The sequence below is a fragment of the Microbacterium sp. A20 genome (genome assembly GCF_004794515.1).
Classification (GTDB): domain Bacteria; phylum Actinomycetota; class Actinomycetes; order Actinomycetales; family Microbacteriaceae; genus Microbacterium.
In genome coordinates, this window is sequence record NZ_SSDF01000080.1 from 1 (window position 1) to 55,817 (window position 55,817).

At 68.9% G+C, this 55,817-nt stretch carries 58 protein-coding genes and 1 pseudogene; 20 read left to right on the forward strand and 39 right to left on the reverse strand.

Annotation, left to right across the window (positions count from 1 at the left end):
• A pseudogene (locus DW298_RS10685) lies at positions 1 to 500 on the forward strand (hypothetical protein); the annotation flags it as partial.
• Between the two features lie 299 nt (positions 501 to 799).
• Here DW298_RS10685 and DW298_RS10690 read toward each other — a convergent pair.
• From DW298_RS10690 to DW298_RS10710, 5 genes are read right to left on the reverse strand one after another with little or no spacing between them, the layout of a single operon-like run.
• Positions 800 to 1,147 carry a hypothetical protein gene (locus DW298_RS10690; RefSeq protein WP_136042467.1) on the reverse strand — a complete coding sequence of 116 codons (348 nt, stop codon included), beginning with the start codon at positions 1,145 to 1,147 and terminating at the stop codon, positions 800 to 802.
• On the reverse strand, positions 1,144 to 1,986 hold the full coding sequence (locus DW298_RS10695) for a hypothetical protein (RefSeq protein WP_136042468.1): 843 nt from the start codon (positions 1,984 to 1,986) through the stop codon (positions 1,144 to 1,146). Before DW298_RS10695 ends, DW298_RS10690 begins: the two co-directional genes overlap by 4 nt.
• A gap of 21 nt (positions 1,987 to 2,007) precedes the next feature.
• Complete coding sequence (locus DW298_RS10700; RefSeq protein ID WP_105712145.1) at positions 2,008 to 2,871, reverse strand: amidohydrolase family protein; 864 nt, start codon at positions 2,869 to 2,871, stop codon at positions 2,008 to 2,010.
• On the reverse strand, positions 2,871 to 4,061 hold the full coding sequence (locus DW298_RS10705; RefSeq protein ID WP_136042469.1) for a CoA transferase: 1,191 nt from the start codon (positions 4,059 to 4,061) through the stop codon (positions 2,871 to 2,873). Before DW298_RS10705 ends, DW298_RS10700 begins: the two co-directional genes overlap by 1 nt.
• Positions 4,062 to 4,091: 30 nt before the next feature.
• On the reverse strand, positions 4,092 to 5,096 hold the full coding sequence (locus DW298_RS10710; RefSeq protein ID WP_136042470.1) for an alcohol dehydrogenase catalytic domain-containing protein: 1,005 nt from the start codon (positions 5,094 to 5,096) through the stop codon (positions 4,092 to 4,094).
• Between the two features lie 193 nt (positions 5,097 to 5,289).
• Between DW298_RS10710 and DW298_RS10715 the strand changes: the two genes are divergently transcribed.
• Positions 5,290 to 6,366 carry an ABC transporter substrate-binding protein gene (locus tag DW298_RS10715; protein WP_136042471.1) on the forward strand — a complete coding sequence of 359 codons (1,077 nt, stop codon included), beginning with the start codon at positions 5,290 to 5,292 and terminating at the stop codon, positions 6,364 to 6,366.
• A 53-nt stretch (positions 6,367 to 6,419) separates the two neighbouring features.
• Here DW298_RS10715 and DW298_RS10720 read toward each other — a convergent pair whose 3' ends face one another.
• Positions 6,420 to 8,462 carry a P-loop NTPase fold protein gene (locus DW298_RS10720; RefSeq protein ID WP_168429454.1) on the reverse strand — a complete coding sequence of 681 codons (2,043 nt, stop codon included), beginning with the start codon at positions 8,460 to 8,462 and terminating at the stop codon, positions 6,420 to 6,422.
• Positions 8,463 to 8,633: 171 nt separating this feature from the next.
• On the opposite strand from DW298_RS10720, the gene DW298_RS10725 reads away from it, so the two are divergent.
• Together DW298_RS10725 and DW298_RS10730 are read left to right on the forward strand one after the other, a co-directional pair.
• On the forward strand, positions 8,634 to 8,903 hold the full coding sequence (locus DW298_RS10725) for a type II toxin-antitoxin system Phd/YefM family antitoxin (protein ID WP_136042473.1): 270 nt from the start codon (positions 8,634 to 8,636) through the stop codon (positions 8,901 to 8,903).
• A complete protein-coding gene (locus DW298_RS10730) occupies positions 8,900 to 9,157 on the forward strand; it encodes a type II toxin-antitoxin system RelE/ParE family toxin (RefSeq protein WP_136042474.1) in 258 nt (85 codons plus the stop codon). The genes DW298_RS10725 and DW298_RS10730 overlap by 4 nt, the downstream gene beginning before the upstream one ends.
• A gap of 245 nt (positions 9,158 to 9,402) precedes the next feature.
• On the opposite strand, the gene DW298_RS10735 is transcribed toward DW298_RS10730, so the two are convergent.
• The 6 genes from DW298_RS10735 to DW298_RS10760 are packed head-to-tail and all read right to left on the reverse strand — an operon-like array spanning position 9,403 to position 15,275.
• On the reverse strand, positions 9,403 to 10,236 hold the full coding sequence (locus DW298_RS10735; protein WP_105712150.1) for an ABC transporter permease subunit: 834 nt from the start codon (positions 10,234 to 10,236) through the stop codon (positions 9,403 to 9,405).
• Positions 10,233 to 11,066: an ABC transporter permease gene (locus DW298_RS10740; RefSeq protein WP_136042475.1), complete on the reverse strand. Its 834-nt coding sequence runs from the start codon at positions 11,064 to 11,066 to the stop codon at positions 10,233 to 10,235. Before DW298_RS10740 ends, DW298_RS10735 begins: the two co-directional genes overlap by 4 nt.
• On the reverse strand, positions 11,063 to 11,890 hold the full coding sequence (locus tag DW298_RS10745; RefSeq protein WP_136042476.1) for an ABC transporter ATP-binding protein: 828 nt from the start codon (positions 11,888 to 11,890) through the stop codon (positions 11,063 to 11,065). Before DW298_RS10745 ends, DW298_RS10740 begins: the two co-directional genes overlap by 4 nt.
• 40 nt (positions 11,891 to 11,930) lie before the next feature.
• Positions 11,931 to 12,905: an LLM class flavin-dependent oxidoreductase gene (locus tag DW298_RS10750; protein WP_105668873.1), complete on the reverse strand. Its 975-nt coding sequence runs from the start codon at positions 12,903 to 12,905 to the stop codon at positions 11,931 to 11,933.
• Between the two features lies 1 nt (position 12,906).
• Positions 12,907 to 14,313: a dihydroorotase family protein gene (locus DW298_RS10755; protein ID WP_136042477.1), complete on the reverse strand. Its 1,407-nt coding sequence runs from the start codon at positions 14,311 to 14,313 to the stop codon at positions 12,907 to 12,909.
• Complete coding sequence (locus tag DW298_RS10760) at positions 14,310 to 15,275, reverse strand: CocE/NonD family hydrolase (protein ID WP_136042478.1); 966 nt, start codon at positions 15,273 to 15,275, stop codon at positions 14,310 to 14,312. Before DW298_RS10760 ends, DW298_RS10755 begins: the two co-directional genes overlap by 4 nt.
• A 231-nt stretch (positions 15,276 to 15,506) precedes the next feature.
• Here DW298_RS10760 and DW298_RS10765 point away from each other — a divergent pair, with 231 nt between their 5' ends.
• The 3 genes from DW298_RS10765 to DW298_RS10775 all read left to right on the forward strand — a co-directional run bounded on the left by DW298_RS10765 (position 15,507) and on the right by DW298_RS10775 (position 18,369).
• The gene (locus tag DW298_RS10765; RefSeq protein WP_136042621.1) at positions 15,507 to 16,487 is read left to right on the forward strand and encodes a putative F420-0 ABC transporter substrate-binding protein; all 981 of its coding nucleotides are present in this window, start codon (positions 15,507 to 15,509) and stop codon (positions 16,485 to 16,487) included.
• Positions 16,488 to 16,576: 89 nt separating this feature from the next.
• Positions 16,577 to 17,557, forward strand: a complete 981-nt coding sequence (locus DW298_RS10770; protein WP_136042622.1) for a putative F420-0 ABC transporter permease subunit — start codon at positions 16,577 to 16,579, stop codon at positions 17,555 to 17,557.
• Positions 17,554 to 18,369: an ABC transporter ATP-binding protein gene (locus DW298_RS10775; protein WP_136042479.1), complete on the forward strand. Its 816-nt coding sequence runs from the start codon at positions 17,554 to 17,556 to the stop codon at positions 18,367 to 18,369. The genes DW298_RS10770 and DW298_RS10775 overlap by 4 nt, the downstream gene beginning before the upstream one ends.
• 26 nt (positions 18,370 to 18,395) lie before the next feature.
• Here DW298_RS10775 and DW298_RS10780 read toward each other — a convergent pair whose 3' ends face one another.
• From DW298_RS10780 to DW298_RS10840, 13 genes are all read right to left on the reverse strand, one after another.
• Positions 18,396 to 18,767 carry a hypothetical protein gene (locus DW298_RS10780; RefSeq protein WP_136042480.1) on the reverse strand — a complete coding sequence of 124 codons (372 nt, stop codon included), beginning with the start codon at positions 18,765 to 18,767 and terminating at the stop codon, positions 18,396 to 18,398.
• A gap of 113 nt (positions 18,768 to 18,880) precedes the next feature.
• Positions 18,881 to 19,363 (reverse strand): hypothetical protein, encoded by a 483-nt coding sequence (locus tag DW298_RS10785; protein WP_136042481.1) that lies wholly within the window; start codon positions 19,361 to 19,363, stop codon positions 18,881 to 18,883.
• A gap of 124 nt (positions 19,364 to 19,487) precedes the next feature.
• Entirely contained in the window at positions 19,488 to 20,699 is a 1,212-nt protein-coding gene (cofD, locus tag DW298_RS10790; RefSeq protein ID WP_136042482.1) for a 2-phospho-L-lactate transferase, read from the reverse strand.
• Positions 20,696 to 21,367 (reverse strand): 2-phospho-L-lactate guanylyltransferase, encoded by a 672-nt coding sequence (gene cofC / locus DW298_RS10795; RefSeq protein WP_136042483.1) that lies wholly within the window; start codon positions 21,365 to 21,367, stop codon positions 20,696 to 20,698. The genes cofD and cofC overlap by 4 nt, the downstream gene beginning before the upstream one ends.
• Before the next feature lie 9 nt (positions 21,368 to 21,376).
• A complete protein-coding gene (gene fgd / locus DW298_RS10800; protein WP_136042484.1) occupies positions 21,377 to 22,402 on the reverse strand; it encodes a glucose-6-phosphate dehydrogenase (coenzyme-F420) in 1,026 nt (341 codons plus the stop codon).
• On the reverse strand, positions 22,399 to 23,199 hold the full coding sequence (cofE, locus tag DW298_RS10805; protein ID WP_136042485.1) for a coenzyme F420-0:L-glutamate ligase: 801 nt from the start codon (positions 23,197 to 23,199) through the stop codon (positions 22,399 to 22,401). The genes fgd and cofE overlap by 4 nt, the downstream gene beginning before the upstream one ends.
• Positions 23,196 to 24,188 (reverse strand): TIGR03557 family F420-dependent LLM class oxidoreductase, encoded by a 993-nt coding sequence (locus tag DW298_RS10810; RefSeq protein ID WP_136042486.1) that lies wholly within the window; start codon positions 24,186 to 24,188, stop codon positions 23,196 to 23,198. The genes cofE and DW298_RS10810 overlap by 4 nt, the downstream gene beginning before the upstream one ends.
• A 254-nt stretch (positions 24,189 to 24,442) precedes the next feature.
• Entirely contained in the window at positions 24,443 to 26,305 is a 1,863-nt protein-coding gene (locus DW298_RS10815; RefSeq protein ID WP_136042487.1) for an iron ABC transporter permease, read from the reverse strand.
• 2 nt (positions 26,306 to 26,307) lie between these two features.
• Complete coding sequence (locus tag DW298_RS10820) at positions 26,308 to 27,468, reverse strand: ABC transporter substrate-binding protein (protein ID WP_136042488.1); 1,161 nt, start codon at positions 27,466 to 27,468, stop codon at positions 26,308 to 26,310.
• Positions 27,469 to 27,525: 57 nt separating this feature from the next.
• Positions 27,526 to 28,650 (reverse strand): ABC transporter ATP-binding protein, encoded by a 1,125-nt coding sequence (locus DW298_RS10825; RefSeq protein WP_168429608.1) that lies wholly within the window; start codon positions 28,648 to 28,650, stop codon positions 27,526 to 27,528.
• 56 nt (positions 28,651 to 28,706) lie between these two features.
• Positions 28,707 to 30,197, reverse strand: a complete 1,491-nt coding sequence (locus DW298_RS10830; protein ID WP_136042490.1) for a DHA2 family efflux MFS transporter permease subunit — start codon at positions 30,195 to 30,197, stop codon at positions 28,707 to 28,709.
• A 97-nt stretch (positions 30,198 to 30,294) separates the two neighbouring features.
• Positions 30,295 to 31,908, reverse strand: coding sequence for a hypothetical protein (locus DW298_RS10835; protein WP_168429609.1), 1,614 nt, complete (start codon positions 31,906 to 31,908; stop codon positions 30,295 to 30,297).
• A gap of 123 nt (positions 31,909 to 32,031) precedes the next feature.
• Positions 32,032 to 33,000 (reverse strand): LysR substrate-binding domain-containing protein, encoded by a 969-nt coding sequence (locus tag DW298_RS10840; protein WP_136042492.1) that lies wholly within the window; start codon positions 32,998 to 33,000, stop codon positions 32,032 to 32,034.
• Between the two features lie 83 nt (positions 33,001 to 33,083).
• Between DW298_RS10840 and DW298_RS10845 the strand changes: the two genes are divergently transcribed.
• From DW298_RS10845 to kynU, 9 genes are read left to right on the forward strand one after another with little or no spacing between them, the layout of a single operon-like run.
• Positions 33,084 to 34,592 carry a 2-hydroxymuconic semialdehyde dehydrogenase gene (locus DW298_RS10845; protein ID WP_240745105.1) on the forward strand — a complete coding sequence of 503 codons (1,509 nt, stop codon included), beginning with the start codon at positions 33,084 to 33,086 and terminating at the stop codon, positions 34,590 to 34,592.
• On the forward strand, positions 34,589 to 35,431 hold the full coding sequence (locus tag DW298_RS10850; RefSeq protein ID WP_205820343.1) for a fumarylacetoacetate hydrolase family protein: 843 nt from the start codon (positions 34,589 to 34,591) through the stop codon (positions 35,429 to 35,431). Before DW298_RS10845 ends, DW298_RS10850 begins: the two co-directional genes overlap by 4 nt.
• Complete coding sequence (locus tag DW298_RS10855; protein ID WP_136042494.1) at positions 35,428 to 36,366, forward strand: acetaldehyde dehydrogenase (acetylating); 939 nt, start codon at positions 35,428 to 35,430, stop codon at positions 36,364 to 36,366. The genes DW298_RS10850 and DW298_RS10855 overlap by 4 nt, the downstream gene beginning before the upstream one ends.
• The gene (gene dmpG / locus DW298_RS10860) at positions 36,363 to 37,397 is read left to right on the forward strand and encodes a 4-hydroxy-2-oxovalerate aldolase (protein ID WP_136042495.1); all 1,035 of its coding nucleotides are present in this window, start codon (positions 36,363 to 36,365) and stop codon (positions 37,395 to 37,397) included. Before DW298_RS10855 ends, dmpG begins: the two co-directional genes overlap by 4 nt.
• A complete protein-coding gene (locus tag DW298_RS10865) occupies positions 37,394 to 38,200 on the forward strand; it encodes a fumarylacetoacetate hydrolase family protein (protein WP_136042496.1) in 807 nt (268 codons plus the stop codon). The genes dmpG and DW298_RS10865 overlap by 4 nt, the downstream gene beginning before the upstream one ends.
• The gene (locus tag DW298_RS10870; protein ID WP_136042497.1) at positions 38,197 to 38,667 is read left to right on the forward strand and encodes a RidA family protein; all 471 of its coding nucleotides are present in this window, start codon (positions 38,197 to 38,199) and stop codon (positions 38,665 to 38,667) included. Before DW298_RS10865 ends, DW298_RS10870 begins: the two co-directional genes overlap by 4 nt.
• Entirely contained in the window at positions 38,664 to 39,200 is a 537-nt protein-coding gene (locus DW298_RS10875; protein ID WP_136042498.1) for a 3-hydroxyanthranilate 3,4-dioxygenase, read from the forward strand. The genes DW298_RS10870 and DW298_RS10875 overlap by 4 nt, the downstream gene beginning before the upstream one ends.
• Before the next feature lie 6 nt (positions 39,201 to 39,206).
• Complete coding sequence (locus tag DW298_RS10880; RefSeq protein ID WP_136042499.1) at positions 39,207 to 40,199, forward strand: amidohydrolase family protein; 993 nt, start codon at positions 39,207 to 39,209, stop codon at positions 40,197 to 40,199.
• 26 nt (positions 40,200 to 40,225) lie between these two features.
• A complete protein-coding gene (kynU, locus tag DW298_RS10885; protein ID WP_136042500.1) occupies positions 40,226 to 41,500 on the forward strand; it encodes a kynureninase in 1,275 nt (424 codons plus the stop codon).
• A gap of 46 nt (positions 41,501 to 41,546) precedes the next feature.
• Here kynU and DW298_RS10890 read toward each other — a convergent pair whose 3' ends face one another.
• The 6 genes from DW298_RS10890 to rpsF form a co-directional block, all read right to left on the reverse strand.
• Positions 41,547 to 42,413: a hypothetical protein gene (locus DW298_RS10890; protein ID WP_136042501.1), complete on the reverse strand. Its 867-nt coding sequence runs from the start codon at positions 42,411 to 42,413 to the stop codon at positions 41,547 to 41,549.
• Positions 42,414 to 42,502: 89 nt separating this feature from the next.
• Complete coding sequence (locus DW298_RS10895; RefSeq protein WP_136042502.1) at positions 42,503 to 43,234, reverse strand: GntR family transcriptional regulator; 732 nt, start codon at positions 43,232 to 43,234, stop codon at positions 42,503 to 42,505.
• 364 nt (positions 43,235 to 43,598) lie between these two features.
• Positions 43,599 to 44,051 carry a 50S ribosomal protein L9 gene (gene rplI, locus DW298_RS10900; RefSeq protein WP_136042503.1) on the reverse strand — a complete coding sequence of 151 codons (453 nt, stop codon included), beginning with the start codon at positions 44,049 to 44,051 and terminating at the stop codon, positions 43,599 to 43,601.
• Between the two features lie 11 nt (positions 44,052 to 44,062).
• Positions 44,063 to 44,317, reverse strand: coding sequence for a 30S ribosomal protein S18 (gene rpsR / locus DW298_RS10905; RefSeq protein WP_017829850.1), 255 nt, complete (start codon positions 44,315 to 44,317; stop codon positions 44,063 to 44,065).
• A gap of 77 nt (positions 44,318 to 44,394) precedes the next feature.
• A complete protein-coding gene (locus DW298_RS10910) occupies positions 44,395 to 44,901 on the reverse strand; it encodes a single-stranded DNA-binding protein (RefSeq protein ID WP_136042504.1) in 507 nt (168 codons plus the stop codon).
• Positions 44,902 to 44,906: 5 nt separating this feature from the next.
• Entirely contained in the window at positions 44,907 to 45,275 is a 369-nt protein-coding gene (gene rpsF / locus DW298_RS10915; protein WP_029264265.1) for a 30S ribosomal protein S6, read from the reverse strand.
• Between the two features lie 225 nt (positions 45,276 to 45,500).
• Here rpsF and DW298_RS10920 point away from each other — a divergent pair, with 225 nt between their 5' ends.
• Positions 45,501 to 46,205, forward strand: coding sequence for a hypothetical protein (locus DW298_RS10920; RefSeq protein WP_136042505.1), 705 nt, complete (start codon positions 45,501 to 45,503; stop codon positions 46,203 to 46,205).
• A 75-nt stretch (positions 46,206 to 46,280) separates the two neighbouring features.
• Here the strand turns inward: DW298_RS10920 and DW298_RS10925 are convergent, their stop codons facing one another.
• From DW298_RS10925 to DW298_RS10950, 6 genes are read right to left on the reverse strand one after another with little or no spacing between them, the layout of a single operon-like run.
• A complete protein-coding gene (locus DW298_RS10925) occupies positions 46,281 to 46,544 on the reverse strand; it encodes a hypothetical protein (protein WP_136042506.1) in 264 nt (87 codons plus the stop codon).
• 17 nt (positions 46,545 to 46,561) lie between these two features.
• Positions 46,562 to 47,401, reverse strand: a complete 840-nt coding sequence (locus DW298_RS10930) for an ABC transporter ATP-binding protein (RefSeq protein ID WP_136042507.1) — start codon at positions 47,399 to 47,401, stop codon at positions 46,562 to 46,564.
• Positions 47,394 to 48,215, reverse strand: coding sequence for an ABC transporter ATP-binding protein (locus DW298_RS10935; RefSeq protein WP_136042508.1), 822 nt, complete (start codon positions 48,213 to 48,215; stop codon positions 47,394 to 47,396). The genes DW298_RS10930 and DW298_RS10935 overlap by 8 nt, the downstream gene beginning before the upstream one ends.
• A complete protein-coding gene (locus DW298_RS10940) occupies positions 48,212 to 49,123 on the reverse strand; it encodes an ABC transporter permease (protein WP_136042509.1) in 912 nt (303 codons plus the stop codon). The genes DW298_RS10935 and DW298_RS10940 overlap by 4 nt, the downstream gene beginning before the upstream one ends.
• Positions 49,120 to 50,181 carry an ABC transporter permease gene (locus DW298_RS10945; RefSeq protein WP_136042510.1) on the reverse strand — a complete coding sequence of 354 codons (1,062 nt, stop codon included), beginning with the start codon at positions 50,179 to 50,181 and terminating at the stop codon, positions 49,120 to 49,122. Before DW298_RS10945 ends, DW298_RS10940 begins: the two co-directional genes overlap by 4 nt.
• A gap of 11 nt (positions 50,182 to 50,192) precedes the next feature.
• Positions 50,193 to 51,779, reverse strand: coding sequence for an ABC transporter substrate-binding protein (locus tag DW298_RS10950; protein WP_136042511.1), 1,587 nt, complete (start codon positions 51,777 to 51,779; stop codon positions 50,193 to 50,195).
• 150 nt (positions 51,780 to 51,929) lie between these two features.
• Between DW298_RS10950 and DW298_RS10955 the strand changes: the two genes are divergently transcribed.
• The gene (locus DW298_RS10955; protein ID WP_237682566.1) at positions 51,930 to 52,517 is read left to right on the forward strand and encodes an Lrp/AsnC family transcriptional regulator; all 588 of its coding nucleotides are present in this window, start codon (positions 51,930 to 51,932) and stop codon (positions 52,515 to 52,517) included.
• Between the two features lie 139 nt (positions 52,518 to 52,656).
• Here the strand turns inward: DW298_RS10955 and DW298_RS10960 are convergent, their stop codons facing one another.
• Complete coding sequence (locus DW298_RS10960; RefSeq protein ID WP_240745106.1) at positions 52,657 to 53,016, reverse strand: hypothetical protein; 360 nt, start codon at positions 53,014 to 53,016, stop codon at positions 52,657 to 52,659.
• Between the two features lie 23 nt (positions 53,017 to 53,039).
• Positions 53,040 to 53,642, reverse strand: coding sequence for a GNAT family N-acetyltransferase (locus DW298_RS10965; RefSeq protein WP_240745107.1), 603 nt, complete (start codon positions 53,640 to 53,642; stop codon positions 53,040 to 53,042).
• A 70-nt stretch (positions 53,643 to 53,712) separates the two neighbouring features.
• Between DW298_RS10965 and DW298_RS10970 the strand changes: the two genes are divergently transcribed.
• Positions 53,713 to 54,672 carry a hypothetical protein gene (locus DW298_RS10970; RefSeq protein WP_240745108.1) on the forward strand — a complete coding sequence of 320 codons (960 nt, stop codon included), beginning with the start codon at positions 53,713 to 53,715 and terminating at the stop codon, positions 54,670 to 54,672.
• Entirely contained in the window at positions 54,669 to 55,772 is a 1,104-nt protein-coding gene (locus DW298_RS10975) for a hypothetical protein (RefSeq protein ID WP_136042514.1), read from the forward strand. Before DW298_RS10970 ends, DW298_RS10975 begins: the two co-directional genes overlap by 4 nt.
• Positions 55,773 to 55,817 lie beyond the last annotated feature (45 nt).

The following is a 55,817-nucleotide window of genomic DNA, read 5'->3' on the forward strand; positions in this document are numbered from 1 at the left end:
GCAACGCGATCTCCGCCCTCGACGACGCCACCGTCACCGGCACCGGCACCGGCGGAACCGCGGCACCCACCACCCCCACCGGAGGCAACACCACCACCGGAGACGACGGCATCCTCGGCGGCACCCAGCTGGGACTGCCCGTGACGCTGCCGATCACGATCGGTGGGAACGCCATCTCGGTGGTCGGCGAGGCGACGGTGACCGGTCCGGGCACCGGTCCGGGGACCGACCCCGGTACTGATCCCGGAACGGACCCGGGAACCGACCCCGGGACCGACCCGGGAACCGACCCCGGCACGGACCCGGGAACTGACCCCGGCACGAACCCGGGCACGTCGTCCGGTGCCGCCACCGCCGCTTCTGGCGCGGTGACCGCCGGGCAGGCGGAAGGACTCGCCATGACCGGTGGAGCTCCCTCGGAAGGACTGATCGCTCTCGCCGCAGCCCTGCTCCTCCTCGGAGGCGCGGGACTCCTGCGACGCCGTCGGCTGATGGCGTAGCGAAGACGCCGGTGGTGCGGTCGTCCTCGGGGGAGGAGACCCCGCACCGCCGGTGCGCCGCCGCGTCCATCCCCACTCCGACGGGTCCCCAGCTCGTCGCTCGACGCCGGCGCCACAAGGGCGGATGCCCCGTGGACCCCACCACGGGGCATCCGTCGCGCCCTCCCCGCGGCCGCAGTCCGCTCGGAGAACAGCAGTTCCCTCGGCCTCTCTGCGGGAAAGTGGCCGAGGGAGCTGCGAATCTCCGACGGAACCGCCGGGCCCGACGGAGTGCCGGGCCCGGGAGCGCCCGGAACGGATCAGGGGATGTCGTCGACCTCGCCGTGCGGGATGATCGCGGCGCGGTACCGCTCGACGAGGTCACGCCAGCCGAAGCCCTCGGTGTACTCGTGCTCGTAGACCGCTTCGGTGAAGTGCCACAGCAGATAGGGGTGCGCTCCGAGCCCGTACAGCGCACCGTAGTCGCGGTTCACGAACGCCTCGCGCTCTTCGGGCGTCAGCATCCGGTCGTCGGTGACCGCGTCGGGCCCCGCTCCCCCGGCGAGCCAGGCGTGGACGAATCCCTCGGTGTCGGCGACGTAGGCGTCGACGTTCGCGGTGCTCATCTCGACAGCGCGGATGAACTTGTTCATCATGTACCGGCTCACGATGCGGCCCTCCACAGGAAGAACGGACTGGAGGCGAAGCGCGAAGTCGTCGCCTCCGCGAGCTCGGCCGGACGCCCCTGCATCGCGGCGAGCGCGGCCACGATGTTCACGTACTGATAGGTGACGTTGCCGGCCGCCATGATGCGGTCGTAGCGGCATCCGGCGATGGCTCCGTCGAGGTCGCCGTCGCGCATCCACCCCACCGCTTCGGCGTCGAACTCCGGGTCGGGCGAGCCGTTGAACGTGCGCGGCCCGCCGACATCCGTGGCCATGTGCCCCGAGGTGAGCAGTCCCACCCTGGCGTCGCTGTCCCAGGAATCGACCGCGGTGCGCAGGTGGTGTCCGAGAGCGGCGAAGCGTGCGGCGGTCGGCAGCGGCGGCAGGATCGAGTTCGCGTGGATCGGCACGATCGGCAGGTCGAGCTCGGGCCGCACGTACTGCAGCGGCAGCACGAAGCTGTGGTCGAGCCGCCACTCGTGCGAGACCGAGAAGTCGATCGTCTCGGGCAGCACCTCGCGGCCTGTGATCTGCGTCGCCAACTCCGGGTTGCCGGTCAGCTCGGCGTACTCCATGCCGAAGGTGCGCACCTCGTTCTCATAGGTGCCGTGGTACGACGCCGCCTTGCCGACGATGAACGCGGGCGAATTGTCGGAGAAGAACTGCCGCACGTGATCGGTGCCGAGCACGATGAGCGTGTCGACTCCGGCATCCGTGATCGCCTCGCGGATGCGGCGGAAGTTCGCCTCCACCTGCACGAGATCGTCGGGCATCGGCTCGCGCATCGCCCGCCACAGCAGCGGATTGTGCGGGGTCGCCGCGGCCATCACCAGTTCAGCCACGATCGGCTCCTTCCATCGCGCTCACAGCCGGAACAGCTTGCGTGCGTTGTCGAGCAGGATCTTCCGGCGCGACTCCTCCTTGAGCCCGAGCTCGTCGAACTCGGCCATCCAGCGGTCGGCGGTCATCACCGGCCAGTCCGACCCGAACAGCACCCGGTCGGAGATCAGCGAGTCGGCGTAGCGGACCACCTCGGGCGGCAGATACTTCGGCGCCCAGCCGGACAGGTCGAGGTACACGTTCGACTTGTGCCACACCATCGCCAGATTCTCGAGGTGCCACGGCCACGCCGGGTGCGCGCTGATGATGTTCAGCTCGGGGAACTCCGCGGCCACGTCGTCGATGTACGGCACGGGCCGCGCGTTCTCGAGCCGATACCCGCCGCCGCCGGGAGTGCCCGCACCGGCCCCGGGGAATCCGGAGTGGAACATGACCACGAGTCCGAGTTCGGCGCAGGTCTCCCAGATCGGGAAGAACCGCCGATCGTTCGCCAGGAACTTCTGCCGCGAAGGGTTGAGCTCGCCGACGCCCTTGATGCCGTATTCGGCGTGCATCCGACGGATCTCGGCGACCGCGGCCTCGCCCTTCCACGGGTCGATGCCGGCGAAGGCGAGGAACACGTCGGGGTGGTCCTGCTGCGCCTTGCCGAGGAGGTCGTTCGGTGCACCCTTGATGCCGCTCGTGGTCTCGGAGTCGGAGTTCACGATCACGGCCATCATCTTGCGGTCGCGGTACTGGTCGGCCTGCTCGGCGAACGACACGACCGGCCGCTCCCGCCCGAAGTGCGCCGACATCTGCGAGTGCCGCTGGCCCATCGCCGCGATGAACTCCTCGGTCTGCGGGTGGGTGTGGACGTCGATCGCGACGAGGTCGTCGATACCGGGCATCAGGCTGCCCCTTCCTTCGCTCGTGCGGGTTCGGGATCGGATCCGGACCGCAATCCGGTCAACGCTTCGGTGTCGGCGCCGAGCCCGGGCGCGTACCGCAGCTCCGGCCGACCGGAACGCTGGAATCGGATGCTGGGCACCGGCACGCGCAGAGCGCCGTCCGGCCCGTCGATCTCCTCCACCAGCCCCATGCTCGCGATCTGCGGATCGTCGAACAGGTCGCCCATCGTGTTCAACGGGCCGTGCGGGATGTCGTGCGCGGCGAGCCGGTCGAGCCAGTACTGGCGGGGCCTGGTGGCGGCGATCTCCTTGAGCACGACGTCGAGCTCGTCGTAGTTGCGCACGCGCCCCTCGCGGGTCGAGAAGCGGGGGTCGTCGGCGAGGTCGGACCGCTCGAGCACGTCGAGCAGGCCGGTCCAGAACTTCTCGGGCACCGACATGTGGATCACGAATGCCTTGTCGTCCGACCCGCGGCAGGCGTAGGCCTGCGCGCGGCGCGGGCGCGAGTCGGGCGAGGAGACCTGGCCGGTCTCGAGGAATGCCGACGCCGACTCGGTGAGGAAGTCGAGCAGCGCCCCCACCATCGTCACCTCGACGTGCTCCCCCACCCCGCTCACATCTCGGGCGTGGAGGGCGGCGAGCACGGCCTGCACGGCCGACATCCCCGACAGCAGATCGGAGAACGCCGGTCCGAGCGGACGGATGGTCGATGCCGGGACCACCTGGCTGTACATGCCGCCGGTGGCGGAGATGACGGTGTCGTACGCGGGCCGCTTCGCGGCGGGACCGGTCGGGCCGAACCCGGTGATCGAGCACGTGATCACCCGCGGGTTGCGGGCATGCAGCGCCTCGGGACCGAAGCCGAGCCGCTCGGCCACTCCGGGGCGGAAGTTGTCGAGCACGATGTCGGCGTCGTCTACCAGGCCGAACAGTGCAGCGAGCCCCTCGGCGCTCTTGAGGTCGAGCACCACCCCGCGCTTGCCCCGGTTGTAGGCGGCGAACTGCGGACTCATCGTCGCGCGGCCCTCCCAGCGGCGCATCGGGTCGCCCTCGGGCGACTCGACCTTGACGACGTCGGCCCCGAGGTCGGCGAGCAGCTTGGCGGCGAACGGGCCGGAGATGTACTGGCCCGTTTCGACCACGCGGATCCCGGCCAGCGCTCCCGCGCCGGGTGATGCAGAAATCGTCACTTCAGGTCTCCTCTTCGATACCGAGGGCGGTCAGCGCACATCGACGACGACCTTCCCGTCGCCCTTGCGGGGGAAATCGCGATACGCCGTGGCGATGTCGTCCAACGCGTAGCGGGTGCCGACGAGCGAGGGCAGCGCCCCCGACCCGGCGAGCGCGAGCGCTTCGGCCACGTCGGCGTAGCGCGCGCTGGCGACACCGAACAGCTGCTTGCGGCGCAGGTAGAAGTCGCGGGAGTCGATGCGCAGGTCGCTGTCGACGGATGCCGCGCAGAACACGGCCCTGCCGCCCCAGCGGAGCGCGGAGATCCCCGCGCTCAGGGTGGGGGCATGCCCGGACACGTCCAGCACGACATCGAAGCCCTCTCCCCCGTCGAGCGCCGTCGCCAGAGCGGCCGCATCCGTCGCGTGGATGATCTGCTCGTCGCCCAGCGGCGCGATCTCCCGGCGTGACGCGGCGACCACATCGGCGCCGCGGGCGAGGGCGATCGCCACCGCCGCACGTCCGAGTGTGCCGCCGGCGCCGGTGATCAGCACGCGGTCGCCTGCGGCGAGCGCGACGGTGCGGACGGCGTTGATGACGATGGACGCGCTGTGCACCACGGCGGTCGCCTGCGCGGCGTCGAGGCCGTGACGGTCGATCGCGTTACGGGCGGGGACGGTGACGAACTCGGCCGCTCCGCCGTCGCGGTGCACGCCGACGACGGTCTGTGCCGGGCAGTTCGCCTCGTCTGCGGCCAGGCAGTGCGCGCAGGTGCCGCACGCGATGTTCGGCTTGACGACGACGGTCTGGCCGATGCGCCTCGGGTCGACACCCGCCCCGACGGCGACGATCTCGCCCGCCGGGTCTATGCCGAGGATGCGCGGCAGCTGCGCCTGCGCCCCCGGCCCGATGCCGGCGATGACGTTGAGGTCGAGCTGATTCACGCCGACGGTGTCGACCCGCACGAGCACTTCGCCCTCCCCGGGCGTCGGCTCGGCCGCCTCCTGGACGGTCAGCCCGTCCAGGTCATGACGGCTCAGCACGGCGGCACGCATCTTCACCTCTTCATCGCGGGAATCTGTTTGGGATACTGTATCCAATTTTCATCACGGCCGTCTAGACCCTGTTCGAGCACGATATCCCGCAAACCGTGGACACGTGATCCCAAATTGGATACCGTATCCCAAAATCCGCGTGAGGCGCCCCACTCCACGGAGGAGTCGCACGCACTTGCCCGAATGGAGAGTCATGCGCACGACACGAAACAGACTCGGCATCGCCGTGGCCGGAGGAGCCGCAGCACTGACGCTGCTGGCCGCCTGCGCCGCGCCGACACCGACACCGGCAGAACCCGTCGACCTCGGCGACGGCGAACCCGGAGCCGCCGAAGACACCGACATCACGGTGGCCATCCCCTTCCCCGACATCACGATGTACTCGATGTTCACCCTCGCAAGCGACCTCGGCTACTACGAGGAGGAGGGCCTCACCGTCGAGGTCATCACCGCCGACAACGTCACGGCCGCGGTCGCCAGCGGCAGTGCCGACATCGGCGTCGAATCCACCGGCACCGTGATCGATGCCATCCGCGGCGGCGTCGAGATCGACCTGGTTTCCGGCCACTACTGCCGGCAGAACTTCGACTTCGCGGTGCAGTCCGACGTGAAGAGCGTCGACGATCTGGACGGCACCTCGATCGTGCTCGCCGGTACTCCGGGTGACCCCGCCGAGTTCCAGCGGGCGCAGGTGCTGAAGGAGGAGGGCTGGGACGTCTCGTCGATCGACGCCGAGGTCGTCTACCCGGGGCCCGGATCGGAGTCGTGGACGGAGTTCTTCGTCAACGACAAGATCACGCTGCAGCCGTTCTACGCCGACGACCGCGCCGCCCTCGAGGAGCACGGCGCGAACATCGTGGTGGAGTCGCTGCGCAACTGGGCCAACGACGTGCAGATCGCCGGCACGAGGTGGGCGCAGGAGAACCCGAACAGCCTGGTCCGGTTCCTGCGGGCCACGCTCAAGGGCACCGACTTCATGACGGCGCCCGCGCCCGGCGAGTTCCCCGAGAACGCGGAGGAGGCGCTGGACATCTACGAGGCCAACGACTTCGACGTCGCGGAGCTGCGGGAGTCGGACAGCGTCTGGATCCTCGACGGTCACCTCGCCTGCCCGAACCTGTACTTCGACGGCGAGGCGTGGGACACCACCATCGAGACGCAGAAGCTGGAGCCACTGGAGTTCGACGACAGCCAGCTCGTCTACCTCCGCAAGGCGCAGGAGCTTCTGGCCCTCGACAACGAGGGCCCGGCGACGCTGACGTACCCCTGACCCCGCTTGCTCACAAGAGAGGCCCCACCGTTGCGCATGGCGGTGGGGCCTCTTCACATCGAGGGCACAGGCTCGGGCGAGTCCTGCCGGACCCGCGCCAGCGCGAACCGACGACGGTTGCTCTCCGACAGGTCCAACGTGTCCGGTTTGCCAGCTGGAACATCATCCGGAAGCTGCGGGGTCATACGCGCACGCACCTCCGGCGAAACGACCGCGTTCCATGTCTGCATGTCGAACTCCAGTTCGCCGATCGACACATTCCCGTTGAATCGATGAGTCGTCCCGACCATCGCGACTGCCGCCAGCTCGAACGCTGCCGCGTCGCCATCGACGTTCTTGTCGAGGATGGACACGAGTCCCTTGTGGCCGTTGATACTTGCCATCAGAGAGAGCTTGAGCCTCAGCGTCTCCGCCGTTTCGCCGGCGATGGCGCCGGGAGCGGCGAGCCCGTCCGCGAGATGACCGGCGACGTCGACGAGCAAGAGGGTCGCGCCGTCTAGACTCCTGCCTTCCTTCTGCAGAGCCTGCGCTCGCATAAAGATGCTCAGCGCGTGCACCTCCCCGAACACCTGCAGCATCCGGTCGCGATCGAATTCCCCCCTCGAGTAACCACGACAGACTTCCTCGCTCAACCAGGTCAAGAGGTCGTCTGCGGATGAGTCCGGATGCGCACGTCGCGGCTCTGCCTCGACGTAGCGTGCGAAGAGGAAAGTGATCAGGTCGGCGACACGATCATCGGGTCTCAGCGTTCTCGAGCGTTCCTCGCGGAGCTTCCTCACCGCGATCCGCACCACGGATGGCTGCGCGGCGCCGAAGATCGAGGCGACGGCCGAATCGGCGACGGCTTCACGAGAGGTTCCCACGAGCGACCGCATGACCCGCGCGATCAGGACATCAGACACATCGTTCTCGGGCACGCCGAGGCTGTAGTACCGCTCCTGATAGCGCTCGTCGGCAAAGGCGCGAGGGTGGAGCATCGCGCCCTCTGCTCGCAGACCAGGGTAAAGGAACCGCACTGCTGCCCATGCCCCGGAGACGTCCACCCTTCTCGTCGAGTCCTCGATCCGCGACCTCCATTCCTGGTCGGTGAGGCCGTCTCCCTCTCGCTTCGTGCTGATGCCCTCTCGCAGCTGCGGTGCCCACAGAGGGAGAGCTTCGTATACCTCGTGGTGGTTGAGCCGCAGGTACGCGAGCGCGGCGAAGTCCAGGAGATCCACCTCACCGGGCACAAGTTCCGAGAGCACACGGAGGTGCTGCTCGTATCGAGCAATCTGCCGCGGCGTGACGAGTCCGTCTGTCAGGCTGTCAACGAGCAAGGAGTAGCGCGATAGCTCATGCTCCTCCAGCAACACGCCTTGCTGCTCGATCGCACGGCCGATGGACGCCGAGACGTGATGCCAACGAGTTGCCGTGCTGATCTGAGGGAGCTCGAACGGATGTTGAACGATCTTCTCCATGAAGGAACTTGTCCGCCCGCCAATGCCCTCGGATGCCAGCAGGTCCTCCACGGTGTCGGCATCGTAGGCGACCAGGTAGTGCACGTTCGGAAAGCGGCCGAGAAGTCGAACCACCTTGAGGAACTCCAACAGCTCGGCCGAGTCGAGCCGATCGATGTCGTCGCAAACGATGAGAACCCGTTTCGCTACCCGCTCAAGGGACGCCGCCATCGCCTCGAACTCTTCGGACCACGGCTTCCGTCTGACGACCTTGTCTCCCGCGGCCCCGGCCAGGTCGCTTAGCCCTCCGCCCGGGACAAACGACAGGAGCGGACGCGCCCAGTCGATGTATCTCTTGAGCGCCTCGCGAGCGGACAGCTCGGACTCGAGTTGCCCGCCGAGCGCGTTGTCGAGCGCAGAGACGAACTCGAGCTGCAGCCCTGTTGCACCAGAGGCGGCCCACGGTGTGAATGATTGCACGATCCATGAATCGGGAAGCGACTCCGCGATCATCGCGGCAACTGAGGACTTCCCACTACCCCATCGCCCGACGAGTCCGAACACCGTACTGGTAGCACCCACCGGCACCGCGTCGATGGTCTTCGCGACGAGCCCCGCGAACGGCGACCTGCCAAACCTGTCCTGGTCGATGCGATGCAACGGGTCGTCGGACCATGACTGTGTTTCCCCCATGAGTTGACAATATATCGGCGATGAGTTCTCGACCCGATCGAACTCGATCTCGCTGGACCCCGGGCAGAACGCGCGACATCGGGTGGGACGACACTCGCGATCTATACGATCGTTTTGATCGTTTGGTACTATTAGTCCATGACTGATGTGCTGCCCGTCTCCGATGCCAAGAGCCAACTCGGTGCGCTCGTCGATCGCGCGCACCTCATGCACGAGCCGGTGTTCCTCTCCCGCCGCGGACGCCGCGTCGTCGCCATCGTCGATGCAGATGAATTCGATCGCCTGCGGGAGCTCGCTGAGGACGCGGAGGACGCGGCCGCCGCCGTCGCCGCACGCCGCGAGGCTGAAGAAACCGAAGCGATCCCCGTACCGTGGGAGGAAGTGAAGGCGGAACTGGGGCTCGTGTGAGCTACCGGATCGACGTCGCTGCGCCGGCACAGCGGCAGTTGCGGAAGCTGGATCCGCAGGCCCGGCGTCGCGTGCAAGCGACGATCGAACTCCTGGCCGAAGAGCCTCGACCGCCTGCGGCGAAGATGCTCATCAACAGCGATGGCGCGTGGCGCGTCCGCGTGGGCGACTACCGGGTGATCTACGACATCGAAGACGATCGTCTGGTCGTGCTCGTGCTCGCCGCCGGGCATCGCCGCGAGATCTATCGCTGAGCGAACAGCTCCATGACTCCGGCGGGATACAGTGGCACCGCCTCAGCGTCGTCATCGAAGCTGCGCCAGACGACGGGAACCACCGCCTCCACCGCACACCCCCACGCGCGAGGAGTCAGAACACGCCGCGTGCGCGGGTGCGCCTACGGCGTATCTTGACCCCTCAGGTGGGGGGACAAGACCCGACCCCCGTCGCGCATGAGACGGGGGTCGCGAGTCGGTGGGGCTCGGGCGGATGGTGCCGGTCAGCCGACGATCTTGCGCTCGTCGTACCAGGGCGCGAGCCGGCGGCGGAGCACGGAGATGAGCAGCAGCGTGAGGTTCGCGATGATCACCATCACCACGACCATCGCGATCGCCTCGTCCATGCGGAACTGATACGCCGCGAACTCGAGCAGGTGGCCGAGGCCGCCAGTGCCGCCGAGGAACTCTCCGAGCACCTCTCCCGTGAAGCCCAGAGCCGCACCGCGCTGGATGCCGGAGAGGCTGTACGGCAGCGTGGCGGGGAAGATCACCTTCCATCCGAGCCCGATCCCCTTCGCGCCGTACACCCGGGCCGCATTGACGAGCGACGGGTTCACGGTGACGGCGCCCTCCATCGTGTTCAGCAGGATCGGGAACACCGCCAGCAGGATCACGAGCGCGATCTTCGACTCGCTGCCGAGCCCGAGCCCGAGGATGAACAGCGGGGCGAGCGCGACCTTGGGCGTCGAATACAGCACCCACAGGAACGGCGCCACCATGAAGCGCAGCACCGGCGACCAGCCGACCGCGAGACCGACGACCACACCGACGACGATCGCGATCGCGAGTCCGATCAGGAGGTTGGTAACGCTGAACGCGAAGGCGCTCCAGAACTCCGGATCGACCATGAGCTGCCCGAACGCGACAGCCACCGCGGTCGGCGCGGGCAGGAAGGCTTCGGGGATCCAGTGGAACCAGCTGACGGCCGCCTCCCAGAGGAGCAGCACCGCCGCGATCACGCCGATCAGCAGCAGCGTCCACTTGCCCTCACCCGCGCGCACCACCCGCCGCGGCCGCACGATGCGGACGGTTCCGGTTGCCGAGACGACACTCATCGCTTGCCCTTCCTCGTCCACGGCGCGACCCCGCGCTCGATGACCGTGACCACCTGGGTCATGCCCACGCTCCACAGCACGACCACCGCGATCGCGGCGAAAGCCTGGTCGGTCTGATAGGTGTTCGAGGCGCGGATGATGAGCGCGCCCATGCCGCTGGACGAACCGGCGAGCTCGGCCACGACCATGCCGATCGTGGCGAGCACGACCGCCTGCCGCAGACCCGCGAACAGGAACGGCACCGTCGACGGCAGGTACACCGAGCGGTACAGCCGCATCCGTCCGGCACCGTACACGCGGGCGGCGCGGATGATCGACGGGTTCGTGGTGCGCATGCCCGCCGCGACGTTGAGCAGGATCGGGAAGATCGCGCTGATCGTCACGAGGAAGATCACCGGGCCGATCCCGAAGCCGAACCACGCCTTCGCGAGCGGCTGATAGGCGATCGACGGTGTCGCGTAGATGGTCCACGCGATCGGGCCGATCACCCGGTCGACCGGAAGCGAGGCCCCCATGAGAAGCCCGACGGGGATGCCGACGACCACCGCGAGCGCGAAGCCGGTCAGCCACGCCTGCACCGAGATACCGGCGTTGGCGGCGAGCGAGCCGTTCGCGACGATTTCGCCGAAGCCCTGCGCGATGGCGAGGGGCGGCGGGAGGAAGACGGGACTGATCCATCCGAACACCCCGACGACCAGCTGCCACAGCACGAGGAGGATGACGACCTCGATCGCGATGACCGCAGCCTTCCCGCGGGCGCTCAGACCCGCGAGCCAGGCGGCGACACCACCCCGGCCGAGGTTGGGACCGGTGGCGAGGAGTGCGGTCATTTCGACACCGCCGCCGCTGTGGCCTCACCTTCCAGCGCCTCCCAGAGGTGGTCGCGGAGTTCGAGGAAGCGCGGATCGTGCTGCACCGACCGCTCCGACCGAGGGCGCGGGATGCCGGTGGTAATGATCTCCTTGATCGCGCCGGGGTGGCTCTTGAAGACGACGATGCGGTCGCCCAGGAGGATGGCCTCCTCGATCGAGTGCGTGATGAAGAGGACGGTCTTGCCCGTCGCCTCGATGAGCTTCTCGATCTCGTCGCGCATCACCTCACGGGTGAGGGCGTCGACGGCGCCGAGCGGCTCGTCCATCAGCAGGATGCGCGGCTCGGCGACGAACGCGCGAGCGAGGCCGACGCGCTGCTGCATGCCACCGGAGAGCTCACGGGGATACGACGACTCGAATCCCTTGAGCCCCACCATGTCGATGGCTTCCTGCACCTTCGCACGCCAGTCGGCCGTGCGCAGACCCTTCTGCATCTCGAGCCCGAACTTCACGTTGTCGAACACGGTGCGCCAAGGTAGCAACGCATAGTCCTGGAAGACGACGGCCCTGTCGGGTCCAGGGCCGTCGACCTGCTTCCCATCGACGAGGACCGAGCCGGTGCTCGGCGCGACGAGGCCGGCGATGACGTTCATGAACGTCGTCTTTCCGCACCCCGACGGGCCGAGCACCGTGATGAACTCACCTTCGAACACGTCGAGGTCGACGTCCTCGATCGCGATCAGCTTCTTTCCCGTCCGCGCGACGTCGTAGCTCACCGAGAGCCCGGTGACCGAGATCAGCGGATCCGCCGAGTCCCGTGCGGTGTCGTTCACGTCAGTCATCGTCGACCTCTCGTCTCATCGCCGCGCGTCGGTGCGCGGCTTATCGCAGCTTAGGAAGCACCTCGGTGCCGAGGAGTTCGATCTGCTCGAAGAACCGATCGAACTTGAAGCGGAAGTCGAACACGAGGTGCTCGGTGCCGACCTCCTCGAACCGCTTGATCTGCTCGACCGCCTCGTCGGGGCTGCCCACGATGAGCTGACCCTCCAGGTCCTCCACGGTCTCGAAGCTGCCGGACGGCGGCTTCACGGCGAACTTGGCTTTGTTCGCCCAGGCGAGAAGGCCCGGGATGTTCACGTGCTTGAGCGCCTCTTCGCGGGTGTCCTCGATCGAGGTGGGCGGGATGACGGCGATGGTCGGCATCGGCCGGCCGTTCTCGTCGGTCATCTCGCGCATGGTCTTGATGCGCTTCTCCATCGTGAGCAGCCCGGTGCGTCCCGGCATCCATCCGTCGGCGAACTCCGCCGCCAGACGGGCCGAACGCGGAGTCGCGCCGCAGTACCAGAACGGGATGCGTCCGCCGACGGGCTTCGGCTCGATCGTGACGTTCTCGAACTTGAAGATGCCGTCGTCGTAGGTGACGTCGTTCTCGGTGAACACCCGGCGCAGGATCTCGGCGTTCGAGCGCACCATCTCCACGCGGTCCAGGTCTCCCCAGCCGATCGCGTCGAACTCGTGGTCGAACGTGCCGGCGCCGAAGCCGAGGATCAGGCGCGGGCCGAGCAGCTGCGTCATGGTGCCGGCCATCAGGGCCGTGACCAGCGGGTGACGGAACGGGATGAGCGATCCGGTGCCGAGCTCGATCTTGTCGGTGACGGCGCCGATGGCGGTGAGGGTCGTCAGCGCGTCGTAGAACGTGCGGTTCGGCTTCTCCATCTCGCCGTGCGGCTCGAACACCAGGTGGTCGCGCACCCAGACGGAGTCGAATCCGAAACTCTCGGCGAGCTTCGATCCCTCCAGGAGCTTCTCCTTGCTCGCCTCCTCGCCGAAGTGCGGCAGCAGCAGTCCGAATTTCATGTCAGTTCCCTTCCGCGGCGAATGCCGCCCTGTCTTCCGCCGATGCGGCGAGCTTTCCGAATGTGCGATCGCCGACGACCTCGTCGCCGACGTAGACGTCGACACCGCGCACGAGGGTGCGCTGGATGCGGGCGCTGATCGTGCGCCCGTCGTAGGGGGTCCAGCCGATCTTCGACAGCACGCCGTCGTTCGTGATGGTCCACTCCTCGGCGAGGTCGGCGATCACGATGTCGGCATCCGCCCCGATCGTGAGCGAACCCTTGACGCCTTCGAGGCCGAACTTGGCGGCGGGGATGTGGGCGACCATGTCGATCGCGCGCTGCAGGTCGAGCTCGCCCTTGTTCACCGCGTCGAGCATGAGCTCGTAGTAGTACTGGATGCCGGGGGTGCCGGTGTGCGAGCTCCACATCTGCGTCCAGCCGACCTCCTTCTCCTCGCGGGTGTGCGGGGCGTGGTCGCTCGCGGCGATGTCGATCGTGCCGTCACGCATGCCCTCCCAGACGGCCGCGCGGTTGTCGTCGGGCACCCAGTAGCTGAGCGCGTACGGACCGAGGGTCTCGACGTCGTTCCAGGTCGACAGGAACGGCGCCCAGTGGTTCACCTCGCAGGTCACGTCGATGCCGTTCTGCTTGGCGCGGCGCACGGCCTCGATCGAACGCCGGGTCTGGATGTGCGCGATGTGCACCGGGCAGCCCGAGGCCTCGGCGAGGCGCAGCACGACGTCGATCGCGGTGTCCCAGATCACTCCCTCGCGGGCGGCGTAGGCAGACGCGTAGCCCTCCGGGGTGTTCTCGCCGCGGGCGAGGTAGGCACCCTCGATGTAGTCCATGAGCGCCTGGTCGTGCGGGTGCACGATGAAGCGCTTGCCGGTCTGGGCGATGTGATCCATGATCTCGAGCAGGTGCCCGTGGTTGTGGATGCCGGTGCCGGAGGGGTGCGGGTAGTCGCGGCCGGTGTCGACGACCATGTAGATCTTGTACGCCCGGATGCCCATCTCGCTCATGCCGGCGATCTCATCGAACTTGGTCGGCGCTGGGTTGTGGTTCCAGTCGACGATCGACGATTCCTCGTACCGGTGGAACACGTCGGTCAGGGTCGCGACGTCGGTGGTCGGCGGCTTGAGGTTCGGCATCCCGAACATCGTGGTGACGCCGCCGGCCGCGGCCTGCAGGCTCGTCGTGTAGATGTCGTCCTTGTGCTCGTAGCCGGGTTCGCGGGTGTGCACGTGCACGTCGACCATGCCGGGGAGCACGAGCTTGCCGGTGGCGTCGACCGTGCGCTCGGCGGTGATGTCGGTGCCGGCGGCCACGATGCCGGCGACCTTGCCGTCGGCGACGAGCAGGTCGGCGACGACCGGGCCTGCGGGGGTGACGACGGTGCCGCCGGTGATCTTCAGATCAACGCTCATGGCGCGACCTCCTGCTTCTGAACGGATTCGGTGGTGACGGACTCGCCGATCGCGGGCGACGGCGAAGAACGGTGGATGAGATGTGCCGGCCGCACGTACTGGTCGAACCAGCCGACAATCACCGGGGTGGTCTGCTCCCAGTACGCGTCGTACGCGGCGTAGTGGGTGGTGTGCCGCTGCATGATCAGCTGCTTCGGGCCGCGCGCGGCCTCGTACAGCGCCTCGGCGTGATCGGTCGGGGTGGTCGCGTCGCCCTCGACGCCGATCACGAGCAGCGGCGTGGTCAGGCGGGCCGCGGCTTCGATCGGCCGGTAGGCGATGATGCCCTCGGCGCACGCCAGCGGCACGGCGGTGGGGATGCGGTCGTCGACATCGGCCTTGATCTTGGTGGCACGGCGTTCAGCAGTGGGGATCATGATCTCCTCGCGGGGGTGCACGATCCGCCCCTCCCCCGAGGTGACGCGCAGACGGCGGTCTTCGGCGAGGGAGTTCTGGAAGTCGAGCCATTCGTACTCGCTGCGCATGCGGTGCAGCCAGTCCTCGCCGTCGGCGACCGGCACCTGGCTGACCGCGGCCTTGATGCGGGGGTCGGCGTCGGCGAGGAGCACCGCGTTGCCGCCTCCCGTGCCGCCGGTGCCGAACACCCCGATCGCGTCGGCGATCACGTCGTCGCGGGTGGTGAGGTAGGTCACGGCGTTCACCAGGTCCTGCAACTGCCAGGCCGGCGAGAGGTAGCCGCGGTCGCCTTCGGAGTCGCCGAAGCCGCGGTAGTCGATCACGAGCACGGCGAAGCCGGCCTCGACGAGGGCCTCGTGGTAGCGGACGTAGAGCTTGGCGTCCTTGAGCCCGAGCCAGCCGGGCCCCTGCACGATCGCACGATACGGCCCCACGTGGTCGGGGGTGCGCCACACGGCGGAGATGCGCTGACCCTCGCTGAAGTACGAGACGGGTGTGGTCTGCATGGGTTCCTCTCGGCTGAACGCGGCGTCGCGATCGGCGAACTGTGCCGCTGCGGTGGGGCGTTTCTCATCTTGACCTATTTTGGATCCAGAATCCAGTATTGATTTGGATCCAGAATCCGCGTTAGCATGACCGCATCACGTCGACCCGATTGGCCGACGTCGGTGGTCCCGACCTGGACTGCGAACGTGCTCGCTCTTGCGCCCCTTCCCGTCCTCGTCTCCCGGAGAACCATGCCCGCCACCGCCCGCGCTCTCAGCGCCGCTCCCGTCCTCGCCCTCCTCCTCGCCGCCGGATTGAGCGGATGCGCCGCCACCCCCGCCGCTCCCGCCGCTGCCGCCGATCCGAAACCCGTCGTGCTCGACAACTGCGGCACCGAGGTGTCGATGGATGCCGCACCGCAGCGCATCCTCACCATCAAGTCATCGACGCTCGAGCTCGCCCTGGCGCTCGGCGCGGGCGACCGGATCATCGGCTCCGCCTTCTCCGACGGCCCACTGCCCGACGATCTCGCAGCGGGCGCCGAGGACATCGACGTCGTCTCCGACAAGGTGCCGTCGAAGGAGGCCGTGCTCGAACTCGAACCCGACCTGGTGTTCGCCGGCTGGGAGTCGAACTTCTCGGTCGACGGCGCCGGCGAGCGTGCCGATCTGGAGTCCCTCGGCATCACCACCTACGTCGCGCCCGCCGCGTGCAAGGCCGCGGGGTACATGCCCGATCCCCTCACGTTCGACACCGTGTTCGACGGGTTCGCGGAGGCGGGCGAGCTGCTGGGCGAGGAGAAGGCCGCGGCTGCGCTGGTCGAGGAGCAGCGCGCGGCCCTCGATGCGATCACCCCCGACGAGCGCGGCCTGACCGCAGTCTGGTACTCGTCGGGCACGGACCAGCCCTTCGTCGGCGCCGGCATCGGGGCACCGCAGATGATCATGTCGACCGCCGGGCTCGACAACCTGTTCGCCGACGTGCACGACACCTGGACGTCGAGTTCATGGGAGCTGATCGCCGAAGCCGACCCCGACGTGATCGTGCTGGTGGATGCCGCGTGGAACACCGCGGAATCCAAGATCGCGCTGCTCACGTCGAACCCGGTCACGTCGCAGCTCGACGCCGTGCAGAACGAACGGTTCGTGATCGTCGACTTCCCCGCGACCGAGGCCGGCATCCGCAACGTCGACGCCGTGGAGTCGATCGTGACCCAGCTCGGAGAGCAGTGAGCGTCACGGTCCCGTTGCGGGCGGCGATCCCGGTCGCGGCGCCATCGACCACTCACCCGCGACGGCGGCGCACGGTCTCGGCGGTCGCGGTGCTGCTGCTCGTGCTGACCGGCAGCGTCGTCGCGGCGGTCGCGATCGGACCGGCTGACATCACGCCCGCCGAACTCGTGGCGAGTGTGTGGTCGCATGTGTCGGGCGCCGCCAGCGGGCTCACCCCGATCCGCGACGCGATCATCTGGGAGGGCCGGGTGCCCCGCGTGCTCACCGCCGCCGCGGTCGGTGGTGGTCTGGCCCTGTGCGGTGCCGTGATGCAGGCGCTCACCCGCAACCCGCTCGCCGATCCGTATCTGCTCGGGCTCTCGTCGGGCGCGTCCACGGGTGCGGTGATCGTGATCGTCCTGGGCGCCGCGGTGGCGCTGCCGTTCGCCGCGTTCGCCGGTGCGCTGCTCGCTCTCGTGCTGACGCTCGGCCTCGCCCGCGCCGCCGGTTCTGCGGGACCGACCGCCGTGGTGCTCGCGGGTCTCGCCGTGTCGGCCGTGCTCGCCGCGCTGACGAGCCTCGTGATCTTCTGGAGTGCGACGAACGACAGCTACCGCGAGATCCTCAGCTGGCTGCTCGGCTCGCTCGGCGGTGCGGACTGGGCGGATGCCGCTCTCGCCGGGGTCGCCGTGGTCGTGTGCGCGGTCCCCCTGCTCGCCTCGGCGCGCCCTCTCGACAGCCTCGTGCTCGGCGACACCGCGGCCGAGGCGCTCGGCATCCCGGTCACCCGCCTGCGGGTGCTGCTCTTCGTGTGCACGGCGCTGCTGACCGGAGCCCTCGTCGCGGTGAGCGGATCGATCGGCTTCGTCGGGCTGATCCTGCCGCACGCCGTCCGCGCGGTCGTCGGCGCCCCGCATCGCGCGCTGCTGCCGGTCTCGTTCCTCGCGGGGGCGGTGTTCCTCATCTGGGCCGACACCATCGCCCGCACCGTGTTCGAGCCTCGTGAGCTGCCGGTGGGGATCGTCACGGCCCTGATCGGCGGCCCTGTGTTCGCGCTGCTGATGCTGCGCATGCGGAAGGGTCGGGCATGACCGGCGTGCGGGCGAGCGGCCTCGACGCCCGCCGCATCCGGTTCGGCCACGGCGACCGGCTGATCATCGACGGCATGCACATCGCGGCTCCCGGCGGCGCGGTGACCGCGCTGCTCGGCCCCAACGGCTCGGGCAAGAGCACGCTGCTGCGCCTGATCGCCGGCACCCTGCGCGGCGAGGTCGAGGCCCTCACCCTCGACGGAGCCCCGCTCCCGGCGCTGCGACGACGCGAACGCGCGCAGCGGGTGGCACTGGTCGAGCAGGAATGGTCGGCGGCCGAGGGCATGACCGGCCGCGACATCGTCGGACTCGGGCTGCTCCCGCACCGGGGATGGTTGTCGTTCGAGGGCGAGGAGGCGGATGCCACGGCCACGGATGCGGCCCTGGCACGCGCCGGTGCGCTCGAGTTCGCCGACCGTGACGCCGCGACCCTGTCCGGCGGCGAGCGCCAGCGCGTGAACCTCGCGCGGGCGCTGGCTCAGCGTCCGTCACTGCTGCTGTGCGACGAACCGACGAACCACCTCGACATCCGGGCGCAGCTCGACGCGCTCGTGCTGCTGCGCTCCCTCTCCCGCGAGGGCATGACCGTGTTCGCCGCGCTGCACGACCTCAATCACGCGGCGGCATTCGCCGACCGGGTCGTGGTGGTCGCCGACGGGCATGTGCAGGCGGCCGGGCCGCCGCAGGATGTGCTGACGCGCGAGCTCATCGCTCGCGTGTGGCGTGTCGACGCGGAGGTGCTCACGCGTCCGGGGAGCGATCGACCGCTGATCGTCTTCGACGCCGCGATGGCTCCGACGTCCGGTCGCTGAGAGGCTCGGTCGACTCAGTCGACGCCTCAGTCGACGTCTCGGTCGACGACGGCCAGGCCCTCTTCATCGAACACGACGCCCTCGGCGATCAGACGCTCACGGGCGGCATGATGCACGACGCCGCGCTTGCGCGGGTCGACCTCGAGCAGACCGAGCACGATCTCGCGGGTGGCGTTCGGGTGATGGGCGACCTCGATCCGCACACCCCAGAACCGGTCGGTGGCGAAGCGGGCGAGAGCCTGCGCGTCGGCATCCGGATTGTGAGCGGCCGCCGCGCGGATTCCCTGATTCGGGTCGTCGACGAGCTGTGCGAATTCCTCCGGCGTGTGCGCACCCCGTGCCAACCTGTAACGGCGTTCCTCGTCGGCGAGCTGCTCCGGCGTCTTGCGCTTCCCCATGGCGTCCCCGTCCTCCCGGAGCCGCTGCGCACCGGGAGCGTCAGTCTATTCGGGGCATCCGACGCGAAGACGGCGGTCGTGGAGGCTGCCGTCGGCGGTCCGCGGAGCGGAACCTAGGCGTGCGCCAGGCTCGGCGCGCGGACGAATGCGCTCAGTCGCAGCGAGAGTGCTTCGGCTTCGGCCTCGGCCTCGTGGTCGGCCTCCGCCGCGGCCGCCGAGACCTCGGGAGGAACAACACCCGACCCTCCGCCGACACCGGCGAGAGCGCAGGACCGGGCCGGAGTCCGCAGCTGGTCGAAAGTCATCGGCAGGGTCTCGCATCGCGCGTGCCCGCAGAGCACGTGCGCGAGCTCATGGGTGACGGTGTGCAGCCGAAACCACCGCGGATCGGAACCGCGCACGGGTATCCGCACGCGATCACCCTCGGCGAGGATGAACGGCGCGACCGTCATCCACTCCGCATCGTCGAGGACCTCGATCTCGATGTCCATGCCGGTCAGCGCCGACACCCGATCGGCGAGGCACTCCACGCTGGTGCCGCATTCGGCCTCCAGCTCTTCGAACAGCCGATCCACGCGGCGTCGATCATTCATCATGACTCACCCCTCCTGCAGTCCGGCCCCCTTTCGGCCGAACATTCCCTCACGGGGAGAGACGGTGCCGATGGTCCGGTCATTACGCCGAAAGGCCGAAACCTTCGTCCAGTCTTCCCGCGGCGGTCTACGACCTTTGGCCTGTCGGGGCCGCGTGGAGGACCCGGTCATTGTGACCCGGGCCGGCGGAGAGTCCGACCGCGAGGGCATCCGCGGCCAGCCGCGCCGAGGTGTCGAGGTCGCGCATCCACAGCGGACGCACCGGCGCACAGAGCCCTTCCCCTTCAAGCACCTCGGCAAGTGCGGCATCCTCCTCGCCGATGAGCCACGCGTCGAGCAGACCGCCCGCCCCGACCTCCCGAGCACAACTTCGGAGATCGGGCTCGACACCCCCTTCCCGAGCACAACTTCGGAGATCGGGCTCGACACCCCGGGGGCTGGACGGATGCCGCGGCGTGTCGGCCGCGATCTCCGAAGTTGTGCCGCGGGCGTCGAACAGGCTCCGGGCGGCGCGCACGCCGTAGTGTCGCCCGACGGCATCCGCCGTGGCGGGAATGCCGACGGCGGCCAGGCAGGCGTCGGCCATGCCGCGCACCGGAGCACCCGCGATGATCGGCGACACCCCGACCACGGTTCCGGATGCCGCACGGACCGCGTCGGCGATGCCGGGCACGGTGAGGATCGGGCCGACCGAGACCACCGGATTCGACGGCGCGAACAGGATGACGTCGGCCGCCGCGATCGCTTCGAGCACACCCGGCGCCGGCGCGGAGTGCTCGACGCCCGGCCAGTCGAAGCTCTGCGCCGGAAGCGATGCCCGGTGCCGGGTCCACCACTCCTGGAAGTGCATGCGGCCGTGGTCGGTCGTCACGTGCGTGTCGACCTCGGCATCCGTCATGGGCAGCAGCCGCACCCCGAGCGGCCAGCGTGACGCGAGCCGGGCGACGACCTCGGTGACGGAGGCACCATCGCGCAGCCAGCCCGTGCGCGCGATGTGGGCGCCCAGGTCGAGGTCGCCGAGTGTGAACCACGGCCACCCGGCACCCCACGCGTGCAGTTCGGCGGCGACGCGCTCCGACTCCCCCGTGCGCCCCCAGCCGCGCTCGGTGTCGTTCACTCCGGCGAGCGCGTAGATCATCGAGTCGACGTCGGGCTGCAGCCGCAGGCCACTCAACCACAGGTCGTCACCGGTGTTGGCGATGACCGTGATCTCGGCGCGGGTGCCGCCTGCGGCATCCGGCCACTGCCGTCGCGCTGCTTCGCGCACTCCGACGACGAACTTCGACCCGCCCACGCCGCCCGCGAGCACGACGATCCGAGGGGCATCGGTCGCCGTCATGAGGCGAGGACCAGGGGGCGATCGAGGAGGGCGGACGTGCGAGGTCCCAGACCGGCGCGACGTGCGTCGCGGAGATGCTCGGCGTGATCGAGGTCGCGACGAAGTCCGCTCAGCACCGGAAGCCCCACTTCAGAGAAACCGGCGGCGCGATGAGCGGCTGCCGAATCCCCGCCGAAGCAGGTGCGCAGCTCGACACCGGCACGTGCGGTGGCGAGCACGGTGCCTGTGCCCTCCGCATCCGGCACGAACGCCCGCGGATGCGACGAGGCGAACGCGAGTGCCCTGGCGAGCTCGTCCGGACGTAGCGCGGGAAGGTCGCCGAGCAGCACCGCTCGCGGCCGGTCACCCGGTGCCGCTCCCACTCCCTGCTCGATCGCCGCCGTGAGACCCTCGCTGCGGTCGCGCACCAGACGCACCCGGGGCAACAGCCGCAGCGCGGTCGCCGTGACCTCGTCCCTCGTCACCACGATGACTTGGGCGACCCGCTCGCACGCGGCCGCGGCCTCGACCGTGTCGAGTGCGATCGCGCGGGCGAGGGGCTCGCGATCCACGCCGGGGATCCGCAGTCGCGACTTGCCGATCTCGGCGCGCTTCACCGGGATCACCACGACCCATTCCCGCACCGGCGCACCCGGCAGCGGCACCCCGACCCCCGAACCCCGGATCATGTCGGACGCCTAGCCGCGGGCCGTATCGCGCAGCCGGGGCGCGATGTCGCGCTCGAAGAGCTGCAGGAAGCGGCGCTGGTCGTGCCCGGGCGCGTGGAAGACGAGGTGGTTGAAGCCCCAGTCGATGTACTGCTGGATCTCGGCGGCCACGGCATCCGGGTCGTTCCCGACGATCCAGCGCTTCGCGATGGTCTCCAGCGGCAGCGCGTCGGCGGCCTTCTCCATCTCGACCGGATCGGTGATGTCGTGCTTCTGCTCCTTCGAGAGCGACAGCGGCGACCAGAAGCGGGTGTTCTCCAGCGCCGCCTCCCGGGTCTCCTCGTACGACAGCTTGATCTCGATCATCCGGTCGTACGTGTCGAACGAGCGCTCCGACTGCGCCAGCCCCTCCTTCACGGCGGGGAGCAGCTGGTCGACGTAGAGCTCCTGCCCCTTGCCCGAGGTGCAGATGAAGCCGTCGCCCGCGCGGCCGGCGTAGCGCGCCACCATCGGTCCACCCGCGGCGATGTAGATCGGGATGCCACCCTCGGGGCGGTCGTAGATCGAGGCGTCGTGCGTCGAGTAGTACTCGCCGTCGAAGTTCACGCGGTCGCCCGACCACAGCGCCCGCATCAGACGCACCGATTCGCGCAGCCGCGCATAGCGCTCCTTGAACTCGGGCCATTCCTGCTCGCCCGCGCCACGGAAACCGGTCGCGATCTCGTTCAGCGCCTCACCGGAGCCGACGCCGAGGATGATGCGGTCCTGGTACAGGCAGCCCAGGCTCGCGAACGCCTGCGCGAGCACCGCCGGGTTGTAGCGGAACGTCGGGGTCAGCACCGAGGTGCCGATGCGGATGCTCGACGTGCGCTCGCCGACCGCCGCCATCCAGGTGAGCGAGAACGGGGCGTGGCCGCCGGTGTGCCGCCAGGGTTGGAAGTGGTCGCTGGCGAACACCGACTGCATGCCGTGCGCCTCCGCAGCGACCGAGATCTCGACGAGCTCCCGGGGGTCGAACTGCTCTGCGCTGGCCTTGTATCCGAGGGTCAGTGTCATGTCGCATCCTTCTGTTGTCGTTGTCTGATGTCTGCCAGGGCGGCGGCATAGCCGTCGCGGTATCCCTGGTCGAGTGCTTCGGCCGTGCCCAGCCAGAAGAGGTCGCGCTCCGAGGAGCGCACGATGCTCGTGGCGCCTGGCAGGTCGAGGGGGCCGACGAGGTCGGCGCGCCCACGCACCACTGCGACCGGGTTGCCGCTCGCCTTGCCCTTGACCAGATCGGATGCCGCGGCCAGCTCGTCTGCGACGCACGGGGTCGTGACGCTGAGCACCTTGCCCGCCTGGTCGGTCGTGCCGCGGAGGTCGGCGATCATGCGCACGCCTCCGCCGCCGATCGCGACGTCGGTCTGGCCCTCACGCCAGGGCCGACCGAGGGTGTCGCTGAGGATCACACCGACCTCGGCACCGGTCGCGGCTCTGAGCTCCGCGGCGATCTCCCTCGCCGAACGATCAGGGTCTTCCGGCAGCAGCAGCACCCAGCCGTCCGGGGTGTTGCTGGCGTCGACCCCGGCGGCAGCGGCGACCATGCCGAGGCGGTTCTCGACGATGCGCATGGTGTGGCCGTCGAAGGTGCGCGAGGCCACCAGGCGCACGGTCTCGGCGGTGATCGCGGCCTCGCGGTCGGCGGCCTGCACGTAGCGGTCCTCCGCCTTCGACACGATCTTCGAGGTGACGACGAGGATGTCGCCGTCGACGAGTTCGACGCCGGTCGCGAGGATCAGTGTCACGAGGTCGTCGCCAGGGCGCACCTCGCCGATCCCGGTGAGTGCGAAGACGGTGATCGCCGGGGCACTCATGCGTGCACCTTCGGGAGCACGTCGCGACCGAAGACCTCGACGAACTGCCGCTGGTCCGGCCCGACGTTGTGCAAGTAGATGCGTGTGAAGCCGAGATCGGCATAGCGCTGGATCTGCGCGCGGTGCACATCGGGGTCGGCCGAGATGAGCATCCCCGCCCGCACGTCGTCGGGGGTGACCCCGCGCACCAGCTGCTCGAAGTCGTACGGCGACCGCACGTCGCCACGGCGCATCCGGAGCCCGGCGATCGGCCATTCGGCGAGCGCGTTCTCGAGGGCCTGCTCGTCGGTCGGCGCCCACGACACCCGCAGCTGGAGCACCTTCGGCAGGGAGTCGGGGTCATGCCCCGCCTCCCGCGCTCCTTCTGCGAAGCGTGCGAGCAGTGGGGCGAGGCGCTCCGTTTCGGCCGAGGTGGTGATGAGGCCGTCAGCGTTGCGCCCGGCGCGTCGGGCGGTGGCGGGGCCGGCCGTGGCGACATAGACCGGTGGAGCGGTCGGCGGCATGGTCCACAGCCGGGTCGATTCCATGCGGAAGTGCTCGCCGCGGTGGCGGGTGTCGCGGCCGGCGAGCGACGCGGTGAAGAGCTTGCGGATCAGGTCGACGGCTTCGAACATGCGGTCGATGCGCTCGGCCGGCTCCGGCCAATAGTCGCCGACGATGTGCTCGTTCAGCGCCTCCCCCGAGCCGACCCCGAGCCAGGCGCGCCCCGGGTAGAGGGTCGCGAGGGTCGCGGCGGCCTGAGCGACGACGGCCGGATGCGTGCGGAACCCGGGTGTCGTGACGCCGGGGCCGAGGTCGCCGGTCGTGTGCGCGCCGATCGCGCCGAGCATGGTCCACACGTGGGCGGCGGCCCGGTGCCGCGGGAGCCAGGGCTGGAAGTGGTCGGTCGCCATGATGCCGCGGAACCCGTGCGCCTCGGCGAGCACGCAGTTCTCGATCACGGCGGTGGGCTCGACGTGCTCGAGCATCGCGGCGTACCCGATCTGCATGTCGCCTCCTCACGCTGCTGTTGTCTCCATTGAATGGATACTGGATCCAAAAGTCAATACCTCGAGCACACACCCGCGCCCGCGTTCCCCCGCTTCCACCCCTGCCCACCCCGAGCGCACGGCATCCTGCCGAGTGCACGGGCTCTTCACGTCGAGAAGCCGTGCACTCGTCGCGAAGCCGTGCACTCGTCAACCCATGGACGGGCGCGGGCGGGATGTGCGGGCGCGCGCGGGGTGCGGCGCCGGCGCGGGGCTCAGCGCTTCTGGCGCTGCACCGCCAGGGTCACCGTCGCGGAATCGGCGGCGGGAACCGGCGGGGCGGCGAGGGCGGGGAGACCGGCGGCGACGGGCTTGCGGGCCCGACCGATCGCGCGGCGGGACAGCGCCCACTGCAGCCCGTACCCGATCGCGAACACCATCAGCGTGAAGATCAGCGCCATCGCGGCCCCCTGATCCGGCGCATACAGCTGCGCGGATCGCGGGTTGATCATCGCGTAGATGTACATCGACAGCGGACGCGACGACGGGGTCGCCAGGAACGCCGGGAGCGTGAACTCGTTGGTGCCGAGGATGAACATCTGGATCCACACGGCCATCACGGTGGGCATCAGCAGCGGGGCGATGATGCGACGGAACCCCTCGAACCGACTGGCTCCACTGGTGAGAGCGGCCTCCTCCAGCTCGGGGCGGATCTGCAGCGTCGCGCTGTACGACGAGCGGTAGGCGATCGACACCCGGTACGAGTACGCGATGACGAGCGCCAGCAGCGTGCCCGCGATCGGGATGTACGGGTTGATCACCATGAAGGTGAGGAACATCGCGAAACCGGCGATGGTCGCGGGGATCGCGACCGACGACGACGCGAACAGGTCCATCGCCTTCACCCACCAGGTCTTCTTGCTGCGCGCGATGCCGTAGGCGAGCACCGTGGCGAAGACGACCGCGATCGTGGCGCTGCCGCCCGCGATGATGACCGTGCGCCCGAGCGACACCCAGAACTCCGAGTCGGCGAGCACCGTGCCGAACGCCCCGAAGTCGGTGTTGCCGAGCAGCGCGTCGATCGAGAACGCCACGGGGTAGGGCGTGATCGCCGCCCACAGCAGGGCGAGCAGCGGAAGGATGCCGGTGAGCAGCACGAACACGGCGACCAGCACCATGACCGGGATCTTCCACGGCCCCATGCGCATGGTCGACGGCCGGAAGCCCTTGCCCGACACCGAGGCTCTGCGCTCGGCGTTGCGGGTCGCCCGCAGATAGACCGCGAACGCGATGGTCGTGATTACGAGGAACACCAGTCCCCACGCGGCGGCCAGCCCGTACTGCGGCAGCTCGCCCGCGTTGGAGCTGATGAGCGTCCAGAGTTTGAGGGCGAAGATGTCGCGCCCCGACTCCTGGCCGAACAACAGCGGCACCTCGAGACTGCCGAGGCCCAGGATGAAGGTGAGCACGGTCACCCCGAGCAGGCCCGGCCACAGCATCGGTAGCGTCACGCGGCGCAGGGTCTGCGGCCACGAGGCCCCCGACACCCGCGCCGACTCCTCGAGCGAGCCGTCCATGTTGGTCAGGATGGGCACGATCATCAGGTACGGGAATGTGACGTTCGTGAGCGCCTGGATGAAGATCATGGTCGGGAACGCGTAGGGGTCGATCGGCACGTCACTCGCGAAGGGCAGCAGCCGCAGCATCTGGTTGAGCACGCCCGACTCGGGCGACAGCATCAGCAGGTAGGCCTGCGCCTTCACGATCGGCGGGATGATGTACGGCACGATCACCAGCACCGAGATGAGGCGACGCCACGGAGCATCCGTCCGCACGGTGACCCACGCGAGACCGAACGCCATCAGGAGTGTGAGCAGCGTGGAACCGCCGACGAAGGCGCCGGTCGCACCGAGCACGCCCCAGAAGTCCTCGCGCAACTGCCACAGGGTGACGAAGTTCTCGACACCCCACTGGGCCGATGAGACGCCGAAGGGCAGGAACGGACCACGGAACGCGGTGATCACCTGGACGATCAGCGGTACCGCGAGAAGGATGAAGATGACCGCACCCGAGACGACCATGGCGATCGTCATCGAGGTGGGGCGCTTTCGCCCCGTGGTCCGTCCTGCCTTGAACATGGTTATCCGTTCAGCGCCTTGTCGGCGGCGTTGATCATGGCCTGCCAGTCGTCACGAGTGGCCTGCGTCTCGGTCTCGGCGCCGCTTTCGAGGCCGAGCAGCAGCGCGTCGGAGTTCGTCTTCATGAGTCCGGTGGACTCGGCGAACGTCTCGGCGGGGAGCCCGGCGAACGGCACCTGCGTGCTGGCGAAGCGCTCGTCCGTCATGCGGAGGCTGATCCAGTCGGGGTCGAACGCGTTCCACAGCGTCCACAGTGCGGCGCCGGGCTTGTTCTTCCCATCGGAGTTCACGCCGGAGAACTGCGCCCAGACCCCCGCGTGCTCGAACGGCGAGACCTGCAGCGCCGGGTTCGGGTTGAACAACGTCTGGTTCAGCGCGATGGGCACGTCTCCGCTCGACAGCGGGGCGCCCTGGTCCTCGAGCAGCTTCAGGTTGCCCGACGACATCAGCTCGTCGATCAGGTCGACCATCTTGTCTTCGCCCTCGGCCATACCGTACCCGGCGAAGACCACCGCGTTGTACCCGGCGACCGAGACCTTGTCCTTGTACTCGGGGGCGAGCAGACCGTCGAGCGTTTCCGGAACGGCATCCACCTTCTCGGTGTTGTACTGGATGAGGGTGCCGTTGATGCTGTCGGGCATGAGCTCGGGGGCGCCGATGGTGAGGTACTCCTCGGGCACGCCGAAGCTCGCCCAGTCGACCTTCTCCCAGAAGCCCTCGTCGTACATCGCGGCCATCGAGGTGATCGAGCCGGACACCACGTCGGTGTTGCGCGACCCCGTGGCCTTGGCCGAGATGATCGCCGACGAGAGGTTGTAGGTCAGACCGCGGGTCTCGACCTTGATGTCGGGGAAGCGCTCGTTGAACTGTGCGATGACATCCGGCGACAGCTCATACCAGTCCCAGATGACCAGCGTGCCGTCGTCGGCCTTCTTCGCCTCTTCGTAGAGGGCGTCGAGCTGCTTGTCGATCTCGGGCCAGTAGTCGTCGTAGAAGTTCTCGCAGCGGGTGATCGCGCCGACTTCGACGGCGTCGCAGACAGCCGAGGCGGCATCGCCCTTGAGCGCGCTGTCGCCGGAGGCGGCCTCGCTCTGCGTGCCGCAGCCGGTCAGGGCGAGCGCGAACGTCGCCGTGACGGCGACAGCTCCCAGTGTTCTCTTCATGATCTGAATGTCCTCTCTGACATCAGGTGTGTGATTGCGGGTGTGGTGCGGGATGGATCAGGCGCCCAGCACGCGGCAGGCGTGCGGGACCAGTTCGAGGAAGACCCTGCCGCCCTCGGGGGGTGTCGCTAGCGGTGCTCCGCGGCCGACGATCGTGGCGACGGGCTCACCCTCGGTGAGCACCTCGGCCTCGTACTCGACGATCTCGCCGAGGAACTCCACACGCACGATGCGCACGGGGAGCACGTTGGGGCGCTCGACGTCGGTCTCGTGCCAGCGCACGGTCTCTGGGCGGAAGGTGAGCGTGACCTCGTCGCCCGCGGAGACGCCGTCGGGCACGGGCGTCCGCAGCCGGGTGCCCAGGGCCTCGACCACCGCGTCGCCGCCGCCGTCGCGCTCGATCACCACGGCGGGGATCATGTTCGCGCGGCCGACGAAGTTCGCCACGAAGCGGTCGGCCGGCTGGTCGTAGAGCTCCCGGGGTGTGGCCTCCTGCACGATGCGTCCGCCGTTCATGACGGCGACCCGATCGGACATCGACAGCGCCTCGGACTGGTCGTGCGTCACGTACAGGGCGCTGATGCCGAGGGTGCGCTGCAGGCTTCGCAGCTCGTTGCGCATGGTGTCGCGCAGCTTGGCGTCGAGGTTCGACAGCGGCTCGTCGAGCAGCAGCAGCCGCGGGCGGTGAGCGAGGGCCCGGGCGAGGGCGAGCCGCTGCTGCTGGCCGCCCGACAGCGCGGTGGCCGGACGCTGCGCGAGGTGGTCGAGCTGCACCAGCTCCAGCGCCTCCATCGCCCGCTTGCGCGCCTCCTGCTTCGGCAGCTTCGAGCCCGCGACCTGCAGCGGGAAGATCGCGTTGGCGAACACGGTCATGTGCGGCCAGATCGCGTAGTTCTGGAACACCATGCCGATGTCGCGCTTGTCGGGCGACACGTGCTCGGTGCCGGTCGAGAGCACGGCGCCGTCGAGCGAGATGACCCCGCCGTTGCTCCGCTCGAGCCCGGCGACACAGCGCAGCGTCGTCGTCTTGCCGCACCCCGACGGTCCGAGGAGCGAGTAGAACGTCCCCGGCTCGATCGTGAAGGTGACGTCCTTGACCACGGGGACGGCGGCACCGTCGAGCTCGTAATCCTTCTTCAGGGCGTCGACGACGAGTCGGCCGCCTCCGGATCTCTCGGTCATGGGAGCCTTCGCCTGCTTCCTGGTTCTGGATGTTGGATCCACTGCGACTGCCGTCATCATCGTCCCTCTCTCACGACCGAGCTCACCGTCTGCGGGGCGGCCGGTGCGCCCCAGGGTCGCGGCTTCTCGAAGAACACCACGACGATCGCGCACACCGCGAAGGCGATGGCCGAAAGAAGCAGGGACTGCGACATGGCCGCGGCGAGTCCGCTGCCGTCCTTCGCCGACAGCTCGGTCCCCGGGTGGATCGCGCCGGGGACGAAACCGGTGATGTGCGCGGCGAGCGTCACGTTCATCAGCACGGCCAGCAGCGCCGATCCGATCACCGACCCCATCTGCCTGGTCGTCGAATAGACGCCCGATCCCGCTCCCGCCTGCGTGTGCGGGAGGTTCCGCGTGGCCGTCGACGCGAGCGGGCCGAACATCCCGGAGACGCCCACACCCAGCAGGGTAGAGGGCAGCAGCAGGAGCCAGAACGGAGCATCGAGGGTCATGGTCGCCGCGTACCAGACCATGGCCGCGGCCGAGATGACGAAGGCCGCGAAGGTCACCCAGCGCGGGCCGATCCGGTCGCTCAGCTTGCCGACGAACGGCCCGAGCGCGCCCGAGACGACCGCCATCGGCGCCAGCATCAGCGCTGCGAGCGTCGGGTCGAGGCCCCGGGCGACCTGGAAGTAGAAGGCGAGCGGCACGGGCATCGCGGTGATGCCGACCCCGACGAGGAAGATCGTGACGTTCGCGACCGAGAAGTTGCGGTCGCGGAAGAGCGCGAGGGGCATGAGGGGCTCGGCGCGATTGACGCGCTGCCACACGACGAAGAGCACGAGCAGCACGACGCCGGTGACGATCACGCCCCACACCGTGATCGGAGCGAGGATCACACCCCAGTCGTAGACCTCGCCCTCCTGGATGCCGAACACCAGCAGGAACAGTCCGAGTCCGGAGAGGGCGACGCCGAGGAAGTCGAAGCGGTGCGGGTGTCCCTCCAGGTTCGGCACCAGCCGCCAGGCGACGACGAAGGCGATGATCCCGACGGGCACGTTGACGAAGAAGATCCACTCCCAGCCCACGGTGTCGGTGAGCACGCCGCCGAGGATCGGCCCCACGAGCGTCGCCAGTCCGCCGACCGCGCCCCACGCCCCCATGGCCTGACCGCGACCGCGCGGCGGGAAGACCCGGGCGATGATCGCCATGGTCTGCGGCGTCATCAGCGCGGCGCCGAAACCCTGCACGGCGCGCGCCGCGATGAGCATCTCGATGCTGCCGGCCAACCCGCACGCCAGCGAAGCGAGGGTGAAGACCACGAGGCCCATGAGGTAGACCCGCTTGGGGCCGAACCGGTCACCGAGCCGGCCGGTCACCAGCAGCGGGACCGCATAGGCGAGCAGGTAGGCGCTCGTGACCCAGATCACCGTGGTGAGGTCGGCGTCGAAGGCCGCGAGGATGACCGGGTTGGCGATCGCCACGATCGTCGTGTCGACGAGGATCATGAAGAAGCCGATGCACAGCGCCCACAGGGCCGGCCACGGTCGGACGTTCTGGTTCATGGATCTCTTTCGGGAGGGATCGTCATGGGTCGGGAGCCGGTGTCCGTCCACTCAGCCCCTGATGTGGAGGACGGACACCGGAGTTTCCGGGAAGAGCTCAGCCGTCGGTGGCGGGGATGCCGGTGACGACCTCACCCAGCAGCGGGGTGGAGACCGCGTAGATGCCGTGGTTGGCGAAGAGCCAGATCACGTTGCGGTCCCACTCGACGAAGATGCCGTGCACGGGTGCGGCGAGGTCATCGTCGTCCTTGAGCCCCATCGGCGGCACGAAGTACGCGCCCACCTTCGGGTTCTCCGGGTCGCGCACGTCGAAGATCTGCAGCCCCGCCGCGTAGAACGCGTAGGGGATCACTCCGCCGTGTGGGGTGCCCGTGTTGGTGAAGTACCCCGAGCGCTTGGGACCGAACGATCCGCGGCGCTGCGCCCAGTCCGTGAACGCGGCCTCTGCCGGCGGCGTCGGCCGGGGCAGCGTGCGCACGACCCGCGGGTTCGTCGGGTCGCTCACGTCGATCTGGTAGATCTCCTTGGCCGGCTCGTAGCAGTCGGTGTTCATCGGGTAGCCCGAGACGTAGACGTAGCCGGTCTCCTCGACCTGGGTGGTGTCGACGTTGTCGCCCTCGGTGCCCGCGACGCTGACCGGGAGGTGGCACCAGCCGACGTGGTGGATGTTCGTGGGATCGGATACATCGAGCACGAATAGGCCCTGGCCACCCTGCGCCGCATAGCCGTACTTCCACCCGGACTCGACCGAGCGCGGCATGAAGATGCCCATGCGCGAACCGAACCACGAGGTCTTGTTGTTCCAGCGCTCGTTGTCGGCGAGGTACTCGGAGTCCGCCTCCTCGCCGGCGCGGGAGCCGGGCACCCACCAGTTCGAGAGCAGTTCGGGCTTCGCGGGGTCCGACACGTCGTAGGCGGCGTGCCCCGCCGTCCACAGCGTGGTCTTGTACGGCTGGTTGGTGAAGGTGTTGTCGGGCGCGGTCGCCACGAAGAGGTACTTGTCTCCGTAGTAGACCGGCAGGTCGAGCACGCCGTTGCCCTCCTGGATCTCGTCCGGTCCGTGGTTCGGGTCGGTCGAGACCTCGGTGATGAGGGTCCAGTCGCGGGGGCTCGGGCCGTTCATCTCCCAGGTGCGGAAGCCGCGCAGGCCTTCCCACTCCTTCAGCTGCCCCTCGACGGTGTCGTCGATCCACTTGTTGGCGACGCGCCCCTTGAGGAAGTACCGCGGGGTCTCGCTCGCCTGGATGGCGATGTGCTTGCCGAGCTTCTGGTTCCACTGCACCGTGGTGGCGCCGAACTGCGGGCGCGGGTCGTCCCAGCCCCACTGCTCCTCGTCGACGATGGTGAGGTCGCGCGGGTCGGTGATGTCGTAGAGCTTCCAGTGGTTGCCGCCGCCGTAGTGCAGCATGAGCCGGCGGCCGTCCCAGTCGTAGATGCACTGCCACGAGTGGCTCGTGTTCACCACGATCGGGTAGAACGCCTCGGCGGTCGCGTTGAGCGAGTATGTCTCGGGGTCGCGGTAGTCGAGCTGGCCGGGCCAGTCGACGAAGACGTCGCGCGGCACCGACGGCGTGTGCTCCGGCGGCAGGAAGGTGCCGTCGGGCTGCATGCCCCAGCTGGAGGGGTCGGGATCGGCCGGTTCGCCCTCGACGCGCGGGAAATCCTCCGGGCGGTACTTCTTCGCGTCGGGCACGTAGGGAGAGCCGGCCATGTCGCCTCCATTGGCTGAATCGGGTGAGATCGTCACGACGTCGTGTCGTCTCATCAGGTTCACCCTGCGGGAGCGATGCTGTCCAATATCCATACGGGTCAGAGCTATGACCATTCGGACATATCAGCCGGCGAAGCGCGGCTCCGTCTGCGCATACTCGCGCTCGAGTTCGGCCAGACGTGCACCCTCTTCGCGCAGGTGGGCGAGCAGCGCGGATGCGGCGGGCGACGGCGCCCGGTCCTTCGGCACCGTCACACCGACAGAGCGGCGGATGGAGCTCAGCGGCGTCGGCAGGATCCGCAGCTCACGATCGTCGACGGCGATGAACATCGGCAGCGCCGCGATCACGTCGGTCGAGATGAGCAGGGTCCGCAACGTCAGCATCGAGGTGCACTCGACGCGGTCGGGCGGCAGCGGCAGTCCCTCGTGGAAGAAGACGGCCTCGAGCTCGGCACGCAGGGCCGTCTGGGCGACGGGGAAGATCCACGGATACGAGATCAGCTCGGCGAGCGAGTTGGCCTTGATGCCACCGAGCACCGGATGCCCGGCTCGCGCGACCAGGCGGATCGGCTCCTGGTGCAGGCGCTCCTGCTCGAGCCGCACCGGCACGGTGGGCGACAGGCGCCCGACCGTGAGGTCGAGGTCGCCGGCGAGCAGCAGCTGTTGCAGGGTGTCGGGCGTGCCCTCGCGAACGACGACGGTCAGCCGCGGATACTCGGCCTTCAGCGCGGCGATGGCCCGCGGCAGCAGCAGGTTCGAGCCGGCGAGGTGGGTGCCGACCGTGACGGTGCCGAGCTGCCCCGACTGCAGCAGCCGCACCTCCTCCCCGGCGGCGCGCAGCTCGGCGAGCACGGAGCGGGCGCGCTCGATGAACGAGTGCCCGTACTGCGTGGGCCTGACCCCGCGGGGCAGCCGTTCGAACAGCGGCACGCCCAACACCTCCTCGACCTCGCGGAGGCCGCGGGTGACCACGGGCTGGGTGATGTGCAGCGACTCGGCGGCGCGCACCAGGGTGCCTTCGTCGGCGATGGCGGTGACGAGGACGAGGTGACGGATCTTCACCCGTCCGTCGAGCAGTCGATCGGTGACCATGATCCGGACTATAGCCGTATGGGCATGGCAGTGCATCAAGAGAGTATTTGTCGGCATCCCTCGAACCTTCCTAGCCTGAGCCCATGCCTTCCGAGACGATGACGCCTCCCCTCCGTGCCGCCGAGGCGGGACGGGCGCCGCGCGCGATCCACAACATGATCGCCGGCGAGCGCGTGGAGGGCGTCGCCACCTTCCAGAAGATCAGCCCGGTCGACGGCTCGATCATCGCCGAGGTGCACGAGGCCGGCACCGAGCAGGTCGACCGCGCCGTGGCCGCTGCCCGGGCGGCGTTCGACGGACCCTGGGGGCGGATGACGGTGGCCGAGCGCGCCCGTCTGCTGCGCGGGGTGGCCGATGCGATCGACCGCCGCGCCGAAGAGCTCGTCGCGGCAGAGGTCGGCGACACGGGCAAGCCCGAAGCCCTCGCCCGCGACCTCGATGTGGCGCGGGCCGCCGCCAACTTCCGCTCCTTCGCCGACACGGTCTCGTCGGCCGGACTCGACTCCTTCCTGACCGAGCTGCCGGACGGGCGTCGCGCCCTGAACTACGCGGTGCGCAAGCCGCTCGGGGTCGTCGCCGTGATCGTGCCGTGGAACCTCCCGCTGCTGCTGCTCACGTGGAAGCTCGCCCCGGCTCTCGCCACCGGCAACACGGTCGTGATCAAGCCCTCGGAGGAGACGCCGTCGTCGGCCACCCTGCTGGCCGAGATCCTCGTCGACGCCGGCGTCCCCGCCGGGGTCGTCAACGTCGTGCACGGTTTCGGTGCCGACTCCGCGGGCGAGGCGCTCACGAAGCACCCGGGCATCGACGGCGTCACCTTCACCGGAGAATCGTCCACCGGATCCGCCATCATGCGGGCGGTCTCGCCCCGCGTGCGCCCCGTCTCGTTCGAGCTCGGCGGCAAGAACGCCGCTCTCGTGTTCGCGGATGCCGACCTCGACGCCGCCGTCGCCGGTCTCGCCCGCTCCACCTACCTCAACACCGGCCAGGTGTGCCTGTGCACCGAGCGCATCTATGTGCAGCGTGCGGTCTTCGACGATGTCGCGGCCGGCCTCGCCGAGCACGCCTCCCGCCTGCGTCTGGGTCGCCCCGAGGATCCGGCCACGACCACCGGCCCCCTCATCTCGCAGGCGCACCGCGACAAGGTGCGCTCCTACTTCGACCTCGCCGTCGCCGAGGGCGCGACCGTGCTCGCCGGCGGTGGCATCCCGACCCTCGGCGACGGACTCGACGGCGGATCGTGGATCGAGCCGACCCTGTGGACGGGCCTCGACAACAGCCACCGCACCGTGCGTGAAGAGGTGTTCGGTCCGGTCGCCGCTCTCATCCCCTTCGACACCGAGGAGGAGGCGATCGCGCTGGCGAACGACACCGACTACGGCCTCGCCGCCGTCACCTGGACCACCGACCTCACCCGCGGACACCGCGTGGCGCAGCAGATGCGCACGGGTATGTCGTGGGTCAACACCTGGTATCTGCGCGACCTGCGCAGCCCCTTCGGCGGCGTCGGCCTCTCCGGCATCGGCCGCGAGGGCGGGCACCACTCGCTCGAGTTCTACACCGAGCCGACGAACGTGTGCGTGCAGCTGTGACCGGCATCCACGATTCGGATGCTGTCCGTGCGGCGGACGAGCGGCTGCGGCGCGCGGCCGAATCCGGGCGCCCGTGCACCCCGGTGCGCGACCTCCTCGGCGAGACGGATCAAGATGCCGCGTACGCGGTGCAGTCGCTCGGCATCGCCCGGCGCCTCGAAGGGGGCCGCCGGGTCGTCGGCCGCAAGATCGGCCTCACCTCGCCCGCCGTGCAGACGCAGCTCGGTGTCGACAGCCCCGACTACGGCGTGCTGCTCGACGACATGATGTTCGCCGACCGTGAGCCGATCGACCTCGCGCGCTTCCTGCAGCCACGCGCCGAGGCCGAGGTCGCCTTCGTGCTCGGCCGCGACCTCGACTCCCCCACCACCCATGTCGCCGATGTGATCCGGGCCACCGAGTTCGTGCTGCCGGCGATCGAGGTCGTCGACTGCCGCGTGGCCGGGTGGGACATCCGCATCACCGACACCATCGCCGACAACGCCTCCAGCGGAGCGGTCGTGCTCGGCACCACGCCCTGCCGCCTCGACGGGTTCGACCTGACCGCGCTCGGCATGACCCTCGACCGCGAGGGCCACCCGGTCTCGACGGGATCAGGGGCCGCGTGCCTCGGGAGCCCGGTGATCGCGGTGGCCTGGCTGGCACGCGAGGTCGCCCGACGCGGAGAACCCCTGCGCGCGGGCGAGGTCATCCTCTCCGGCGCGCTCGGCCCCATGGTCGATGCGGCCGCCGGGGTGTACCGCGCCCGACTCGACGGGCTCGGCGAGGTGCGTGCCGACTTCTTCGGTGCGGCATCCGGAACAGCATCGAGCACGTCATCGGAAGGGGCTGCGGCATGACCGTCGGCATCGCCATCATCGGCTCGGGCAACATCGGCACCGACCTGCTCATCAAGGTCAAGCGGCTCTCGACCACGCTGCATGTGGTCGCGATGGCCGGCATCGACGAGCAGTCCGACGGGCTCGCCCGTGCACGCCGGCTCGGTGTCGCCACCACTCACGAGGGCGTGGACGGACTCATCGCGATGCCCGAGTTCGCCGATGTCGAGCTGGTGTTCGACGCGACCTCGGCCGGCGCCCACGCCCGCAACGACGCGCTCGTGCGCAACGCCGGTCGAGTGATGGTCGACCTGACCCCCGCGGCCATCGGCCCCTACGTCGTGCCGGTCGTGAACCTCGAGGCGCACCTCGGTGCGACGAACGTGAACATGGTGACGTGCGGTGGCCAGGCCACGGTGCCGATGGTGGCCGCGGTGTCGCGCGTCGCCCCGGTGGCATACGCCGAGATCGTCGCGTCGATCGCCTCGAAGTCCGCCGGCCCCGGCACGCGCGCGAACATCGACGAGTTCACCGAGACGACGGCCCGCGCGTTGGAGGTGATCGGCGGCGCCGACCACGGCAAGGCGATCATCGTGCTCAACCCCGCCGACCCGCCGCTCATCATGCGCGACACTGTCTTCTGCCTGGTCGAGGGCGACCCGGACGCACTGGATCGGGAGGCCGTCAGCGCCTCGGTCGCCGATATGGTCGCCGCAGTGCAGGCCTACGTCGGCGGCTACCGACTCAAGCAGCAGGTGCAGTTCGATGCGGTCGACGAGGCCTACGTGCCCGCGCTCGACCGGCCGTTCCGCGGCACGCGCGTGAGCGTGCTGCTGGAGGTGGCCGGCGCCGGGCACTATCTTCCGGAGTACGCGGGCAATCTCGACATCATGACCTCGGCCGCCCTGCGCACGGCCGAGCGACTCGTCGCCGAACGGACAGGGGTTCCCGCATGACCGCCTCATCTCCCCGTGTGTACGTGCAAGACGTCACCCTCCGCGACGGCATGCACGCCATCGGCCACGGCTACACGACCGAACAGGTGCGTGACATCGCCCGAGCTCTCGAAACCGCGGGGGTCGATGCCATCGAGGTCGCGCACGGCGACGGCCTCGGCGGGTCCAGCGTCGCCTACGGCCAGGGCGCGCACACAGACTGGCAGTGGATCGAGGCGGCGGCCGAGGTGCTGGACCGCGCCGTCCTGACCACCCTGATCCTGCCCGGCATCGGCACGATCGACGACCTCGCCCGTGCCCGTGACCTCGGTGTCGCGAGCGTCCGGGTCGCGACGCACTGCACCGAGGCCGACGTCGCGATCCAGCACATCACCTGGGCGCGCGAGCACGGCATGGACGTCTCCGGCTTCCTGATGATGAGCCACCTCAACGACCCGCGGGGCCTGGCCGAACAGGCGAAGATCATGGAGGCGGCCGGCGCGCACTGCGTGTACGTCACCGACTCGGGCGGGCGCCTCACCATGCGCGACGTCGCCGACCGCGTCGACGCCTACCGCGACGTGCTCGATCCGGGCACGCAGATCGGCATCCACGCGCACGAGAACCTCTCCTTGAGCGTGGCCAACAGCGTCACGGCGGTCGAGCACGGCGTGTACCGGGTCGACGCCTCGCTCGCAGGACAGGGCGCCGGGGCGGGCAACTGCCCGATCGAGGCGTTCATCGCGGTGGCCGACCTGCTCGGCTGGGAGCACGGCTGCGACCTGTTCGCGCTGCAGGATGCGGCGGAAGAGCTCGTGCGTCCGCTGCAGCGCCGTCCCGTCCGCGTCGACCGCGAGACCCTCACGCTCGGCTACGCAGGGGTGTACTCGAGCTTCCTGCTGCACGCCGAGCGGGCGGCCGACAAGCACGGTCTCGACGCCCGCGACATCCTCGTGGAGCTCGGTCGCCGCCGGATGGTGGGCGGCCAGGAAGACATGATCGTCGACGTGGCCCTCGACCTCGTCGCCGCCCGCTCGGGGGTGACCTCATGACCGCGGATGCCGTGTTCGCCGCCGCGCTCGACACCGCGCAGCGCACCGCGAGCCCGATCAGCCAGCTCTCCTCGACCGAAGACGTCGGCCTCGACACCGCCTACGCCACGCAGCACGCTCTGATCGCCCGCCGACTCGCCCGCGGCGAGCGCATCACGGGTCTCAAGCTCGGCTTCACGAGCCAGGCGAAGGCGCAGCAGATGGGCGTGCACGACGTGATCATGGGCACCCTCACCGATGCCATGCGCCTCGACGACGGAGCGGAGTTCGACCGCCGCTCCGCCATCCACCCGCGCATCGAGCCCGAGGTCGCCTACCTTCTGGCGGCCGACATCGACGGGTCCGAGGCCGGTCGTCCGCTGGCGGACGTCGTCGCCGCGGTCGCTCCCGCGCTGGAGATCATCGACTCGCGGTACCGCGACTTCCGCTTCAGCCTCGCCGACGTCGTGGCCGACAACACCTCGGCCGCCGCGTACGTCATCGGCCCGTGGATTCCGTTGGCCCAGGCCGGTGCCCTCGACAACAGGGCCGTGCGGCTCGAGGTCGACGGCAGGGTCAGCGCAACGGGTTCCACGGCCGCCATCCTCGGCAACCCGGCCCGCGCCATCGCCGCGGCTGAACGCCTCGCCGCCCGCCACGGATTCACGCTCCGCGCCGGCACGGTGCTGCTCGCCGGCGCCGCGACCGCCGCCATCCCCCTGCCTGACCATGGCGTCGTCGAGGCGACCATCACAGGGCTCGGCCGCGTCGGCATCCGTACGCACGACGGGGCTCACAGCCTCGCGCAGGAGGGATCACAATGACCGGATCAGGCGGCATCCTCGTCGAGGGCAAGGCAACCCCGCGAGGTCGTTTCCCGCACGTCAAGGTCTCCGGCGACCTGGTCTTCGTCTCCGGAACCTCGAGCAGGCGCCCCGACAACACCATCGCCGGCGCCGAGGCCGACGAGTTCGGGGCCACCCGCCTCGATGTCGCCGTGCAGACCCGCGCGGTCATCGAGAACATCCGCGAGGTGCTGGCCGCCGCCGGCTGCACGCTCGACGACCTCGTGCAGGCGACGAGCTTCCTCGTCGACATGAACGATTTCGCTGAGTACAACGCCGTCTGGGCCGAGTACTTCGACGAGCAGGGCCCGGCCCGCACCACGGTCGCCGTGCACGCCCTGCCCCATCCGCACCTGCGCATCGAGATCCAGGCGATCGCTCGACGCCCCGAACCCGTAACCACCACCGACCACAACACCGCTGCCACTCTCGAGGAGGAGAAATGAGCACCACCACACCCGTCATCCCACCCGTGATCGATTTCCCCGCGTGGATCAAGGAGAACGAGCACCTCCTGAAGCCGCCGGTCAACAACAAGGCCGCCTGGACGCCGATGGGCGACTTCATCGTGCAGGTCGTCGGCGGCCCGAACCAGCGCACCGACTTCCACTTCGACCCGTACGAGGAGTGGTTCTACCAGTACCGCGGCAACATGCACGTGAACATCCAGACGCCCGAGGGCCTGCGGCGCATCGACATCCGCGAGGGCGAGATGTGGCTGCTGCCCGGCAACGTGTTCCACTCGCCGCAGCGCCCCGAAGAGGGTTCCATCGGCATCGTGATCGAGCGCATCCGCGAAGAGGGCACGCTCGAGAAGTTCGCCTGGTTCTGCCCGAACTGCAACGCCAAGGTGCACGAGGTCGAGCTGCAGGTGCGTGACATCGTCGAGGACCTGCCGCCGGTGTTCCGCGACTTCTACGAGAGCGAAGAGGGGCGCACCTGCCCGGAGTGCGGCGCCGTCCATCCCGGCAAGGGCTGAAGCCCCTTGGGCACGATCGACGTCCACACCCACTTCGTGCCGAGTTCCTGGCCCGACCTGTACACGCAGGTCGGGCCGGGTCTCTGGCCGACGCTCCGCGTGGACTCCGAGCGCGAGGCGATGATCATGCTCGGCGAGACCGAGTTCCGACGCATCGGCGACGACTGCTGGGATGCCGAGGTGCGCCTGGCCGACATGGATGCCGACGGCGTCGAGATGCAGGTCGTCTCCCCCACGCCCGTGTTCTTCTCCTACGACAAGTCGGGTGACGAGGCGGTCAAGGTCGCGCGCATCTTCAACGACCTGGCCCTGGAGATCTGCGCTCCCGCACCCGATCGGCTGATCCCGTTCGCGCAGGTGCCGCTGCAGGATCCGGATGCGGCGTGCGCCGAGGCCGACCGCGCCATCGCCTCCGGCCATGCGGGTGTCGAGATCGGCAACCACGTCGGCGACCGGGATCTCGACGACGAGGGCACCGTGACGTTCCTGCAGCACTGCGCCGATCGCGGCATCCCCGTCTTCGTGCATCCGTGGGATATGGCGGGCTCGCCGCGGCTCGACCGGTGGATGGCCCGCTGGCTCACCGGCATGCCCGCCGAGACGCACCTGTCGATCATCGCCCTCATCCTGGGTGGTGTCTTCGACCGCGTGCCGCCGTCGCTGCGCCTGGCGTTCGCGCACGGCGGCGGATCCTTCGCCTTCTGGCTGGGCCGGTTCGAGAACGCCTGGCTGCAGCGACCCGACCTCATCGGCGTGAGCGAGCGCCCGCCGTCGGCCTACCTCGACCGGTTCAGCGTCGACAGCGTCGTGTTCGACCCGGTCGCGCTGCGGGTGCTGGTCGAGACACTCGGCACCTCGCAGGTGATGGTCGGAAGCGACTATCCCTACCCGCTGGGCGAGCGGCCCGTCGGCAGCGTCGTCGACCGCGCCGACTTCCTCGACGAGGCGCAGAAGAGCGCCATCCGCCGGGACAACGCCCTGCGCTTCCTGGGGCGCTGACCCCGCCCGACCCCGAACGGACACTCATGAGCACCACCTCCACCCGCCCCGCCATCGACCGTGCGACCTGCGCAGCCCTCGACGAGACCGACCCGCTGGCCCCGATGCGCGACCGCTTCGTGCTGCCGGAGGGCGTCATCTACCTCGACGGCAACTCGCTCGGTGTGCTGCCGCGTCACACGGCCGCGCACCTGCAGCGCGTCATCACCGAGGAGTGGGGCACGGGGCTCATCCGCAGTTGGAACGACGCCGGGTGGTTCGCGAAGCCGCGCACGGTCGGCGACCGCATCGCGCCGCTGATCGGGGCGGATGCCGGGGAGGTCGTGCTCGGCGACTCGACCTCGGCGAGCCTGTTCCAGGCAGCGGTCGCCGCTGTCCGTCTGCGACCGGGCCGACGCGTGATCGTCGCGGAGCGCGGCAACTTCCCCACCGACCTCTACATGCTGGAGGCCGTGCAGGAGCTGCTCGGCGGCGGAACGCCCCTGGAGCGCCGCCTCATCTCGGACGACGGCCCCACCCTCGACGACGTGCTCGACGATCACGTCGCGGTCGTCGTGCTCACCCAGGTCGACTACCGCACCGGACGGATGCACGACATGGCCGAGGTCACGCGCAAGGTGCACGCCGCCGGTGCGCTGGTGGTCTGGGACCTGTGCCACAGCGCCGGTGCGGTCCCGATCGACCTGAACGGAGCGGATGCCGACTTCGCGGTCGGCTGCACCTACAAATACCTCAACGGCGGTCCCGGCTCGCCGTCGTTCATCTGGGCGGCCACCCGCCACCACGATGCCGCCCGCCCGGCGCTCACCGGCTGGCACGGCCACGTCCGCCCGTTCGACTTCACCGTGGAGTACGCCCCCGCCGCGGGCATCGAGCGCTTCCGCGTCGGCACGCCGCAGCTACTGTCGGTCGCCGGGCTCGAAGCCAGCCTCGACATCTGGGACGACGTCGACATGGAGCTCGTCCGGGAGAAGAGCCTCCGGCTGACCGAGCTCTTCATGTCCCTCGTCGACACGCGGCTGACCCCGCACTGGGGCATCGAGCCGGTCACTCCTCGGGAGTCCAGCCGCCGCGGCAGCCAGGTTTCGCTCCGCCACGAAGACGGCTACGCGGTGATGCAGGCCCTGATCGAGCGCGGGGTCATCGGCGATTTCCGGGCGCCCGACCTCATCCGCTTCGGCTTCACGCCGCTCTACACCTCGTATGCCGACGTGTGGGATGCGGTCGATGTGCTGGAGGATGTGCTGCGCACCGAGGTCTGGCGCGAACCGCGGTTCGCCCGCCGCGGCACCGTCACCTGAACACCGTCAACTGAAGTGCGGGTCAGGAGAGGTCCGTCGCCCTGTTTCACCGATAGATCGCGATTGGATGCAGCACTACTCCGGGATACCGCAACGTAATGTCGTCCATGGTGAGTTCAACACCGAGCGCAGCAGCTGGCTCAATGAAGCCCGCCAGCGCTTCGGTAATAACGTCCGTTTCCTTAGAAGTCGGGGGCGTCTCTCGGAGCACACGAATTGCCGGGATCGCCTCGCCTTCGTTGATTAGTGACTCTACTTGAGCAATAACGGTGAACTCCCCCTCTACAGATTGAGTGCCGCTGACGATATAGTCCTCGTCCAACCGCGCAGAGACTCGCGGCGCAGGAACCCCTAGAGGCTGTATAGACACCATGATGCTCTTGCCCTCGCCTCGCCCCCTCATCCAGCCCGCCATCATCCTCGCTTGCTTCTTGGTCTCGGCCAGCTGAGCGGCGGGCTGCTTGAAGATCGAATTCTGATCGGCCGCCTGGTTGGCGTAGTCAATAAACGTCAGGAACAGCTGTTGGACGGGCGAAAGGCTCACAACGGCTTTGAACCGGATCGTGTCTCCCACGGCGATCTCGTTGCGAGTACCGACGTCCCATGCGTCCAGCTCGCCGAAAGCGCTTGCTTCGGTGAGGTGGTGGCTCCAGGCCTCGAAGGCAGAAAAGTTGGTACGCGAGCGAGTAAGTTCTTCTTCAACGTTCGAAGCCTTTTTCTTCGACGCGTTGGCCTTTACTGGACCGTAACCGACCGTACCTCCGAGCCCGCCCTCCCGAGCTTCGCTGACCTTCTCGAGGATCTCATCGACTTTCCCCGCCTCGAAAGCAGACAGACTATTGATGATCGTCTCATGGTTCAAATACAGAAACTCCTTGTGAAGCTGAACCTTGGGCCGCTTGTATCCGCTCATCGCTCGAATCTAGCGCCTTTGTTTCCTCTCTGCGGAACTGACGCCTCTCGCGCAAATAGGCGCCAGCTCCACCTCTCGCGCGTTGCGCCTCAGGCGCTGTCGCCCGCAGCCTCGGTCGCCGCGGCGTCGAGCAGGGCGATGACACCGTCGCGCACGTGGTTCAGGTGCGACTCGAGCACGCGCAGCGCCTCGTCCGCGTCGCCGGCCGCGACCACGTCGATGAGTTCACTGTGCGAGTGGTCGTGCGCACCGGGCGAGACCAGGCGCCAGCCGAGCACATAGCGGCCCAGCTTCAGGCGCAGCTGCTCGATCATCTCCCACATCAGCGGGCGCGACTCGGCGTCGTAGAGCGTCGCGTAGAACTCGGTGCGCGCCTCGACGAACTCGCCGCCCTCGGAGATGTCGTCCGCCGTCTTGGCGAGCTCACGCAGGCGGTCGACCCGCTCGGGCGTGATCTCGGCCATCGCCAGGCGCAGTGCCTCTTTCTCGAGCAGTGTGCGCAGGTGGTAGACCTCCGTGGCCTCCTCGACCGAGAGCGCACGCACCATCGCACCGCGGCGGGCGTGGAAGATCACGAGCCCGTCGGCCTCGAGCTGGATCAGGGCGGAGCGGATCGGCAGCCGGGAGATGCCGATGGACTCGGCCAGCGTCTCCTGCCGCAACTTCATTCCCGGTGGCAGCGTTCCGTCGAGGATCGCATCGCGGATGATGTCGTACGCCATCGCCCCGACCGACCGGTATCCGGCTCCGTGCCGCTGCGCGAGCTTCTGCAGCGCCTCGGCCCGCTCCTTGGGCGACACCACGTTCCCTGATTGCACCATGGGCCGAGGTTATCGGATCAGCGCCCCGAACTCTGCATTCTGGATCCAAAACCACTCGGTCGTGTCCGATGTCCCGGTGTCCAGTGCCGGATGTCGGGAGTTCGCACACGTGCCGGGCGAAACTGCCGCGCCGATGCCGATCCCGTCCCGTTCCGGTGCCGGATGTCGGGAGTTCGCACACCGGTCGGGCGAAACTGCCGCGTTTCCTCCGACATCCGTGCATCCTCCCGACATCCGTACCCTCGCACCTGGCACGACACGGGGCGCACGGCGCGGCCCGCCAGAGCGAAGCGCACACACAGAACGCCCCCTGTCCCGAAGGACAGGGGGCGCACTTCGACGGGCTCAGTGGCCCATCGGGGAGTTACTTGGCGGCGACGACCTGCAGCGTGATGACTGCGGTGACGTCTTCGTGCAGACGCACGGTCGCCTCGTGGTCACCGGTCACCTTGATGGGCGACGGGATGTGCACCTTGCGCTTGTCGATCGAACCCAGGCCGGCGGCTGCGACAGCATCCGCGACGTGGTCGGTCTTGACGGAGCCGAAGAGACGACCCTCCTTGCCGGCCTTGACCGTGAGGCGCACCTTCGTGCCCTCGAGAGCGTTCTTCAGTGCGACAGCGTCGTCACGATCGTGGATCGCGCGTGCCTGACGCGCGGCCTGGATCGAAGCGACCTGCTTTTCGCCACCGCGGGTCCACGCCGTAGCGAAGCCCTGCGGGATGAGGAAGTTACGGGCGTACCCGTTCTTGACCTCGACAACGTCGCCGGCGCTACCCAGCCCGACGACCTCGTTCGTGAGAATCAGCTTTGCCATCTCGATACCCCTTACCGGCCGGCGCCAGCGTAGGGCAGGAGCGCCATTTCGCGCGCGTTCTTGATCGCCGTGGCGATCAGACGCTGCTCCTGCACCGAGACACCGGTGATACGACGGGCACGGATCTTGCCGCGCTCCGAGACGAACTTGCGAAGGGTGGCGACATCCTTGTAATCGATGACACCGACCCGGATGGACTTCGCGGGAGCGGTGGGCTTGCCACCCTTCCGCGGCTTGCGGCGGTCGCCGCTCGACTTTCCAGCCATTGTTTTTCCTTAGTGATGAGCGGCCCTTCGACAAGCTCAGGGACCCAAGTGGGGCCGAGCTCAGGGCCAGAAGTTGTTCAGAACGGGGTGTCGTCGCCGAAGCTGCCGGGAGTGCTCCAGGCATCTGCGCTCGTCGAGGAACCGGGGGTCGACCACGGCTCTTCCGACACCTGCTGCTGCGCCGGGCGAGCCTGTCCGCCGCCGCCGGCACCGCCGGTCGAGGCCGCACGGGTGACCTGCGCGGTCGCGTACCGGAGCGAGGGGCCGATCTCGTCGACCTCCAGCTCGATAGCGGTGCGCTGGTTGCCCTCGCGGTCCTGGTAGGAGCGCTGACGCAGACGGCCCTGCGCGATGACGCGCATGCCCTTCGTCAGCGAACCCGCCACGTGCTCGGCGAACTCGCGCCAGACGGATGCACGGAGGAACAGCGCATCGCCGTCCTTCCACTCATTCGCGGCACGGTCGAAGTTCCGAGGCGTCGAAGCGATGGTGAAGTTCGCCACCGGCAGCCCGTTCTGCGTGTAGCGCAGCTCGGGGTCGGCCGTGAGGTTTCCCACAACGGTGATGACGGTTTCGCCGGCCATGGACGTCAGGCCTTCGCAGCCTTGGCGGCCTTGCGAGCAGCCTTCTCTTCGGAGCGCTTGGCCTCCGAAGCGACCATCGCCTGAGCCTCTTCCGAGCGGAGGACCTTGGTGCGCATGATCTGCTCGTTCAGCTTCAGCTGACGGTCGAGCTCCTGCGTGGCCTCGCTGGTAGCGGTGAAGTTGACGACGGCGTAGATGCCTTCGTTCTTCTTCTGGATCTCGTAGGCCAGACGGCGCTTACCCCAGATGTCGACCTTGTCAATCGAGCCACCATCGTTGGTGATGACCTTCAGGAACTTGTCGAGCGTAGGTGCGACCTGGCGCTCGTCGATCTCGGGAGTCAGAATGACCATGAGTTCGTACTGGTGCGTCACTTACCCACCTCCTTCGGACTAGAACGGCTCTCGGGACTTTCCCGGGAGCAGGAGGGTGTGTGCACGTGCCCGCCCCAGGAATCCCGAATGGACGCCGGAAGGCAGACAACCTCGACAGTCTAGCGGAGATTCCTCCGTGTCGCCCGCACGGCTCGGAGCTCACCCTTGGCATGCTGGAGGGCGTGCCTGTGACAGTCGCCGGCACTCGACCAGAGGGGGGACGCCATGCGCGTCAACAAATGGGGGGTCGGCGTGATTCTCGCCGCCGCCGTGCTGCTCACCGGATGCTCGGCGGGCGGGTCCGACAAGCCGGCCGAATCGAAGCCCAGCAGCGGCGCTTCGCAGGAGGCCGAGGCGCAGGCCGCGGACTGCCCTGAGCTCAAGGACGGCGCCACCGTCGACGGCACGGCACTGAGCACCTGCATCTCCGACGCCATGTCCGACACGGCGGGCTACGCAGCGAAGACCAACGTCATGGGCATCGAGTCGACGGCCAAGTTCAACCCGTCCGAGAAGGCCCTCGAGTCGACCTCTCCGGCCGGTTCGCTGATCGCCATCGGCGACGACGTCTGGGTGAAGTCGGCGACGAGCGAGTGGCAGCCCGCCGATCCGAAGTCGAGCGACCCGGTCATCGCCGCGCTGAGCGCCGCCGCCTCCGACATCTCGTCGCTCGACCCGACGACGGCAGCCGAGGCCATGACCGGCGAATTCACGGTGACCGGCACCGGCGAGCGCCTGGGTGAAGAGGTCTACCTCGTCTCCGGCACGATCGAGCAGCAGGGCACCGCGGTCGACGTCGTCTTCGAGGTCACCGCGGACTACGTCAACCTCGCGATGACCAGCACCGCCTCGGTCGAGGGCCAGTCCGTCGAGATCTCGATGGAGATCACCGAGTGGGACGTGAAGCAGGACATCGTCGCACCGCTCTGATCCAGAGCTGATGCTGCGGGCCGGGGCTGCTGCCTCGGCCCGCAGTGCGTTCGGGCCGGCGGTCGCGCGCAGCGGCTAACGGGTGACGCCGATCGGGTACGAGTACACGTCGGTCACTTCGACGCGGTGCGACGGGCCATGGTCCAGGAGCCGCTGGAGGATGAGGTCGCGTCGGTCGCGCGCCCACTCCGGGGCGACCTCCGCCCACCGCTCTGCATCGGGGAAGTACGTGGTGGGCGGCTGCACGCCCCATCCGCCGTCGAACAGCAGACCGCGAGATCCCTCCCAGTAGAAGACCTGCTCCTTCCAGCGGAACTCGATCTCGTACTCCGGCTCCACGGTCGCCCTCCTCGCGCTCAGTACATGACCGGCGGGATCTCGGCCCACACGGTGCGGTCGTCGACCGAGGGCGCGGCGGGGATGCGGCCGGCGCCGTCGGGCTCCGGGATCGCGGCCAGCAGCGCCTGCGTGTACGGGTGCTGCGGCGCGGCCCAGAGCTGATCCGTCGGGCCGGACTCGAGCACACGGCCGCCGAACATCACGAACGTGCGGTCGGCGATGCGGCGGACCACGGCGAGGTCATGCGAGATGAACAGCATCCCCGCTCCCGACTCCGCCACCAGGTCGCGCATGAGCCCCGCGACGCTCGTCTGCGTGGAGGCGTCGAGTGCCGAGATCGGCTCATCGGCGACGAGGAGCGATGGCCGGGCAGCCAGGGCCCTGGCGATCGCGATGCGCTGCTTCTGCCCACCCGAGAACTGGTGCGGGAAACGGGTGCTGACGGTCGTCGGCAGTCCGACGCGCTCCAGCCACTCGTCGACGGTCGAGCCCTCGGCGCCGCGCGCACGGGCGGTCGCGATGCCATCGGCGATCTGATCGCCCACGCGGCGGCGGGGGTTCAGCGAGGTCGCCGGATCCTGGAACACCATCTGGATGCCGGTCATCGCGGTCGGCCGACGACGGATGCCGAGCGGCGCCACGGGCTCATCGCGGAAGAGCACCGTTCCGCCGGCGATCTTCTCGATGCCGACGACGGCGCGGGCGAGGCTGGACTTGCCACTGCCCGACTCCCCGACGAGCGCGACCGTCTCACCGGCGGCGACGCTGATGGACACGCCGTTCACGGCGATCACGGGCGGGTTGCCGGGGTAGCGCACGACCACGTCCTGCGCGTCGAGGACTCGGACCTCACTCATCTGCGGCCTGCCCTTCCGGTGCCTCATCGATGCGCGAACCCGGCAGGGCCGCGAGCAGCATCCGCGTGTAGTCGTGCTGCGGGTCGAGGAACAGCGTCTCGCGATCGGCGAGCTCGACCACGCGTCCGTCCTTCATGACGGCCACCCTGTCGGCGATCGCGCTCATCACACCCAGGTCGTGCGTGACGAGGAGCACGGCGAGGTTCCGCTCCACCGCGAGGTCGCGCAGCAGTTTCAGGATGCCGGCCTGCACCGTGACGTCGAGCGCCGTGGTCGGCTCATCGGCCAGCAGCACCTCGGGGTCGCACGCGAGGGCGCACGCGATCGCGATGCGCTGCCGCTGCCCGCCCGAGAACTGGTGCGGATAGCGCTTCAGCGCCTCGGCGGGGTTCGGGACCTGCACGGTCTCGAGCAGTTCGATCGCCCGCTCGCGAGCAGCGGCGCCCTTGAGCCCGAGGTGCACGCGCATGTGGTCGGTGAGCTGGCGGCCGACCGGCAGCTGCGGGTGCAGCGACGCCGAGGGATCCTGGAACACCATCGCGATGCGCTTGCCGCGCACGCGGTTGAGGGAGCGGCGCTTCAGGCCGACAAGCTCTTCGCCGCCGAGCAGGATCGATCCGCCGGTCTTCGCCTGGCGGGGCAGCAGCCCCAGCACGGCGAGCGAGGTCAGCGTCTTCCCCGATCCGGATTCGCCGGCGAGACCGTGGATGCGACCCGCCTCGAGTTCGAGCGAGACGCCCTTCACGAGCGGGCGACCGATGTCGATGGTCAGATCGCGGATGCTGAGCACGGAGGATCCCTGCACGGAGGTCATGCCGCCACCCCCGTCGCCGAGGCCTTGTGTTCCGCGGCCTTCTCGTGCGTGATCTCGGCCGTCGGGTCGAGCACGTCGCGCATCGCGTCGCCGAGGAAGTTGAACGCCAGCACCACGGTCAGGATCGCGAGACCCGGGAAGACCCCGAGCCACCAGGCGTCGAAGTTCTGCATCGCACCCGAGATCATCGAGCCCCACTCGGCGGTCGGCGGCTGTGCACCGAGACCGAGGAACGACAGGCCGGAGAGCAGCAGGATCGCCGCACCGATGTCGAGCGTCGCGAGCACCAGGACGGGGCCTGCGATGTTCGGGAGGATGTCGACGAACAGCGTGCGAGCGGGCGAGTGGCCGAGCAGTCGTCCGGCGATCACGTAGTTCTGCCCGCGCAGACCCAGCACGATGCTGCGAGTGACGCGCGAGTACTGCGGCCACGACACCACGATCGCCGCGATCACCGCGTTGAACAGCGACGGCCCGAGGGACGCCGCGACCACCATCGCGAGGATCACGGTCGGGAAGGCCATGAACAGGTCGGTGATGCGCATCAGGGTCTCGTCGACCCAACCGCCGAAGTACCCGGCGACGGCGCCGATGACCGTGCCGATGATCATGGCGGCGACCACGAGCATGAGCGCGAGCGGGAGGCTCACGGTCGCACCCGTCATCAGGCGGGAGAAGATGTCGCGGCCGTTGCCGTCGGTGCCGAGCAGCGTGTCGATGCCGGGCGCTTGCAGGCGGGGCAGCACCTGGGCGTTCGGCGGATACGGCACCCACCACTGCGCGGTGAAGGCCACGATCACCCAGGCGCCCGCGATGACGGTGCCGATGATGCCGAGCGGGGTGCGCCAGGCGCGGGGCCAGCGGAAGCGGAAGCGGCCGGCCGGCGTGGCTGCGGCGATGCGGCTCATGCGATCCTCACTCTCGGGTCGAGCACGCCGTAGAGGATGTCGACGATGAAGTTGATGAGGAGGTAGATCATGCCGACCACGAGACCGACGCCCATGATGCCGGGCAGGTCGAGGTTGGCGGCGGAGTTGTAGGCGTAGGTTCCGAGCCCTGGCCAGGCGAACACCGACTCGACGAGCACAGTTCCGGAGAGCAGTGCCCCGAAAGCGACGCCCACCACGGTGAGGATCGGCAGCGAGGCTCCGCGGAGCACGTAGTCGAGGATCACGCGCATGGCGGGGAGACCCTTGGCGCGGGCGGCGCGCACGTAGTCGCTGCCGAGCACCTCGAGCACCGAGGTGCGGATGAAGCGGGTGAGCAGGCCGATCGTCACGAGCGAGAGCACCATGACCGGCAGCGCGAGGTGCGCGAGGGCGTCGAAGAAGCCGACCGCGTCACCGTTCAGGAGGTAGTCGACCGTGTAGAGGCCGGTCACGCGCGGCGGCGGCGTGATCGAGGGCGAGATGCGCCCGGATCCCGGGGCGATGCGCAGCTCGAGGAAGAAGACGTAGAAGCTGACGAGCGCCAGCCAGAAGGTCGGCACGCTCAGCCCGACCAGGGTGACGACGCGGATGACCTGGTCGGTGACGAGGCCACGACGGTAGGCGGCGAGGGTGCCGAGCACGATGCTGACCGCGAGGCTGACGATGATCGCGCTGATCGCGATCTCGATGGTCGCGGGCACCGCGGTGGCGAGGTCGCTGGTGACCGGGCGTCCGGTCACCAGCGACGTGCCGAGGTCCCCGCGGAGCAGGTTCCCCATATAGATGAAGTACTGCACGAACAGTGGCTGATCGAGTCCGTTCGCCTTGATGAACGCCTCACGCGTCGCCGGGTTCTGCGAGGCGCCCTCACCGAGGGCGGCCGAGACCGGGTCTCCCGGCACCAGGTTGGTGAGCGCGAACGTCACGATCGTCACGCCCACCAGCAGGAGCAGGGAGGTGCCCGCCCGCCTCAGCAGGTATCCGACCAGAGGCGATCGGCGCCGCTGCGCCTGCCTCTGCACCGCCACTGTCGTCATGGGATGTCCGTTCAGCCGGCGGGCGTGATCTCGGCGATGTCCATCTCCCAGACGGAGTTGTACACCGCACCGCTCACGCTGTCGGCCGACGAGATGTTGCGACCCGGGACGATCAGCGGCACGAACGGGCCCTCGGCCTGCATCGCCTCGGCGAACTCGGTGAACGCGGCCGTGCGCTGCTCGGGGTCGGTCGCTGCCGCGGCACCGGCGGCGATTCCGGCGATCTCGGGGTTGGCCTCGGCGGCCCAGCCGGAGCGGAGTCCGACCTTGAGGCCGGGACCGAACGGGAGGAAGTTCGCGGAGTCGGCGTAGTCCGGGCCCCAGAACCACAGGCCGAAGCCCTCGGTGCCGTTGACGTAGGCGTCGAGCTCGGTCGCGAAGGGCGCGGGGGCGAGTTCGACCGCGATGCCGGCATCCTCCAGCTGTGCCTGCACGCGCTCGGCGAGCGGGGTGAACTCCACGCCGCCGACCGGGTAGTCGTTCGGGAACTGCAGCTTCAGGGTCTGACCCGTGTAGCCGGCCTCTTCGAGCGCAGCCTTGGACTTGTCCAGATCCTGCTCGACGCCGGTCTCGAGAGCACCCTCGAATCCGGGCGGGATGACGCCCGTCGCCTGCACGGAGCCGGCACCGGCGAGCTCGAGCAGCGCGTCGTAGTCGAGCGCGTAGCGGATCGCCTCGGCGATCTTGACGTTCGCCAGCTCACCCGCGACGGCCTCGGACTGGTTCAGCAGCAGGAAGATCGTCTGCCCGGAGGGGACCGAGTCGACCGTGACGTTGTCGCCGAGACCCGCGACCTGGTCTCCGTTGAGGTCCATCGCGACCATCGAGTCGCCACCCTTGAGGTTGGCGAGCTGGGTGGCGCTCTCCGAGACGTTGCGGACGACGACGCGCTTGTAGTCGGACTCCTCGTCGCCGTTGTACTCGTCGTTCTTCGTCAGCACGACCTGCGAGCTGAGGTCGAGCGTGTCGAGCACGAACGGGCCGGATCCGGCGGACTCGCCGTCGAGGAACTTCTGCGCCGAGTCGGTGCCGTCGGTCGTGCCGCCGTTCTCGATCACGACGTCGGAGTTGACGATGCCGAGCGCGGGGTTCGCGAGGATCGCCGGCAGCTGCAGCAGCGGGGTCTCCGACGTGAACCGGATCGTCTTGTCGTCGACCTCGGTGATGGTGAGGCCGCCGAGCAGGAAGTTCGGCTTGGCGTCGGCCATGCCCTGGATGCGCTGCAGCGAGAAGACGACGTCCTTCGCCTCGATCGGCGAACCGTCGGAGAAGACGCGGTCGCCCTCGAGCGTGAAGGTGAACTCAGTCGCCTCGTCGTTCTGCTCCCACGAGGCGAGTCCGGGAACTGGGGTCGAGACGTCGGAGCCTTCGAAGTCGACGAGCGTCTCGTACAGCGCCTTCGCGATCATGTTGCCGGTCGGGTCGTAGGTGTGACCCGGGTCGGTCGTCTCGATCGAGAATGCGGTGTCGATGACGAGCGAGTCGGAGGCGGAGGAGTCGCCGCCGTTTCCGGCCGAGTTCCCTCCCGAGCATCCGGCGAGCGCGAAGATCGCGACCGCTCCGAGCGCGATGACCGGCGTGATACGGCGTGACGACATGAGGACCTCCAGGGGCGAGGAGTACATTCGGGTGAGTCGCCACCGATGTGGACGACCGGGGATCAGATTCGCATCATATGCGACGATGTGTCCAGCGAGTGTGGGTGGTCTCGACACGCTCTGTCCAGAACGTCGGTCGTGAGGAGCAATATGTCCAGCAAGGATGCGGATCAGTCGAAGCATTCTGGACGAAGTGCCGCCCCATTGGACGAGACGGCATACAGAATCCTCGATGTGCTGCGTGATAACGGTCGCGTCTCGATCGCCGCCCTCGCCGACAAGGTCGGCATCTCCCGTGCGAGCGCGTACACGCGGGTCGAGTCGCTGGTGCACGACGGGGTCATCACGGGCTTCAGCGCCCGGGTCGATCAGGCCAAGGCCGGGCTCTCGATCGGCGCGCTCGTGTTCGTCACGGTGATGCCGCAGGCCTGGGCGTCGTTCCGCGAACGCGTGCTCGAGATGCCCGACGTCGAGTGGTGTGCGATCACCACCGGCGAGCACGACGCGATGCTGCTCATCCGCGCGGTCGACGTGAGCGGCGTGCACGAGTTCTCCACCGGGGTGATCGCGCAGCTGCCGGAGGTGCGCACCGTGGTCAGCGTCGTCGTCCTCGACGAGGTCATCCGGCGGCCGTATCTGCTACCCGCCGATCTGCCCGAGCGCAGCACCGAGATCCCGCTCGGGATGACGCGCTGGACGCCGGCCACCGCCGGCCGCGACGCACTGCCGCCGCGCTGAGACTCGCGTCCCGCTCTCCCGCTCGCTCCCCGCTCGCTCCCCGCTGAGGGGTCAGCGAACGCCGCATCTCCACGCCGCGATACGGCGTGTCTTGACCCCTCAGCGCAGGGGACTGACGCTCAGCGCACGGGGTGCGGGGTCAGGCGGCCGCGATCTCCTCGCACACGCTGAGCTGCGGAAGTCCGTGCATCTCGTAGTGCTCGACCAGGCGGATGCCGCCATCGTCGGTGAGTTCGAGCTCGCTCTCGCCGTCGCCGGTCACGACCGTGCCGTCGGCCTTGAGCACGTGCACGAACGACACCCAGATCGTGTCACCGGTGCGGGTGCCGACGAACTTGCCGAAGGTGACCGTGTCGCCCTCGTATCCACCCCAGATCGCGCCGTCACGCTCGAAGTACTCGAAGATGCTCGGAGATTCGGGGTCGACCGCGGAGGTCGTGGACGACACCATCCGGAAGCGGCGGCCGTCGAGGGAGGGGAGGGTTGCTGTCGCAGTCACATCCTCGATTATGCGGGATGCGGTCATCCGGCGGTCGCCCCGCGCCCGCGCCATTCGTCTTCGAGCCGCGCGTAGACCAGCAGCGTCGCCCACTCCCCCTTGAACCACTCGCTCTCGACGAACCGCGCCTCGCGCCGGAAGCCGAGTCGTTCGACGACGCGTGCCGATGCGGTGTTGCGCTCGTCGATCCGCGCGGCGATCCGGTGCAGCCCGAGCCCCTCGAAGCCGATAACAAGGAGGGCATGCACGGCCTCGGTGGCGTAGCCGCGTCCGGCGACGCGGGGGTCGAAGATGTAGCCCACCTCGCCCGCACGGTCCTCCTCGCTGCGCCAGAACAGCACGACGTCGCCGACGAGCGTGCCTGTTGCGCGCTCTTCGACGGCGAGACTCACCGCGTCACCCTCGTTGTCGAAGCGCGTGTTCGACCACGTCGTGGCGATGCGCCGCTCGATGTCCGTCTGCTCCAGCGGGCCATAGGGCACGTAGCGGACGGAATCCGGGTCGGACTTGTACGCGTGCATCGCGGCGGCGTCGCCGGAAGCGATCGGACGCAGGATCAGGCGTTCGGTACGGATCGGATATTCCGGGGCGAAAGCACCAGGGGAAGGCTCGGCTGTCGGGGACACGGCTCTCACCCTACGGGCGCGCGACCCGCTCAGTGGGCGACCGCCCCGGTAGCGTGGTCGCATGGAGTGGATGTCTGATCCCTCGGCGGGGGCCTGGGTACGCGAGCGACTCGATACGAGCCTCGACACGATGCACTCGGTGGTCCCCCGGGGCTTCCCCGCCTATGCGCGCATCCTGCACCCGGCGATCGTCCGGTCGCTGCCCGACCGCGCGGTGCCGACGTCGGAGGAGTGGGATCGGCTGCCCGAGGCGGAGCAGCATGCGCTTCTCGGACAGTTCGTCGACGAGCCCGCCACCTGGGCTCAGACGGCTGCCGCCTTCGATACGATCCTGCACCCGCTCGCACAGTGGCATCGGATCGTGCGGACACCGACGGATGACGACTGGCGGACGCGGATCGCTCCGGACGGACGGGAATTCTCCGCCCCGCTGGAGGGCGAGCTCGCCCCAGAGCACCTGGCCGCGATCGCGACTCACCTCGTCGGCCACACCCAGACCCCGGATGCCGGCTTCGTCGCGCTCTGGGAGGGCCGCGGCGACCTGTTCGGCTTCTACGGCATCACCCCGTCCGGCGGTTCCCTGACCTTCACGGACGACCCGAACCACCAGGCGATGCTCGATCGAAGCACGCACGATCCGTTCAACAACGTCTTCCGCAAGCCCACCTGGCAGGAGGGCATCCTCTCGCGCGAGATCTCCGAGGGCCCGCGCCTCCGCCTCCCGATGCGCGACCACGTGCTGTTCTCGGCGCCGCCGAGCGCCTTCGCCGACCCGGAGTGGGACCGGAAGGTGCCGTGGCGCGACCGCGTCGCCGAGGAGCGCGGGTTTCCGCGGCCACCCCAGAGCCCGAGCCTGCTGTGGCCGGAGGATCATGCCTGGGTGCTGGTGAGCGAGGTCGACTTCGACTCGACGATCGTGGCCGGCTCCCCCGCGCTGGTCGACGCGATCTGCGCGGACGAGCGGCTCGAGGCCTTCGCGATCCCGGAGGGCGCCGACCTCACCTGGGATGCGGACACGGTGAACCGGTGACTTCACCCCAGACGAGGTTCGACGCGCGGCCGCTCATCGACCCGGTCGACGCGGCCGCCGTGCGGGCCTTCGCCGCGGAGCTGCGTTCGCGGCCGTCGTCGCGCATGTCGGCATCCACCGTCATCGGCATCGTCGCCGTCGCGATCGCCGCCGTGGTGTTGATCCCGATCATGGTGACGGTGATCGTGAGCATCGCATCCCTCGGCGGTAGCCCCTCGGCCATGGCGATCCCGCTGGTGCTGATCGTCCTGCTGCTGGCGGCGGTCGGCGTGATGATCTGGATGGGCGTGCGCAACGCGCAGACCACGCGGTATCGGCTGCACCGCTTCGCGCAGGCGAACGGCATGTCGTACGAGCCGAAGGTGGCCGACCCTCCCCTGCCCGGCATGATCTTCAGTCTGGGCCGTTCGCGGCAGTCGACCGACCTGATCCGGGGCACGACGCCGCGCTTCGTGGAGTTCGGCAATTACCAGTACACGGTGCAGTCGGGGAAGAACTCGACCACCTACCGCTGGGGATACGTGGCCGTGAAGCTCGACGTGCCGCTGCCGAACATCGTGCTCGACGCCAAGGGCAACAACGGCTTCGGCTCGAACCTCCCCGCCTCGTTCCACAAGGAGCAACGGCTGTCGCTCGAGGGCGACTTCGATCAGCACTTCACGCTTTACTGCCCGTCCGGGTACGAACGCGATGCGCTCTACCTGTTCACGCCCGACATCATGGCGCGGTTCATCGACAACGCGGCACAACTCGATGTCGAGATCGTCGACGACTGGCTGTTCCTGTACACGCAGCGCAAGGTGTCGACGCTCGATCCCGCGACCTGGGCGTGGCTGTTCGGCACGGTCGGCGCGCTGTTGACGAAGTTCGATCAGTGGGCGCGGTGGCGCGACGAGCGCCTGATCGCCGAGAACCCGGAGGCACCGGCATCCAGCACGGTGACGAACCAGGCGCTGCCGTTCGCTCCGCCGGCAGGCCTGCTCACGCCGCCGCCGGGAGTCGCACCACAGGGGCGACGACTGAAGCGCGGGGGAACGTGGGTGCCGCTGATCGTCGTGATCGCGTTCGTCGCGTTCTGGTTCCTGAGCCGCATGAACTGAGGCGCAGCGACTGAGGCGGAGTCCGAGTGTGGGGGTGGGTGTCGG

Coding starts and splice junctions, on each gene's coding strand:
- DW298_RS10930 (WP_136042507.1), bottom strand. CDS start 47,401: ATGAGTGAGGTCCGAGTCCTCGACGCGCAGGACGTGGTCGTGCGCTAC.
- DW298_RS10940 (WP_136042509.1), bottom strand. CDS start 49,123: ATGAGCCGCATCGCCGCAGCCACGCCGGCCGGCCGCTTCCGCTTCCGC.
- rplI (WP_136042503.1), bottom strand. CDS start 44,051: ATGGCAAAGCTGATTCTCACGAACGAGGTCGTCGGGCTGGGTAGCGCC.
- kynU (WP_136042500.1), top strand. CDS start 40,226: ATGAGCACCACCTCCACCCGCCCCGCCATCGACCGTGCGACCTGCGCA.
- DW298_RS10845 (WP_240745105.1), top strand. CDS start 33,084: ATGCCTTCCGAGACGATGACGCCTCCCCTCCGTGCCGCCGAGGCGGGA.
- DW298_RS10810 (WP_136042486.1), bottom strand. CDS start 24,188: ATGCAGATCGGGTACGCCGCGATGCTCGAGCACGTCGAGCCCACCGCC.
- DW298_RS10750 (WP_105668873.1), bottom strand. CDS start 12,905: ATGAAATTCGGACTGCTGCTGCCGCACTTCGGCGAGGAGGCGAGCAAG.
- DW298_RS10815 (WP_136042487.1), bottom strand. CDS start 26,305: ATGTTCAAGGCAGGACGGACCACGGGGCGAAAGCGCCCCACCTCGATG.
- DW298_RS10820 (WP_136042488.1), bottom strand. CDS start 27,468: ATGAAGAGAACACTGGGAGCTGTCGCCGTCACGGCGACGTTCGCGCTC.
- DW298_RS10895 (WP_136042502.1), bottom strand. CDS start 43,234: ATGGTGCAATCAGGGAACGTGGTGTCGCCCAAGGAGCGGGCCGAGGCG.
- DW298_RS10710 (WP_136042470.1), bottom strand. CDS start 5,096: ATGCGTGCCGCCGTGCTGAGCCGTCATGACCTGGACGGGCTGACCGTC.
- DW298_RS10945 (WP_136042510.1), bottom strand. CDS start 50,181: ATGACGACAGTGGCGGTGCAGAGGCAGGCGCAGCGGCGCCGATCGCCT.
- fgd (WP_136042484.1), bottom strand. CDS start 22,402: ATGACACTGACCCTCGGATACAAGGCCAGCGCAGAGCAGTTCGACCCC.
- DW298_RS10970 (WP_240745108.1), top strand. CDS start 53,713: ATGTCTGATCCCTCGGCGGGGGCCTGGGTACGCGAGCGACTCGATACG.
- DW298_RS10935 (WP_136042508.1), bottom strand. CDS start 48,215: ATGACCTCCGTGCAGGGATCCTCCGTGCTCAGCATCCGCGATCTGACC.
- DW298_RS10950 (WP_136042511.1), bottom strand. CDS start 51,779: ATGTCGTCACGCCGTATCACGCCGGTCATCGCGCTCGGAGCGGTCGCG.
- DW298_RS10780 (WP_136042480.1), bottom strand. CDS start 18,767: ATGGGGAAGCGCAAGACGCCGGAGCAGCTCGCCGACGAGGAACGCCGT.
- DW298_RS10830 (WP_136042490.1), bottom strand. CDS start 30,197: ATGAACCAGAACGTCCGACCGTGGCCGGCCCTGTGGGCGCTGTGCATC.
- cofE (WP_136042485.1), bottom strand. CDS start 23,199: ATGAGTGCCCCGGCGATCACCGTCTTCGCACTCACCGGGATCGGCGAG.
- DW298_RS10870 (WP_136042497.1), top strand. CDS start 38,197: ATGACCGGATCAGGCGGCATCCTCGTCGAGGGCAAGGCAACCCCGCGA.
- DW298_RS10760 (WP_136042478.1), bottom strand. CDS start 15,275: ATGCAGACCACACCCGTCTCGTACTTCAGCGAGGGTCAGCGCATCTCC.
- DW298_RS10875 (WP_136042498.1), top strand. CDS start 38,664: ATGAGCACCACCACACCCGTCATCCCACCCGTGATCGATTTCCCCGCG.
- DW298_RS10840 (WP_136042492.1), bottom strand. CDS start 33,000: ATGGTCACCGATCGACTGCTCGACGGACGGGTGAAGATCCGTCACCTC.
- dmpG (WP_136042495.1), top strand. CDS start 36,363: ATGACCGCCTCATCTCCCCGTGTGTACGTGCAAGACGTCACCCTCCGC.
- DW298_RS10865 (WP_136042496.1), top strand. CDS start 37,394: ATGACCGCGGATGCCGTGTTCGCCGCCGCGCTCGACACCGCGCAGCGC.
- DW298_RS10910 (WP_136042504.1), bottom strand. CDS start 44,901: ATGGCCGGCGAAACCGTCATCACCGTTGTGGGAAACCTCACGGCCGAC.
- DW298_RS10775 (WP_136042479.1), top strand. CDS start 17,554: ATGACCGGCGTGCGGGCGAGCGGCCTCGACGCCCGCCGCATCCGGTTC.
- DW298_RS10725 (WP_136042473.1), top strand. CDS start 8,634: ATGACTGATGTGCTGCCCGTCTCCGATGCCAAGAGCCAACTCGGTGCG.
- DW298_RS10755 (WP_136042477.1), bottom strand. CDS start 14,313: ATGAGCGTTGATCTGAAGATCACCGGCGGCACCGTCGTCACCCCCGCA.
- DW298_RS10745 (WP_136042476.1), bottom strand. CDS start 11,890: ATGACTGACGTGAACGACACCGCACGGGACTCGGCGGATCCGCTGATC.
- rpsR (WP_017829850.1), bottom strand. CDS start 44,317: ATGGCTGGAAAGTCGAGCGGCGACCGCCGCAAGCCGCGGAAGGGTGGC.
- cofC (WP_136042483.1), bottom strand. CDS start 21,367: ATGATCCGGGGTTCGGGGGTCGGGGTGCCGCTGCCGGGTGCGCCGGTG.
- DW298_RS10785 (WP_136042481.1), bottom strand. CDS start 19,363: ATGATGAATGATCGACGCCGCGTGGATCGGCTGTTCGAAGAGCTGGAG.
- DW298_RS10765 (WP_136042621.1), top strand. CDS start 15,507: ATGCCCGCCACCGCCCGCGCTCTCAGCGCCGCTCCCGTCCTCGCCCTC.
- DW298_RS10955 (WP_237682566.1), top strand. CDS start 51,930: ATGTCCAGCAAGGATGCGGATCAGTCGAAGCATTCTGGACGAAGTGCC.
- DW298_RS10920 (WP_136042505.1), top strand. CDS start 45,501: ATGCGCGTCAACAAATGGGGGGTCGGCGTGATTCTCGCCGCCGCCGTG.
- DW298_RS10855 (WP_136042494.1), top strand. CDS start 35,428: ATGACCGTCGGCATCGCCATCATCGGCTCGGGCAACATCGGCACCGAC.
- DW298_RS10735 (WP_105712150.1), bottom strand. CDS start 10,236: ATGAGTGTCGTCTCGGCAACCGGAACCGTCCGCATCGTGCGGCCGCGG.
- cofD (WP_136042482.1), bottom strand. CDS start 20,699: ATGACGGCGACCGATGCCCCTCGGATCGTCGTGCTCGCGGGCGGCGTG.
- DW298_RS10700 (WP_105712145.1), bottom strand. CDS start 2,871: ATGCCCGGTATCGACGACCTCGTCGCGATCGACGTCCACACCCACCCG.
- DW298_RS10740 (WP_136042475.1), bottom strand. CDS start 11,066: ATGACCGCACTCCTCGCCACCGGTCCCAACCTCGGCCGGGGTGGTGTC.
- DW298_RS10715 (WP_136042471.1), top strand. CDS start 5,290: ATGCGCACGACACGAAACAGACTCGGCATCGCCGTGGCCGGAGGAGCC.
- DW298_RS10890 (WP_136042501.1), bottom strand. CDS start 42,413: ATGAGCGGATACAAGCGGCCCAAGGTTCAGCTTCACAAGGAGTTTCTG.
- DW298_RS10825 (WP_168429608.1), bottom strand. CDS start 28,650: ATGACCGAGAGATCCGGAGGCGGCCGACTCGTCGTCGACGCCCTGAAG.
- DW298_RS10835 (WP_168429609.1), bottom strand. CDS start 31,908: ATGGCCGGCTCTCCCTACGTGCCCGACGCGAAGAAGTACCGCCCGGAG.